The 55,572-nt window shown below is 69.6% G+C and carries 55 protein-coding genes, 3 tRNA genes and 1 pseudogene (1 of these 59 only partly in view); 34 read left to right on the plus strand and 25 right to left on the minus strand.

Annotated features, from left to right (window positions below; all coding sequences use genetic code 11):
• Positions 1-472: 472 nt before the first annotated feature.
• The gene (locus Apa02nite_RS12735; protein ID WP_444978706.1) at positions 473-1,807 is read left to right on the plus strand and encodes a tyrosine-type recombinase/integrase; all 1,335 of its coding nucleotides are present in this window, start codon (positions 473-475) and stop codon (positions 1,805-1,807) included.
• A gap of 102 nt (positions 1,808-1,909) precedes the next feature.
• Here the strand turns inward: Apa02nite_RS12735 and Apa02nite_RS12740 are convergent.
• Together Apa02nite_RS12740 and Apa02nite_RS12745 are read right to left on the minus strand one after the other, a co-directional pair.
• Positions 1,910-1,982, minus strand: a tRNA-Arg gene (locus Apa02nite_RS12740).
• A 39-nt stretch (positions 1,983-2,021) separates the two neighbouring features.
• Positions 2,022-2,112, minus strand: a tRNA-Ser gene (locus tag Apa02nite_RS12745).
• Between the two features lie 496 nt (positions 2,113-2,608).
• Here Apa02nite_RS12745 and Apa02nite_RS50990 point away from each other — a divergent pair.
• On the plus strand, positions 2,609-3,490 hold the full coding sequence (locus Apa02nite_RS50990; RefSeq protein WP_239164282.1) for a hypothetical protein: 882 nt from the start codon (positions 2,609-2,611) through the stop codon (positions 3,488-3,490).
• On the opposite strand, the gene Apa02nite_RS12760 is transcribed toward Apa02nite_RS50990, so the two are convergent.
• Positions 3,439-4,227 carry a CPBP family intramembrane glutamic endopeptidase gene (locus Apa02nite_RS12760; protein ID WP_067690493.1) on the minus strand — a complete coding sequence of 263 codons (789 nt, stop codon included), beginning with the start codon at positions 4,225-4,227 and terminating at the stop codon, positions 3,439-3,441. The two genes, Apa02nite_RS50990 and Apa02nite_RS12760, sit on opposite strands and share 52 nt — an antisense overlap.
• Positions 4,228-4,336: 109 nt before the next feature.
• Here Apa02nite_RS12760 and Apa02nite_RS12765 point away from each other — a divergent pair, with 109 nt between their 5' ends.
• Entirely contained in the window at positions 4,337-5,446 is a 1,110-nt protein-coding gene (locus Apa02nite_RS12765; protein WP_203825226.1) for a globin domain-containing protein, read from the plus strand.
• Here Apa02nite_RS12765 and Apa02nite_RS12770 read toward each other — a convergent pair.
• Positions 5,443-6,981 carry a peptide deformylase gene (locus Apa02nite_RS12770; RefSeq protein ID WP_203825227.1) on the minus strand — a complete coding sequence of 513 codons (1,539 nt, stop codon included), beginning with the start codon at positions 6,979-6,981 and terminating at the stop codon, positions 5,443-5,445. The two genes, Apa02nite_RS12765 and Apa02nite_RS12770, sit on opposite strands and share 4 nt — an antisense overlap.
• Before the next feature lie 317 nt (positions 6,982-7,298).
• Between Apa02nite_RS12770 and Apa02nite_RS12775 the strand changes: the two genes are divergently transcribed.
• Positions 7,299-8,015 carry a hypothetical protein gene (locus Apa02nite_RS12775; RefSeq protein ID WP_203825269.1) on the plus strand — a complete coding sequence of 239 codons (717 nt, stop codon included), beginning with the start codon at positions 7,299-7,301 and terminating at the stop codon, positions 8,013-8,015.
• Between the two features lie 930 nt (positions 8,016-8,945).
• Here the strand turns inward: Apa02nite_RS12775 and Apa02nite_RS12780 are convergent.
• Positions 8,946-10,817 carry a DUF6311 domain-containing protein gene (locus tag Apa02nite_RS12780; RefSeq protein WP_083971313.1) on the minus strand — a complete coding sequence of 624 codons (1,872 nt, stop codon included), beginning with the start codon at positions 10,815-10,817 and terminating at the stop codon, positions 8,946-8,948.
• Between the two features lie 395 nt (positions 10,818-11,212).
• On the opposite strand from Apa02nite_RS12780, the gene Apa02nite_RS12785 reads away from it, so the two are divergent.
• Positions 11,213-11,926 (plus strand): class I SAM-dependent methyltransferase, encoded by a 714-nt coding sequence (locus Apa02nite_RS12785; protein WP_067690486.1) that lies wholly within the window; start codon positions 11,213-11,215, stop codon positions 11,924-11,926.
• A 134-nt stretch (positions 11,927-12,060) separates the two neighbouring features.
• Here Apa02nite_RS12785 and Apa02nite_RS12790 read toward each other — a convergent pair whose 3' ends face one another.
• The 4 genes from Apa02nite_RS12790 to Apa02nite_RS12805 form a co-directional block, all read right to left on the minus strand.
• Entirely contained in the window at positions 12,061-12,591 is a 531-nt protein-coding gene (locus Apa02nite_RS12790; RefSeq protein WP_067690483.1) for a YbhB/YbcL family Raf kinase inhibitor-like protein, read from the minus strand.
• Positions 12,592-12,889: 298 nt separating this feature from the next.
• Positions 12,890-13,333, minus strand: a complete 444-nt coding sequence (locus Apa02nite_RS12795; protein WP_239164283.1) for a C40 family peptidase — start codon at positions 13,331-13,333, stop codon at positions 12,890-12,892.
• A gap of 771 nt (positions 13,334-14,104) precedes the next feature.
• Positions 14,105-14,719, minus strand: coding sequence for a DUF4352 domain-containing protein (locus tag Apa02nite_RS12800; RefSeq protein WP_239164284.1), 615 nt, complete (start codon positions 14,717-14,719; stop codon positions 14,105-14,107).
• Between the two features lie 153 nt (positions 14,720-14,872).
• On the minus strand, positions 14,873-15,835 hold the full coding sequence (locus Apa02nite_RS12805; protein ID WP_203825229.1) for an NAD(P)H-quinone oxidoreductase: 963 nt from the start codon (positions 15,833-15,835) through the stop codon (positions 14,873-14,875).
• A gap of 78 nt (positions 15,836-15,913) precedes the next feature.
• Between Apa02nite_RS12805 and Apa02nite_RS12810 the strand changes: the two genes are divergently transcribed.
• Positions 15,914-15,998 (plus strand) — tRNA-Ser (locus tag Apa02nite_RS12810).
• Positions 15,999-16,161: 163 nt separating this feature from the next.
• On the opposite strand, the gene Apa02nite_RS12815 is transcribed toward Apa02nite_RS12810, so the two are convergent.
• The 7 genes from Apa02nite_RS12815 to soxR all read right to left on the minus strand — a co-directional run bounded on the left by Apa02nite_RS12815 (position 16,162) and on the right by soxR (position 20,650).
• Positions 16,162-16,500 carry a hypothetical protein gene (locus tag Apa02nite_RS12815; RefSeq protein WP_203825230.1) on the minus strand — a complete coding sequence of 113 codons (339 nt, stop codon included), beginning with the start codon at positions 16,498-16,500 and terminating at the stop codon, positions 16,162-16,164.
• 1 nt (position 16,501) lies between these two features.
• Entirely contained in the window at positions 16,502-17,230 is a 729-nt protein-coding gene (locus Apa02nite_RS12820) for a WXG100 family type VII secretion target (RefSeq protein WP_203825231.1), read from the minus strand.
• Between the two features lies 1 nt (position 17,231).
• Positions 17,232-17,567 carry a hypothetical protein gene (locus Apa02nite_RS12825; protein ID WP_203825232.1) on the minus strand — a complete coding sequence of 112 codons (336 nt, stop codon included), beginning with the start codon at positions 17,565-17,567 and terminating at the stop codon, positions 17,232-17,234.
• On the minus strand, positions 17,564-17,890 hold the full coding sequence (locus tag Apa02nite_RS12830; protein WP_203825233.1) for a hypothetical protein: 327 nt from the start codon (positions 17,888-17,890) through the stop codon (positions 17,564-17,566). Before Apa02nite_RS12830 ends, Apa02nite_RS12825 begins: the two co-directional genes overlap by 4 nt.
• Positions 17,891-18,049: 159 nt before the next feature.
• Positions 18,050-19,051, minus strand: a complete 1,002-nt coding sequence (locus tag Apa02nite_RS12835; RefSeq protein WP_203825234.1) for a hypothetical protein — start codon at positions 19,049-19,051, stop codon at positions 18,050-18,052.
• 107 nt (positions 19,052-19,158) lie between these two features.
• A complete protein-coding gene (locus Apa02nite_RS12840) occupies positions 19,159-20,163 on the minus strand; it encodes a PKD domain-containing protein (protein WP_203825235.1) in 1,005 nt (334 codons plus the stop codon).
• Between the two features lie 43 nt (positions 20,164-20,206).
• Positions 20,207-20,650, minus strand: a complete 444-nt coding sequence (soxR, locus tag Apa02nite_RS12845; RefSeq protein ID WP_067690473.1) for a redox-sensitive transcriptional activator SoxR — start codon at positions 20,648-20,650, stop codon at positions 20,207-20,209.
• A 47-nt stretch (positions 20,651-20,697) separates the two neighbouring features.
• Between soxR and Apa02nite_RS12850 the strand changes: the two genes are divergently transcribed.
• On the plus strand, positions 20,698-21,348 hold the full coding sequence (locus Apa02nite_RS12850) for a thiamine pyrophosphate-binding protein (RefSeq protein WP_203825236.1): 651 nt from the start codon (positions 20,698-20,700) through the stop codon (positions 21,346-21,348).
• A gap of 6 nt (positions 21,349-21,354) precedes the next feature.
• Positions 21,355-22,233, plus strand: coding sequence for a transketolase family protein (locus Apa02nite_RS12855; RefSeq protein ID WP_067690468.1), 879 nt, complete (start codon positions 21,355-21,357; stop codon positions 22,231-22,233).
• Here Apa02nite_RS12855 and Apa02nite_RS12860 read toward each other — a convergent pair.
• Positions 22,216-22,638 carry a hypothetical protein gene (locus Apa02nite_RS12860; protein WP_067690465.1) on the minus strand — a complete coding sequence of 141 codons (423 nt, stop codon included), beginning with the start codon at positions 22,636-22,638 and terminating at the stop codon, positions 22,216-22,218. The genes Apa02nite_RS12855 and Apa02nite_RS12860 overlap by 18 nt on opposite strands.
• Positions 22,639-22,725: 87 nt before the next feature.
• Here Apa02nite_RS12860 and Apa02nite_RS12865 point away from each other — a divergent pair, with 87 nt between their 5' ends.
• Positions 22,726-23,127, plus strand: a complete 402-nt coding sequence (locus tag Apa02nite_RS12865; protein ID WP_203825237.1) for a PH domain-containing protein — start codon at positions 22,726-22,728, stop codon at positions 23,125-23,127.
• A gap of 310 nt (positions 23,128-23,437) precedes the next feature.
• On the opposite strand, the gene Apa02nite_RS12870 is transcribed toward Apa02nite_RS12865, so the two are convergent.
• The gene (locus Apa02nite_RS12870; RefSeq protein ID WP_067690460.1) at positions 23,438-24,349 is read right to left on the minus strand and encodes a rhomboid family intramembrane serine protease; all 912 of its coding nucleotides are present in this window, start codon (positions 24,347-24,349) and stop codon (positions 23,438-23,440) included.
• A gap of 22 nt (positions 24,350-24,371) precedes the next feature.
• Positions 24,372-24,911, minus strand: a complete 540-nt coding sequence (locus Apa02nite_RS12875) for a peptidylprolyl isomerase (protein WP_067690458.1) — start codon at positions 24,909-24,911, stop codon at positions 24,372-24,374.
• Positions 24,912-25,043: 132 nt separating this feature from the next.
• Here Apa02nite_RS12875 and Apa02nite_RS12880 point away from each other — a divergent pair, with 132 nt between their 5' ends.
• The gene (locus tag Apa02nite_RS12880) at positions 25,044-25,646 is read left to right on the plus strand and encodes a hypothetical protein (RefSeq protein WP_239164285.1); all 603 of its coding nucleotides are present in this window, start codon (positions 25,044-25,046) and stop codon (positions 25,644-25,646) included.
• An 18-nt stretch (positions 25,647-25,664) separates the two neighbouring features.
• Here the strand turns inward: Apa02nite_RS12880 and Apa02nite_RS12885 are convergent, their stop codons facing one another.
• From Apa02nite_RS12885 to Apa02nite_RS12895, 3 genes are all read right to left on the minus strand, one after another.
• The gene (locus tag Apa02nite_RS12885; protein ID WP_203825238.1) at positions 25,665-26,648 is read right to left on the minus strand and encodes a type VII secretion protein EccB; all 984 of its coding nucleotides are present in this window, start codon (positions 26,646-26,648) and stop codon (positions 25,665-25,667) included.
• A gap of 61 nt (positions 26,649-26,709) precedes the next feature.
• Positions 26,710-27,837 (minus strand): magnesium and cobalt transport protein CorA, encoded by a 1,128-nt coding sequence (locus Apa02nite_RS12890; protein WP_203825239.1) that lies wholly within the window; start codon positions 27,835-27,837, stop codon positions 26,710-26,712.
• A 203-nt stretch (positions 27,838-28,040) separates the two neighbouring features.
• Entirely contained in the window at positions 28,041-29,135 is a 1,095-nt protein-coding gene (locus Apa02nite_RS12895; RefSeq protein WP_067690449.1) for an aminotransferase-like domain-containing protein, read from the minus strand.
• 148 nt (positions 29,136-29,283) lie between these two features.
• Here Apa02nite_RS12895 and Apa02nite_RS12900 point away from each other — a divergent pair, with 148 nt between their 5' ends.
• The 3 genes from Apa02nite_RS12900 to Apa02nite_RS12910 are packed head-to-tail and all read left to right on the plus strand — an operon-like array spanning position 29,284 to position 31,770.
• Positions 29,284-30,015 carry a phosphocholine cytidylyltransferase family protein gene (locus Apa02nite_RS12900; RefSeq protein ID WP_203825240.1) on the plus strand — a complete coding sequence of 244 codons (732 nt, stop codon included), beginning with the start codon at positions 29,284-29,286 and terminating at the stop codon, positions 30,013-30,015.
• Positions 30,003-31,064 carry an iron-containing alcohol dehydrogenase family protein gene (locus tag Apa02nite_RS12905; protein ID WP_067690443.1) on the plus strand — a complete coding sequence of 354 codons (1,062 nt, stop codon included), beginning with the start codon at positions 30,003-30,005 and terminating at the stop codon, positions 31,062-31,064. The genes Apa02nite_RS12900 and Apa02nite_RS12905 overlap by 13 nt, the downstream gene beginning before the upstream one ends.
• Positions 31,039-31,770, plus strand: coding sequence for a CDP-alcohol phosphatidyltransferase family protein (locus tag Apa02nite_RS12910; protein WP_203825241.1), 732 nt, complete (start codon positions 31,039-31,041; stop codon positions 31,768-31,770). The genes Apa02nite_RS12905 and Apa02nite_RS12910 overlap by 26 nt, the downstream gene beginning before the upstream one ends.
• A gap of 190 nt (positions 31,771-31,960) precedes the next feature.
• On the opposite strand, the gene Apa02nite_RS12915 is transcribed toward Apa02nite_RS12910, so the two are convergent.
• Positions 31,961-33,133, minus strand: coding sequence for a glycosyltransferase family 4 protein (locus tag Apa02nite_RS12915; protein WP_203825242.1), 1,173 nt, complete (start codon positions 33,131-33,133; stop codon positions 31,961-31,963).
• A 24-nt stretch (positions 33,134-33,157) separates the two neighbouring features.
• Between Apa02nite_RS12915 and Apa02nite_RS12920 the strand changes: the two genes are divergently transcribed.
• The 15 genes from Apa02nite_RS12920 to Apa02nite_RS12990 all read left to right on the plus strand — a co-directional run bounded on the left by Apa02nite_RS12920 (position 33,158) and on the right by Apa02nite_RS12990 (position 50,081).
• Entirely contained in the window at positions 33,158-34,021 is an 864-nt protein-coding gene (locus tag Apa02nite_RS12920; RefSeq protein WP_067690430.1) for an Fpg/Nei family DNA glycosylase, read from the plus strand.
• A gap of 178 nt (positions 34,022-34,199) precedes the next feature.
• Positions 34,200-35,792 carry a sugar transferase gene (locus Apa02nite_RS12925; RefSeq protein ID WP_067690427.1) on the plus strand — a complete coding sequence of 531 codons (1,593 nt, stop codon included), beginning with the start codon at positions 34,200-34,202 and terminating at the stop codon, positions 35,790-35,792.
• Between the two features lie 133 nt (positions 35,793-35,925).
• Positions 35,926-37,002 carry a TolB family protein gene (locus tag Apa02nite_RS12930; RefSeq protein WP_203825243.1) on the plus strand — a complete coding sequence of 359 codons (1,077 nt, stop codon included), beginning with the start codon at positions 35,926-35,928 and terminating at the stop codon, positions 37,000-37,002.
• 116 nt (positions 37,003-37,118) lie between these two features.
• Positions 37,119-37,631, plus strand: coding sequence for a SigE family RNA polymerase sigma factor (locus tag Apa02nite_RS12935; RefSeq protein WP_203825244.1), 513 nt, complete (start codon positions 37,119-37,121; stop codon positions 37,629-37,631).
• Positions 37,628-38,809: a PD40 domain-containing protein gene (locus Apa02nite_RS12940; RefSeq protein WP_203825245.1), complete on the plus strand. Its 1,182-nt coding sequence runs from the start codon at positions 37,628-37,630 to the stop codon at positions 38,807-38,809. The genes Apa02nite_RS12935 and Apa02nite_RS12940 overlap by 4 nt, the downstream gene beginning before the upstream one ends.
• Before the next feature lie 44 nt (positions 38,810-38,853).
• Positions 38,854-40,047: a sensor histidine kinase gene (locus Apa02nite_RS12945; protein ID WP_203825246.1), complete on the plus strand. Its 1,194-nt coding sequence runs from the start codon at positions 38,854-38,856 to the stop codon at positions 40,045-40,047.
• The gene (locus Apa02nite_RS12950; protein WP_203825247.1) at positions 40,044-40,796 is read left to right on the plus strand and encodes a LytR/AlgR family response regulator transcription factor; all 753 of its coding nucleotides are present in this window, start codon (positions 40,044-40,046) and stop codon (positions 40,794-40,796) included. Before Apa02nite_RS12945 ends, Apa02nite_RS12950 begins: the two co-directional genes overlap by 4 nt.
• A 201-nt stretch (positions 40,797-40,997) precedes the next feature.
• Positions 40,998-41,693, plus strand: coding sequence for a response regulator transcription factor (locus tag Apa02nite_RS12955; protein ID WP_067690417.1), 696 nt, complete (start codon positions 40,998-41,000; stop codon positions 41,691-41,693).
• An 11-nt stretch (positions 41,694-41,704) separates the two neighbouring features.
• On the plus strand, positions 41,705-42,742 hold the full coding sequence (locus Apa02nite_RS12960; RefSeq protein ID WP_067690942.1) for a HAMP domain-containing sensor histidine kinase: 1,038 nt from the start codon (positions 41,705-41,707) through the stop codon (positions 42,740-42,742).
• A 16-nt stretch (positions 42,743-42,758) separates the two neighbouring features.
• Entirely contained in the window at positions 42,759-44,333 is a 1,575-nt protein-coding gene (locus Apa02nite_RS12965; protein WP_203825248.1) for a DUF4153 domain-containing protein, read from the plus strand.
• 31 nt (positions 44,334-44,364) lie between these two features.
• Complete coding sequence (locus Apa02nite_RS12970; RefSeq protein WP_067690411.1) at positions 44,365-44,748, plus strand: DUF485 domain-containing protein; 384 nt, start codon at positions 44,365-44,367, stop codon at positions 44,746-44,748.
• Complete coding sequence (locus tag Apa02nite_RS12975; protein WP_203825249.1) at positions 44,745-46,370, plus strand: sodium/solute symporter; 1,626 nt, start codon at positions 44,745-44,747, stop codon at positions 46,368-46,370. The genes Apa02nite_RS12970 and Apa02nite_RS12975 overlap by 4 nt, the downstream gene beginning before the upstream one ends.
• Positions 46,371-46,460: 90 nt before the next feature.
• The gene (locus tag Apa02nite_RS12980; protein ID WP_203825250.1) at positions 46,461-47,165 is read left to right on the plus strand and encodes an SCO2207 family protein; all 705 of its coding nucleotides are present in this window, start codon (positions 46,461-46,463) and stop codon (positions 47,163-47,165) included.
• A gap of 384 nt (positions 47,166-47,549) precedes the next feature.
• Positions 47,550-48,329 (plus strand): ABC transporter ATP-binding protein, encoded by a 780-nt coding sequence (locus Apa02nite_RS12985; RefSeq protein WP_067690407.1) that lies wholly within the window; start codon positions 47,550-47,552, stop codon positions 48,327-48,329.
• Between the two features lie 87 nt (positions 48,330-48,416).
• Positions 48,417-50,081: an ABC transporter permease gene (locus tag Apa02nite_RS12990; RefSeq protein WP_239164286.1), complete on the plus strand. Its 1,665-nt coding sequence runs from the start codon at positions 48,417-48,419 to the stop codon at positions 50,079-50,081.
• Between the two features lie 2 nt (positions 50,082-50,083).
• Here the strand turns inward: Apa02nite_RS12990 and Apa02nite_RS12995 are convergent, their stop codons facing one another.
• Both Apa02nite_RS12995 and Apa02nite_RS13000 read right to left on the minus strand, forming a co-directional pair.
• Positions 50,084-50,311, minus strand: a complete 228-nt coding sequence (locus Apa02nite_RS12995) for a hypothetical protein (protein ID WP_203825251.1) — start codon at positions 50,309-50,311, stop codon at positions 50,084-50,086.
• Positions 50,312-50,414: 103 nt separating this feature from the next.
• A complete protein-coding gene (locus Apa02nite_RS13000) occupies positions 50,415-50,696 on the minus strand; it encodes a hypothetical protein (protein ID WP_198170793.1) in 282 nt (93 codons plus the stop codon).
• A 100-nt stretch (positions 50,697-50,796) separates the two neighbouring features.
• Between Apa02nite_RS13000 and Apa02nite_RS13005 the strand changes: the two genes are divergently transcribed.
• From Apa02nite_RS13005 to Apa02nite_RS13030, 6 genes and pseudogenes are all read left to right on the plus strand, one after another.
• Positions 50,797-51,300 (plus strand): flavin reductase family protein, encoded by a 504-nt coding sequence (locus Apa02nite_RS13005; RefSeq protein WP_203825252.1) that lies wholly within the window; start codon positions 50,797-50,799, stop codon positions 51,298-51,300.
• Positions 51,301-51,419: 119 nt separating this feature from the next.
• Positions 51,420-51,710 (plus strand): annotated as a pseudogene (locus Apa02nite_RS13010) (DUF485 domain-containing protein); the annotation flags it as partial.
• Between the two features lie 116 nt (positions 51,711-51,826).
• A complete protein-coding gene (locus Apa02nite_RS13015) occupies positions 51,827-53,503 on the plus strand; it encodes a monocarboxylic acid transporter (RefSeq protein WP_067690390.1) in 1,677 nt (558 codons plus the stop codon).
• A gap of 207 nt (positions 53,504-53,710) precedes the next feature.
• Positions 53,711-54,886 carry an LCP family protein gene (locus Apa02nite_RS13020; RefSeq protein WP_067690387.1) on the plus strand — a complete coding sequence of 392 codons (1,176 nt, stop codon included), beginning with the start codon at positions 53,711-53,713 and terminating at the stop codon, positions 54,884-54,886.
• 43 nt (positions 54,887-54,929) lie between these two features.
• Positions 54,930-55,265, plus strand: a complete 336-nt coding sequence (locus tag Apa02nite_RS13025) for a rhodanese-like domain-containing protein (RefSeq protein WP_203825253.1) — start codon at positions 54,930-54,932, stop codon at positions 55,263-55,265.
• Positions 55,266-55,297: 32 nt separating this feature from the next.
• Positions 55,298-55,572: the beginning of a glycerophosphodiester phosphodiesterase gene (locus tag Apa02nite_RS13030; RefSeq protein WP_067690377.1), read on the plus strand. 523 nt of this gene lie beyond the right edge of the window; only the first 275 of its 798 coding nucleotides appear in the window; the start codon lies at positions 55,298-55,300; its stop codon lies off the right edge, out of view.

Consider the following 55,572-nt stretch of genomic DNA (forward strand, 5'->3'; position numbering starts at 1 on the left):
GCTGGCGCTTCTCGGCCTCATTTAGGACTTTGCCGGGGCCCTGGGCCCTGCGCTACGGCGTAACCCTCCCGCATCCTCATAGCGGTGAAACTCAATCCGGCCCGGCTTCCCCGTCTCCGGTCGGATCTCAATATGACCGGCATGTATGCGTGGAGTCCGCAACATCATTTACGGCATCCGCGAGAGTAACGGCATCCACATCGAGTTGATCAGCGAGTCACGCTGGTAGGCCCACCTACCAACCGATTCATCAGTAGTGCGCCCACCGCCATCGAGCCATGCTCCGCTTGGCCACACCGGCACGGCGACGATGTCCCTCCTCCGGGGGAACCCCACATCCGCATCGCAGCCATCACGATCGATACAACGAACTCACCGGCGGAGGACCGTGATGGCCAGCAGGAACAAAACCTTCAAACGATGCGGATGCCGCAACACCCACGGCAAACGGCTGGAGCAGAACTGTCCCCGGCTGGCCGACCGCGGCCACGGCTCCTGGTACTTCCAGTGCTTCGCACCGAACCTGTTCGGCCGCTCCGAACGGATCCGCCGAGGCGGATTCGTGTCACAAGGCGCTGCCCGGCAAGCGCGGGAGGACTGTCTGACCGACTGCACCGCCCGGCGTTGCGGTGACGGCTGGACCGTCGAACGGTGGCTGCGGCACTGGCTCGACACCCGCACCCGGATCCGGCCGACCACCCGGCTGGCCTACACCCGCGACGTCGAACTCGTGCTCATCCCCCGCCTCGGCCACTACCGGCTCTGCGACCTCGACGGGCCGCTGCTGCGCGCCGTCCTCGCCGAGATCGCCCAGACCACCAACGCCAAAGGCCGACCACAGTCGGCGTCAGCGCTCAACCACCTACGGACCACCCTGCGCGCCGCTTTGAACCTCGCCGTCCGCGAGGAACTCATCGAGTCGAACCCCGCCCGGCACATCGAGATCCACGGCTACCGGCGCCCGCACGCCCAGGTCTGGACCGAAGGCCGCGTCGAACACTGGGAACTCACCGGCGAACACCCGGCAGTCGCCGTCTGGACCGCCACACAACTCGCCGGCTTCCTTGACAGCGTCGCCGACGACTCGCTGTTCGCGTTCTGGTGGCTCGCCGCCCTACGCGGCCTGCGCCGCGGCGAACTCTGCGGCCTGCGGTGGGCCGCCGTCGACCTCGACCGCGGGCTGCTGTTCGTCGAACGTCAACGCACCACCGCCGGCTACCAAGTCGTGGAAGGCGAACCAAAGACCGCCGCCGGCCGACGCGCCGTCGCCCTCGACAAACACACCGTCGCCATCCTGCGCGCACACCGCAGCCGCCAACTCGCCCATCGCGACAAGCGGCACACCGCAGCAGCAGCCTGGATCGACTCCGGATACGTGTTCACCCGCAAAGACGGCGACCCGATCAACCCCAGCTACGCCACCACCCGATTCCGGATCCTCACCAACCGCGCCGGTCTACCACCCGTCCGGCTGCACGACCTGCGACACGGCGCCGCCTCCCTGGCCCACGAAGCCGGTGCGGACCTGAAGACGCTGCAGGACCTGCTCGGGCATTCCAGCATCGTGGTCACCGCCGACACCTACACCAGCGTCCTACCCGACGCCCAGCGCCGCTGCGCGGATACCACCGCCGCGTTGGTGCTGGCCGCATCGCGGCACACCCGCCAACGCATCAAGGAAAAAGCGGCCAAGAACCAGCCCGCCAACCGCGACGAAAAAGGAACACCTTCCGAGAAACGACCCGCCACCAAAAAGCGAAGCCGCAGGTCACGCGGCCGCCGCAACCCCCTACGCCACGGAAAGTAACGGCACCCATGCGTCACCCACACGCCACCCAACCTCCACAAAGGCCGGACAGCAAGAAGGGCCCGACCCGCGTTTCCGCAGTTCAGACCCATCTAAATCTTGTGCGCCCGAAGGGACTCGAACCCCTAACCTTCTGATCCGTAGTCAGATGCTCTATCCATTGAGCTACGGGCGCTCACTCAGTGCTCAACCAGCATACACACCGGCTTTCGCGCGGAGACTCCGGGATTCGAACCCGGGAGGGGCGGTAAAACCCCAACCGCATTAGCAGTGCGGCGCCATAGACCGGACTAGGCGAAGTCTCCCCGGTGGCTCGTACCGAACCACCAGACGATGACAATACCGGACCCGCTCAGCGTCGCACAAAGAGGTCGGCCCGAAACCTCCCGAAGATCTGCCACGAAGGCCGCCAACAGGTGAAACGTTGCGCTTGCGACTACGCTGCGCAGGATGGAGGAGAAGCAGACGCCGCGCGCCCGCAATCCCCGCGCGCCCTTCAGTGGGCCGCAGTCGGAGGAGCCGGCCGCCCCGCCACGGCGCGCGACGCCGCCGGCGGTCACTTTTCAACCCCCGCGGGTCGAGGAAGGTGCCGAAGGTCACCCTTCAACCCCCCTTTCCGGTACGACGGAGCGCCCGGCCCGCCGCCCCAGCACCAGGGCGCCGAAAGCCACCCGCCCCGCAACGCCCCGCCCGGCACCGCCCGCCGACAACGCGCCCGCCGAGCCTCCGCGCCACGAGCCGGCCGCCGAGCCAGCAGCACCTGAGGCCACCACGCCCGAGGCGGCAACTCCCGTAAGAGCAGTGAAAGCACCGAGGCCCGCCACCGCGAAGGCCACGCCGGCCGCCAAGAAGACCACCCCGGCCCGCCGTCCCCGCAAGGCCACCCCGGCAGCCGAGCCCGCCGCGACAACAGAACCGATCCCGGCAACCGAGCCGATCCCGGTTCCAGAGCCGATCACAGCCCCTGAGCCGATCCCGGCTCCAGAGCCGATCACAGCCCCTGAGCCGATCCCGGCCCCCGAGCCGATCACAGCCCCCGAGCCGATCACGGCGACACAGCCGGTCGCGGTGATCGAGCCGGCGCCCCCGGCCATTCCCGCCCAGCCCAACCGGGCCGCGGCCGTCCCGCTCCGCACCGCGGATCAGCTTGCCGTGGAGCTCTGGCCCCGCCTGCTGGCCGACCCGCGCAACGCTCCGAAGACTCTCGCCGACAGTGCCGTGCAGACCCTCGGCCCGCGTGCCGCCGCCTGGGCCGCGCAGACCAGGGCCGCCTACCCGGCCGCCACGCCGCGGGATCTGGCCCGGCTGGCCACCGCCCAGTTCACCCGCGCGGCTGAACGTCGGTCGCTGCTCAGTGCGCTGGCCGGCACGTACGCTCCGGTCGCTCTTGTCGCCACGGCCGCGCTGACGCACGCGGAGCTGGTGCTGCACCTCGCCGCGGCGTACGGTCTCGATCCCACCGACCCGGACCGGGCAGCGGAAATCGTGGTCCTGCTGCCGAATTACCGCAGTGGAGCGGCCTGGGCCGCGCTGCGCCTGGCCGACCGGGTCCTGCCGGGAGCGAGCCTGCTCGGCGCCGTCCTCGGCGGCCGCAACGCGGCGGAGACCGTGGCGACCCGGGCACAGCGCCGTTACGGGTGGTATTTCAGCCAGTCCAGCCAGGAGTCGGGCAGCAGTTCGTAACCGACGAACGCGGTGATGTCGAGCAGGCTGTGCGCCACGATCAGCGGCATCACCCGCTTCGTCCGCAGGTAGAACAGTGCGAACACGACCCCCATCACGACGTTGCCGACGAAACCGCCGAAGCCCTGGTAGAGGTGGTAGGACCCGCGCAGCACCGCGGAGCAGATGATGATCCGCGGCACCGACAGTTCCAGCTGCCGCAGCCGCGTCATCAGGTATCCGATGACCAAAACCTCTTCCAGTACGGCGTTCTGCACCGCCGACAGGATCAACACCGGAACAGCCCACCAGTACGGCTGCAGCGCGGACGGCACGATCTGCGCGCTCGCCCCGAGCTGAATCGCGGCGTACACCAGCAGCAGGCCGGGGATGCCGATGCCGGCGGCGAGGGCGGCGCCCCAGCCCGCGTCGTGGGCCGGCCGACGGAAGTCGATCCCGAGATCCCGGCCGGGCCGGATGTCGTCACGGCGCAGCAAATACCAGGCCAGCGCGACCGGCACCAGGTCGAAGAAGATGTTCAGCAGCTGGTATGTCAGGTCCAGATACGGCCGGGCGGACAGCGGCGCGTTGAGCGTCGCGGTGTGGCTGGCCAGCGGTTGCCCATCGGTGAGTTTCGCGGTCAGCGACACCACCGAGAAGATCGCGGACTGCCCGAGCGACAGCAGCAGGACGATGATGATCTCGGCGGTGTACGCCGATCGGGTGGACTGCTGTCGTTCGAGGGTCACGGCGACCACTGTACGAGAGGCACAAACTCGGTCATTTAGGCAAGCGACGCGCCCGGGGCGGTGATGAGTCGCACTTTTGGTGCGTCGTGTTCCTGACTGTGCTGACCACCCTGAATGCATGGGAGACCTCGCACGTTTGCTCAAGGAGAGCTGGAGCCTCGTCGAGGAACATCAGGACAAGGTGGCCGGCTATTTCTACGCCCGCCTGTTCCTGTCGCACCCGGACCTCCGCGACCTGTTCCCGGTGCACATGGACGTGCAGCGCACCCGGCTCCTGAACGCGATCGTGACCGCGGTGCAGACCCTGGAGGACCCCGAACAGTTCGACGACTACCTGCGCGCGCTCGGACGGGACCACCGCAAGTTCCACGTGATCCCGGAGCACTACGAGGTGGTGGGTGGGGCGTTGATCGAGTCCATGCGCGCGTTCGCGGGCGAGCAGTGGGGTGTCGAGTACGACCAGGCCTGGGCCGACGCGTACGCGGTGATCGCCGCGAAGATGCTGGCCGGCGCGGACGCTGATCAGAATCCGCCGTACTGGTACGGCGAGGTGGTCGCGCACGAGCGCCGCTCGCACGACATAGCGGTCTTCACCGTGCTGCCGCTGCAGCCGCTGGAGTACCGCGCCGGGCAGTACCTCAGCCTCGAGGCGACCAAGTACCAGCCTCGGCTGTGGCGCACCTACTCCCCGGCGAACGCTCCGCGCCGGGACAACACGCTGGAGTTCCACGTCCGGGCGCTCGGCGCCGGCTGGGTGTCCAGTGCCCTGGTCCGCCGGCTGCAGGTGGGCGACATGATCAAGCTGGCCGCCCCGATGGGCACCATGACCCTGGATCGAAGATCGACCCGGGACGCCGTGTTCGTGGCCGGGGGCACCGGCCTGGCTCCGGTGAAATCCCTGTTGGAGGAGCTCACCCGGTACAACCGGACCCGCTGGGTGCACGTCTTCTTCGGCGCGCGGACCCGCGAGGACCTGTACGACCTGGCCGACCTGAACCGGCTGGCCGCCCGCTACCCCTGGCTGTCCGTGGTCACCGCCTGCAGCGACGATCCCACGTTCCCCGGCGAGCAGGGCAACATCTCCGACGTGGTGGCCCGGTACGGACCGTGGAACGAGCACGACTTCTTCGTCTGCGGTTCCGGCGTGATGGTGAAGGCCAGCCTGACCAAGCTCGCCGAGCTGCAGGTCCCGTCGATCCGGATCAAGTACGACAGTTTCAGCGACTAGTTCTGGTAGTCCCAGGGACGGCCGTTCTGCTCGTACTGCGTGACCGGGACCAGTTTGGCGTCCGGCTTCATCCGATCCACGTACAACCTGCCCTCGAGGTGGTCGATCTCGTGGCTGATCAGCCGGGCCAGCGCCCGCTCGAAGACGGTCACCACCCGGGCGCCGTCGAACCTAGCGTGCTCCACCTCGATCCGCAGCGGCCGGGCCACCAGCCCGCGGTAGTCGAAGAAGGACAGGCAGCCCTCGTACTGCTCGTCCCACTCCGCCGACTCGCCGACCACCCGCGGGTTGAGCAGCACCACCGGCTCGACCTCCCGATCCGGCGGGCGGACCACGGCGGCCGCCACGGTCAGCCCGATCTGCGGCGCGGACAGGCCCACCCCCTTGGTGAACTCGTGCAGGTCCTCGAGCTGGGCGAGCGAGGTGAGCAGCCGGGTGACCGTCTCCCGGGCGGCCGGCCCCTCCCGGGGCAGCTGGAAGTGCCGGGACCGCTGCCGGAGCAGGTCGGAGCCGCGCTGCACGATGCCGATCCCGCGCATCCGGTGCGAGGCGCGGGGCAGGACCGGTGGTTCGGGTGGGCCGAGCTCGTCGTATTTCGGGGCGTCGGCGCCGCGGTACCGCCACTCGAGGCGGTACCGGGCGTTCAACAGGGGCTGATCGGTGGACCACTCGAAGATGGCACGACCTCCCTCGTTGCGGCGTTCCAGCGGGCTGCGCACCGGGACCTCGGCGGCCAGCGACACTTCGACCCCCCACACGGTGGGCTCGAAGATTTCCGGAAAATCCAGGCGTACGGTCAGCGAGCGGGTGGGCAGCCGGACTGCCCGCTGGAACCACTGGCCCCACTTCTCCTCGCCGACCGTGTACGCGTACTCGATCGTGGTGCGCTCGTTGGGGTAGAGCGGGAACTGGCCCTGCTCGTTCGCGAAGAGCAGCCAGAACTCCTTGGCCGCGTCCCGGTCGAGCTTGACCCGCCACTGCATCGGCTCGGCCGCGCCACCCTCGCCGGCCAGCGCGTGCACGTCCATCTCCTCGAACGTCAGCGGGTTCTCCCGGTGATGCCGGTTGGAGCCGGCCGGGTCGTTCGGGTATCGGTCGATGGCGATCTTCACGAGGTAGCGGGTGACCGGCTCGACACCGGCGTTGTAGAGCGACCGGATCACCCGGCAGCGATACGCCCCGCCGACGTAGGCCAGCTCGGCGATCTCGCGTTCCACCACCAGGCCCGTGCCCGGCGGCAGCCACTGGAGCGGCACCGGCGGGTCCCGGTGCAGCCCGGAGCCCCGCGCGTGGCGGAGTTCGTCGTACTCCTGGAAGCGCTGCCAGATCGCGCCGCCGGCACCCAGCACCGCCTCGGCCCGGCGGGCGAAGTCCTCGGTCGGTTTGTGGCGTCGCCCCTCGACGTGACTGACGTAGGAGGGATCGAAGCCCATGCGTGCGGCGAGCTGCTTTTTGGTCATCCCACGCTCGACGCGCCACTGCGCAAGCGCCGTCACGAACTGATCTGCGGCCCGGTCAACGGGCGAGGTGGTCATCACGGATGTCCCCTTCGCGACGGCACACTCAGTGTCGCCGGGACCCGGTGTCCGGATGGGGCTAGTAGCGCGTTGCCGACAGGTACCTTGACAAAACCGGCAGCCCCACCACGCTACGTTAGGTAATCATGGCAGAGGGTATTCGCCCGAAAGATCCCTAGCCGTAGTTGGTTAGGCTACCCTTAATCAGGTACGCTCGGTCGCCTGAGAGCACTGCCCGCACGCGGTGAGGTGGAGAAGCTGGTGAACGTGTGACCGTCACCCTGGAACTCGCCGGATTCCGTCCGCTGGCTCCCGTGAACGCGACGCTGCAGGCCATGTTCGGTGGCGTCTACGTGCCCGCCCTGGCGCCCGGCTTGATCGTCTCCGACCAGCCCGGATGGTCCACCACCGAGCTGCTCACCGGCCCCGCGCTGGACACTCTGCTGGCGTCGGCCGGCCGCCGCTGGAACGCGCAGCCGCACGCCGCCGCCGCGCTCGCCTGGAAGACGTATGCCTACTGGCTCGCCCTGCCGGCGGTCCTCGGATGGGTCTCGGCCCGCCGCGTCCCGCTGATCACAGCCGGTAACACCATGATGAGCTTCACCAACCCGGACGTGTTGATCACGATCGGTGTCCGCGCCGGCACCCCGATCGCCGTCCTGCCGACCGACGATCTGGCGCTGCGCGGCCACCCGGACGCCGTCGTCGTCCCGGACGAGGCCGCCCTGCTCGCCGAGTTCCGCCGCAGCCTGCTCGACGAGCACCTGGCCCCGCTGCTGGACGCCTTCCACAGCCGCGTCCGCCTCGGCAAGCGCCTGCTGCTCGGCTCCCTGGCCTCAGGCATCGCCTACGGCATCCTGCGCTCCGCCGACACCACCCCCGGCCCCTCCGCCACCTCGATCGACCTCCTGCTCTCCACCCTGGGCATCCGCGACCTGATCGACCTGGTCCCCACCACCCACGGCCAGCTGGACGTCCAGCGCAAAACCTGCTGCCTGGCCTTCACCCTCCCCCAGCCGAAGATCTGCCCCGGCTGCTGCATCAAACCCTGACCCCACCCACCACCGACAGGGCAACAAACGCACGCACCCAATGCCAGCGCGGCGATGAGCACCCGCACTCGGTGCCGCTGGGGCGGCAAAAGCACGCGCCCTATGCCGGCGGGGCGGTGAGTGCCCGCACTCGGTCAGCTCCAGGGGTCGCCACCAGCACGCGATCAAGGCTTGCGTGCGCCCACCGCCCCTATAGGGCCCACAGCAGCACGCAATCCCACAACGCGGACACCCACCGCCCCCACCGACCCCGAAGCATGCGCCGGGAAGCCGAAGCGGACGGCACGGCACGGCACGGTGGAGAGTCCGCGACCACATCGGCGGCCCCAGCGCGTCAGCATTGCCGAAAACCACCCGAATTGCGTTTTACCGAATTACGGCCGCAGCGATCCGTAATCGATCATTCCCCCGGCACCCCGGATTTTTCGACGATCCGAGACCCTCCGCCCCCTCCCGGACCCCGCCAGAGAAGAACCGGGGAGGACCGGACCGAACCACGGACCGACCCCCCGGGACCGAAACGGACGACCCGCCAGCAACCCCCGGACCCGGCTCCGGACGTACCAAAAAATAAAAAAGCCGACCCAAAGGTCGGCAACCCACCGCAAGCCCAGCCCACGCCCCGATAGTCAAAATCAGAACTAACTCCACCACGTGACCCGCAAGCCACCCACCAACCACCGAGACGAGCCCAAAAACCTCAAGCCCCAAAAATCAGCAACCCTCAAAAAGCCCGAGGAGAACCCGCACACAGAACCCCCGGCCAACCAGGAAAATCCGAAACGCGCGGCCGAAAACCCCAGCCAGGAAAGGTTTTGGGCGGCATGGCCCACGCAGGGATCAAGCCTGACCGCCCGGAGTGGGCCATCCCGCCAAAAACCGCCCACCTCGCGCAAACAACCCACCCAACCGCGAGCCAGCAAAAACCGCTCAACCGCGATCAGAAGCCACGATCACCGCATCCGGATCGTCGACCAGCGACCGAACATCCCACACCCACACCCCACCGTTCCAGACCGGCCGGAACCCCACGAGGTCGGACATGGTCCGGAGCATCTCGATGTCCCGAGTCTGCGGGGTCAACACCACCACGCCCGCTCTCCAGTACCGCAGATCCGCCAGAGTCATCTCCCGGCGTGCGTCGGTCACCTCGGGAGTCGGGTTCCCCTGCCGGATCGACGCCATCAGCCCGCTGGTCGGCCGCCACGGCGGAGCAAAAGCCGCCGTGTGATCCCCGGGATCCTGCGGGTTCTGGTTCGGCAGCAGCGCATAAGCACCGGCGATCCGCATGTCCTGCCCGGTGTACGCGCTCCACCGCAGCGGGTCCGGGTAGTTGCTGTCCGGCAGCGGCAGCGTGACGACGGTGTGCTCGTCGTCGACGAACTGCTTCCACGCGCCGGACGTGACGAACGCCGGCACCGGCTCCATCGGCACGCTGGCCAGCTGGATCGGGACGAGCGGCACCAGCGCCATCGCCACCGCGGTGACCATCGCGACCCGGACCGGCCCGCGGGTGTGCGGCTGGGTCTCGATCAGGTCGGCGGCCCGCTGGCAGCCGAGCGCCAGCACGATCCCGACGACCGGCGCGATGGCCATCGCCCACCGGGTCGGTACGGCCGAGTTCAGCACCGGCAGGTGATGCAGGAACGCCCAGATGCCCGGGATGCCGGTGTCCACGCCGTTCAGCACGATGTGCGGCCCAAGTGACATCGCCGCGAACAGCACGGCCAGGAAGCCCAGGGTCAGCACCGCGGCGCTGCGCCGGAGCCAGAGGATCAGCCCGAAGAAGAGGACGACAAGGCCCCAGCCGAAGAACGCGTTCTGCTCGGACGGGTTCTGCGCCAGCACCAGCGGCACGCTCGAGTTCCCGGCGACCGAGTGCGTCGAGTACGCGGTGAAGGAGCCCAGATCGGCGCCGAAGCTCCGAACGTATTCGGACAAGCCGGCGTACGACTGCGGGCCGAAGAACTGCACGCTGAGCGGGTAGGCCAGGGCCGCGAGGGCACTGGCGGCGGCCACACCGAGCCCGCGCAGGAACGCGAACACCTCACCCCGGTGCCCCTTGCGGCGGACCACTGCCATCACCGCGCAGAAAACGCCGAGTCCGACCGCGGTCATGAAAAGGATCTCGAGGTTGATGAACGCCTGCCAGATCAGCAGGCCGCCGAGAAGAAGGCCGTTGCGCATCGCCCGGCCGGGCACGCGCAATTCCAGCGTCCGCCAGATGATCAGCGGGATGAGGAACTGCGAGACGATGTTCGGGTGGCCGGCCGCGTGCGAGATCATGCTCGGCGCGAACGTGCAGAACAGGGCACCGACCCAGGCCGCGAGCCGCGAGGACACCAGGTATCGGGCGAGCACCAAATACCATGAAGAACCGGTTAATGCCAATGCGCCGGTCAAGAATACGTTGAACGCCACATGTGGGCCGAACAGAAGAGTGATGGGCGTCAGTGGCAGCGAAACGGCCAACGCTGACGTGTTGGCCATCATGTTCACCCCATCGGGGTAATTCATGCGATCCGAGAAGAACGGATATACGCCATCCGTGAGCACTCGGGCACCGTGCGCCAGCATCCACTCGAAGAAAGCCTGATCCTGTGGATCATCTCGCAACTCATGATCAAGATTGAGCCACAACGGCGCTGTGACGAAGAGCGCAACAGCAAGGAAACTTACTATTGCCAGAACGTCCCGCCAGGCTGGCACGCGCCACAGAGGACGACCGCGTGCAGGCGCCGTGGCCTGCTCTTCGGTCGTTTCCACGGCAGGCGCGACAGCGGCAGGCGCGGCCGCTGTCATGCCGTCCTCAAGTGCGCGCAGCTCGGCGTCCAGGTCCTCGGCTGCGGTCACTTGGCGAGGCGGCAGAACGTTCTCACCAGCGGTCTGGCCCGTCGAGTCAAAACCCGTAATCGTCATAGCATCGGCGAGCCTAACCGAGGTTGCGAAGAGTTCCGCAGTGAGCGCCCGCAGCGTGATAGAGACGATATGTACGCGTGTTTTCCGCGTGTCCATGGATCACTCTCTGTCCGGCCCGTCGGAGCCGGGTAACCCATCGAAGTGCCGTCCGGGCTATGTCTCAATCAGGCCAAAAAATCTGCGTGACCCGGTGCTCAACTTTCGGATAGCGGCTCCAGATGGTTAACTTCACCGGTCCCGCTGTCAGCTCAGATCGGCAAGATGAGGGAACCTCACCTATGGCAGACATCACTGGAGACCAGCGGATCCAGTCCGAAGTGCTCGAAGGCCTCGCCACGGCCGTGAACCACCGTCGGTGGTTCGTCGAGCTCGCTCTCCCATACCTCGGGGACAACCCCATCGAGATCGGCAGCGGCCTCGGTGACTACGCCATCGAGTGGGCCGAGCACCTCCCGCGGTTCACCGCGACGGAGGCCGACCCCGATCGGCTGGTCCTGCTCAAGGAGCGGATGGCCGACCACCGGAACATCGAGGTGCGGCAGATGTTGCTGCCCGCGCAGGATGCCGCCGGGGAGTACAGCGCCGCCGTCTCATACAACGTGCTCGAGCACATCGAGGACCACGTGGGCGCGCTGCGGAGCATGTCGGAGCTGGTCCGCCCGGGTGGCCGCGTGATCATCATCGTGCCGGCCTTCATGTTCGCGATGAGCAACGTCGACATCGCGACCGGGCACATCCGCCGGTACACGAAGAAGACGCTCGGTGCGGCCTTCGCCGAGGCCGGCCTGGAGATGGAGAAGCTCCACTACGCGAACGCGCTGGGCCTGATCGGCTACTACGGCGCGACCAGCATCTTCAAGCTGGCGCCGAAGGAGGGCCCGATGGTCAAGGTGTATGACAGCCTGGTCCTGCCGGTCACCAAGGCAGCCGAGCGCGTGGTCAAGCCGCCGTTCGGCCAGTCGGTCTTCGCGGTGGCGCGCACGCCCCGCTGACCCGCACGAACACCTCGAGGCGACGGCCATCCGGCCGTCGCCTCGCTGTTTGCCAAGGTCTCGTCAGCCGAGCCTCTTCGGCCGGGGAACCGGCCGGGGAGACCCCGCCGGCAAGATCCGGCCAGGGCGAGCGGTCAGGCGCGGACCTGGAAGGTCGCTCGCAGGGTGGCCCGGGCCAGGGTGTGGAACGTCAGGTTGAAACCGACGACAGCCGGCGACGCGTCCGGCGTGACCTCGAGCGCGTCCACGTCGATCGCGTGCACCGCGAACACGTACCGGTGCACCCGGTCGCCGGGCGGCGGCGCGGCCCCGCCGTAGGCGCGGTCACCGTAGTCGTTGCGGACGCAGAACGCGCCCTCCGGCGACGGGTCGACACCCCGATCAAGAGCGGTCACCGAGACCGGCAGGTTGACCAGCACCCAGTGCCAGAAGCCACTGCCGGTGGGCGCGTCCGGGTCGAAGCAGGTGACCACGAACCCGCGGGTCTCCGGTGGGAACCCCGACCAGGACAACTGGGGCGAGAGGTTCTTCCCGCCGGTGCTGGTGTGTGCGTACAACTCGTCGAGCGGCTGCCCGTCCGTGACGTCCGCGCTGGTCACCGTGAAGGTGGGGACCTGCGGCAGGATGTCGTACGGATCGGGGGCCAGAGCTCGGTCAAGACTCATCGGGTCCTCCGGCGTGGTGTCTGAACTCGTCTGGCTTTCCCACGTTTAGCCGACGGTAACCGCCGGACGTGTCGCCCGCCTTTCACCCACGTTGCCGACGCCCGTCACTCGAAAAGGGTAAACGCACAGGTGGTGCGCACCCTCGGGGTGATCCTGGGCGATGCTTCTGTCAGACATCCGACCGGGTGCGTGTGGCAGAGATCCCCGCGCCTGGCCGTGATCGGCACGCGACAGCGGCCACAAGCAAGCCGGCACCCGTCCACACGGCGGGTGCCGGCTGCTGTCCGTGGCCGGCCGGTCAGGAACCCGGGATCCGGGCCACCCGCAGGCCGCGATAGACCTTCCGGTAGCTCACCCCGGTCCGCCGGTTCCCCGCGTCGATCATCATGCCGCGGCCCATGTAGATGCCCACGTGCCCCGGCCCGATCACCAGGTCACCCGGCCGGGCCTGCCCCCGCGGGACCCGCCGGGCCCGGGAGGCCTGCGCGCCGGACGAGTGCGGCAGCCGCATCCCGGCCCGGGCGTACGCCTGCCGGGTCAGGCCCGAGCAGTCGAACCCGCCCCTGCTGCCCTCGCCGCCGTGCACGTACCGCTTGCCGACCTGCGACCGGGCGTACGCGATCACCGCGTTCATCCCGCCCCGAGTGGCCCGCAGCGGCCGTTCCACGGTGCGTCGCACGGTCTTGCGCACCATGCCCCGGTGCGACACCGTGGTCCGCCGCTGGGCGACCACCCGACGCACGGCCCGCTCCGGCCGCTGCCGGGCCTCCCTGGCCGGCCGCTGGTGCGCCTCCCGAGTCGCTGGCCGCTGCCGCTCAGCGGACGGCCGCTGCCGCTCAACGGACGAACGTTGCCGCTCTGCGGACGGCCGTTGCCGCTCTGCGGACGGCCGTTGCCGCTCGGCGGACTGGCGCTGCTGCTCCGTCACCGGCCGCCGGAGCGGCTGTGCGGTGACCGGGCGCACCCGCAGCGGAGTCACCGGCACGGGCCGCACCGCTGTCGAACGACGGATCATCGCCCGGGTCGCCCGCTCGGAAGCGGTCTGACGCCGCTGGTACAAGCTCTCGTCGAAGCCGCCCGAAGAGTCGATTCCGCCCGGGAACCCGTGGACGGCGAGACCGTCCAGCTGGTGCCCGGCGGGCGGAACCAGGCGCGGGCCGAAGACCGCTGGTTCCGGGTGAGCCGGCAGGGCCTGCGGGGCTTGGAAGGCCTCCGCGGCGTGCTCGGCAGGGTCTACGGCCGGTGCGATGACGGCCAGCGCTAGAGCGCCGGCGGTCAGCACGCGGCGTGTGGACGTACCGTGCAGTGTTGCCTCCGAAATAGGCCCGGGGCACTCGCGCGAATCCCATCTCAGCGCGGCGGATGGTGCGGTGCCGCGCTATTACCCCGTCGAGACAGAGCAATGGGAACCCGGACAACTTTGGTATTCCGTGGACCATGCCAACACACCTGGAATTGCTATGTGGCTGGATTCAGATAATTAATCCCTCGATCTCGAAAAGATAAAGGGTCATCACTGTTCGGCTGCCGGCAGTGACATCCGGATGCCGGGCGTGGTCATCGAGCCGTGCAAAGAAACCTCGCTGAGCTGGGAATCCTTCGGAACATCGAAGGGCAGAACCCCGTTCACCGAGGTCCGCGGACGGATCTCGTCGAGCAGTGTCGGGCTGTCATCATTGAGAAAAACCGCAGCCTCGGCGGCAACCGCGTAGGCTGCTCCAGTGGTGTCGTAGACGCGTTGCGCCGAACTGTCGAACAGTTCCGGCTCGACGCCGTTGTTCGTGACGCGTACGTCCAGCAGACAGAACTGGCCGTCCGCGCGTTGTTCCCATCCGTCCGGGCCGACCGCGGAAACGCCGCACCGCACGCGTTTCACCCGGACCGCGAATCCGCCGGGCGCCGTGTCGGCGGCATCGGCAGCGGGCAGTCCGCGGACCACCACCGGGCCGCCGGCCGGACGGTCGGCGGTGGCCACCGCCCAGATGCCGAACGTGATCAGGGCCAGGGCGGCGACGATGCCACCGCCCACCCAGATCCGGGTCCGCCAGCGCAGCGCCCACTCGTCCACACCCTCGTCATCCGGGTCGATCACCCGGATGGTCGTGGCCCGGTGTGGTGTGTACGTCACGGTGTCCCCCAGCGAACAGATCCTTGGCGCACCCGAGAATCGGACGCGCTGTCCGTCCATGCTGGGTTGACCACGGCCGACCGCTGCCACGACTCGCCGCAAATGGGACTTTATCCGGCAAATCTCCCAGAGGATATTCCCTCGATCGGGTGATCAGCGGAGCAAAAGGATCTTCCCGAGGTGATCACTCGACGCCATAAGCTCCTGCGCGGCGGCCGCCTCGGCCAACGGGAACGTGGTGTGGATGACCGGTTTCACCACACCGGCGGCGACCAGTGGCCACACCTGATCACGGACCCCGGCGACGATCCGCGCCTTCTCCGGCACCGGGCGGGCGCGCAACGAGGTGGACGAGATGGTGCCGCGTTTCGCCATCAGCGCACCCAGATCCAGCTCGGCGCGAGTGCCGCCCTGGAAGCCGATCACCGAGATCCGGCCGCCCGGCGCGAGCGCCTCGATGTTGCGGGCGAGATACGTCGCGCCGATGATGTCGAGCACCACGTCGACACCCCGGCCACCGGTGGTTTCGTGCACTGATCGTACGAAATCGTGGGTTTGATAGTCGATGGTGAGATCGGCGCCGAGCGCGCGCAGCCTCTCGTGTTTCGCGGACCTCGCGGTGACCAGCACCGTCGCGCCCAGCGCCTTGCCCAGCTGCACCGCGAACGTGCCGATCCCGCTGCCGCCGCCGTGCACCAGCAACGTCTCACCGGCCCGCAGCCGATCGTGCGACACCGTGTTGGACCAGACCGTGCAGGCAACCTCGGGCAGCGCGGCCGCCTCGACCAGCGACAACCCGGTCGGCACCGGCAGCAGCTGACCGGACGGCACCACGACACGCTCCGCATAACCCCCGCCGGCCAGCAGCGCGCAGACCCGCTCACCCACGTGGTGACCGTCGACACCCGGGCCGACCGCGCTGACCACCCCGGAGCACTCCAGCCCCGGATAGACCGGCGCACCGGGCGGCGGAGGGTAATGCCCCTGGCGTTGCAGCAGGTCAGCCCGGTTCACCGCGGCGGCGGTGACGTCGACGACGACCTCGCCGTGGCCCGGCTCCGGATCCGGAACCTCGGTCCAGAGCAGCTGCTTGTCCTCGATCACGATGGCGCGCATGACTTCGACTGTGCCCTAGAGGTACGACACGAACACCACGACCGGAAGAGCGTCTGGCAGACTGAAGCGGGCACCACGGGAGGACTCGCCTAGTGGCCGATGGCGCCGGTCTTGAAAACCGGTATGGGGAAACTCATCGTGGGTTCGAATCCCACGTCCTCCGCTCGATCATGAGCAGCAAAAACCCCCGCTGACCTGCACGAACGCAGGACGGCGGGGGTTCTCTGTGTTAGATCTCGATCTCGCTCGTCGCGGCAAATCCGCGGCAAATCCGCGGCAACGACCGGGAGCGCAGGACCGCGACCCACGATGTGGATGCTGCCAGGTCACGGACGGTTGGTGTCGCGTAGGTCACTCGGGTTCGCACCGAACTTGTCCCGGACCTCGCTCGTGAGGGCCTCGCGCTGTTCCGGGGTCAACTCCGACTCCCACTGCTTGTACCTCTCGATGCCCTCCAGCATCGGTCCGGAGTACACCGACGTGGCGGCGAGGTCACGCAGGTGGATCCGACCCTCCAGCAGGTCGCTTGCCATCTCCGCCATCTCCGGGCCGGCCTCGCCGTTCTTCATCCGGGCCAGGGCCGCCTTGACCTCCCGGGCCATCGCCGCGCTGCCCGCCATCGCCTCAAGTTCGCGGTCGATGGGTTCTTCGTCGCGCTCGCTCACGTCAGGCTCCCGGAGGGGCGTACGCCGTGGCCGGCAGCGGGATGTCGTCGAGGCTTCCGCCCTGGTAGACGATGTCCATGCCGATGCCGAAGGAGCCCATGATCACCGTCAGGGCGGTGTTGATGATCAGGGACATCTTGTTCACCAGCACCACCATGTCGGCGATGACCAGGGTGAGAGCCACGTATCCGGGCCCGGCCGCCACGGCTCCGACTCCGGTCGACATCAGCGCGGTGCTCCCACCCGCGATAACGCCCGCAAGGATGGCGTTGTCCACCAGGCCCTGGAGCAGGTTGCCGAGCTGGTTCGCCAGGCCCCACGCCCCGTTCGCCGCTTTGTGGTACGACTCGCCTAGTTCGTTCAGCTTCGTACGCAGCAGGTTCACCGACGAGGACAACGACGTGAAGTAGTTGTACGCCGCGTCGCTCGCGTTGCCGTCCCAAGCGGAGTCGAGCGCCAGCATTCCTTGTTGGACATTGACGCCCACCCGGTCCACGCACTCGCCCATGCTGATCAGCGCGTCGCCGAACTGGTAGATGGGTCCCCAGTCGCCGCCGATCGATGCGGTGAGATACCCGATCACATCCTTGCCGGTCGTGCGCTCAATGGTCGCGTTGATCCAGTAGGTGGGCGACAGGTAGTTGAAGAGCGCCCCGGGATCGGGGAACCCGTCGGCCGCGGAGGCGTCGGGTTCCCCCGGAGCGACCAGGGCAGCGGTCGGATCAGCCATGTCAGCTTCCGGCCGACGTGATGGGCCGTTGCGCCGGCGGATAGCTCCCGTCGATCTCAGCCGCGGACTTGGCATCGGTGTTCTCGTACGTCTCAGCAACGCCGCGCATGTTCGTTGCCGACGTGTCCAGCACCGTTGCGAGCTTGGTCAGGGTGTCGGTGAGCTGCGCCATCAGGTCCCCGTGCTTGCCGTGCAGAAAGCCCAGCGCCCCTTGGTCGTGCGGGCCGAACGTCCCCCACTTGCTGGCGTAACCGCGGGTCTCCTCGGCGGCCTCGGACTGGTCGGTCAGCTCGGCCGCGTACAGCCGCAACGAGCTGGGCTCCACTCGGAACGTCATGAGTCGATCCCTCCCACGAGGAGAACGGCGAGCACCAGCAGGACGACGCCGCTCACGGTCAAGATCCCGCACCGTCTCCACAGCTTGCCGAGCCGGTCGGAGTCACTGAACCGGTGCAGGTTGATGCCATCGATCACGGCGAGGACGAACACCACGCCAGCGGGGATGAGCAGAAGCCATGTGGACAGGGGTACGTGGTCACCTTGCGCCAGCCTGACGACGCCGGCGAAGGCCAGCAGGAAGTAGATGACGGCGAAGAAGAAGGCGAACTTGCCCACAAGCCGCTTGAGCATCAGCTTGGCTTCATCAACTCCGCTGTTCATACCGCCCCCGTTACTCCCCGTACAAAGCCTGACTACCGTATCAACGCTCATCCATACTCGGGGGTTCAGTCAGAACGTGCCATCCATCAAACGTCGCCCGGCGAGTCCCTGAACAGCAGAAAGGCCCGGCTCTCGCCGGGCCTTTCGTCACGCTGAGGGTCAGCGGGTCAGCTTGACCTGCTTGCTCTTGCCGTACGACGCGTTGCCGACCTTGTCGACCGCGGCGTAACCGATGATCAGGTAGCCCTTCTTCGGGGTGGCGATCTTCACCGACCACTTACCGGCCTTGACCGTGGCGTACAGCAGCTTGGACTTGTTCACGCTGCCCTTGACCCACTTCTTGCCGTTGAAGTAGTACTGCGTGGTGCCGCGCACCTGGCCGACCACGATCGCCACCCGGTATGCCCCGGCGCCCTTGTCGGCGGCGGTGCCGCGGACGGTCTTCCAGGACGCGACCCGGTTCGCCTTCGCCGGGGTCGTGACCTTCACGGTCGGGTTCGTGTAGTCGAGCTTGACGTTCACCGAGCCGAGGGCCAGCGGCGACGAGTAACCGGCGCTGTTGAACAGCTCGGCGGTCACCTGGTGCGTGCCGCTGTACGCGAACCGGTGCGACACCGACTTGGTGCCCCGGGCGACCACGCTGTACTTGCCGTCGTCCCAGCCGATCCGGACCTTGGTGGCGCCGGCCGGCACCCCGGCGAGCGACACGCTGACCGGCAGCGTCCCGGACGGCCCGCTCCAGGTGGTGCGGGTGCTGAGCTTGTACGTGCCGGTCACCTTCGCCACGGAGACCTTGCTGACGCCGGCGAACGTGCCGACGGTGTCGCCGTCGAGGTCGTTCAGCGCGACCGAGACCTGGTAAGCCCCGGCCGACCGGTAGTTGTGCCCGGCGGTCAGCTCGTTCGCGGACAGGTAGCTGGTCGTCCCGTCGCCCCAGCTCACGATCTTGCTGAGCAGGCGGTCGTCCTCGTTGTCGGTCAGCGAGGTCTGCGTCACCGTCACGGACTGTCCGGTGTAGACGCTGGTGAAGTTCAGGCGGTACGAGCCCTGGGCGGGCGCGCCAGCGGCGTTCGCGGGCTGCGCGATCAGGCCGGCGGAGAGGGCGGCGCCGAGACCGGCAGCCAGCACAGTGGACAGCCGTCGAGGCTGAGTGAGACGCATGGATCCCCCGGGAGGCGGGCCGAGCGAGTGGTCAGCCCGGCGCGGAAATCGATCAAACCGAGGATCAACATACGCACCGGGCGCAAGCCCGCCTACCGGGTTTTCAGTCAGCTTTTGAGCGTCACCTTCTTGCCGTCCGGCAGATAGGTGTTGCCCACCTTGTCGCGGGCCCCGGTCCAGATGACCAGGGTGCCCTTCGTCGGGGCGGCGGCCGGCTTGAACGACCACGTGCCGCTGGAGCCGGCGCGGACCACGATCGGCTCGGCCTTCTGGACCGAGCCCTTCACCCACTTCTTGCCGTTGAAGTAGTACTGCGTCTTGCCGCGCACCTGACCCAGCCCGATCAGCGCGATGTCCAGGCCGGACGCCTTGTCACCGGCGGTGCCGTGGAGGGTCCGCCAGGACGACGCCTTCGAGGACTTGGCCGGCGTCGTGATCGTCACGAACGGGCGTACCGTGTCCGACTTCACCGCGATGGTGCCGACCGCCAGCGGTGACGAGTCGCCGTTCGTGTCGGCCAGCGTCACGGTCACGGTGCGGGTGCCGGACCCGGAGTAGGTGTGCACGGCCCGGAGGCCGGTCCGGGCGACCTCGCTGGTGCTGCCGTCGCCCCAGCCGATCTTCACGGTGGCCACCGTGGCCGGGACGCCGCTCAGCGTGAGGCCGCTGAGCTGCGTGCCGGCCGGCCCGCTCCAGACCGAGGGGGCCAGGATCTTGTACGTCCCGCCGACCTTCGCCACGGTCACCGTGTCCACGCCGGAGAACGTCCCGGTGCTGTCACCGTCCGTGTCCGTGATCGCGACCTGGACCCGATACGCGCCGGCGGCCGCGTACTGGTGCTTGAGGCTGGTGCCGTCGCCCATCGTGACGGACGTGCCGTCACCCCAGTCGACCTGCCGGTTCTGCACCGAGTCGTCCTCGTTGCCGGAGAGTGAGAGCTGGTTCAGGGTGACCGACTGCCCGGCGAACACGCTCGTGGCGCCGAGTTGGTAGACGCCCTGGGCCGCAGCTCCGGCGGCCTGCGCCGGGTGCACCGCCAGCCCTGCGGAGAGCAGCGCGCCCAGCCCGGAGGCGAACAGTGCGGAGTAGCGGCGAGGTCGGGTGGCGAGCATGGATCTCCCTGACGGGTGGTCGACGAAGTCACCCGAAGATCGGTCAGTCCTCCGGCGGGTTGAGGATCATCTGAGGACCGGTGCCGCGCGTCGCCAGCTGGTCCCGGGGGTTTATCAGGTTGCACCGCTGCAGTGACAGGCAGCCGCACCCGATGCAGCCGGTGAGCTGGTCCCGCAGCCGCTCCATCATCGCGATCCGCTCGTCCAGCCGGTGCCGCCAGCGGCTGGAGAGCCGGGACCAGTCGGCCTTGGTCGGCGTCCGGTTCTCCGGCAGCTCGGCGAGCGCCTCCCGGATCTCTTCGAGGGACACCCCGACCTGCTGGGCGATCTTGATGAACGCGATCCGGCGCAGATCGGCCCGCTCGTAACGCCGCTGATTGCCGCCGGTCCGGGCCGCGTGCAGCAGGCCCTCCCGCTCGTAGTAGCGCAACGCGGACGCCGCCACCCCGCTGCGAGCGGCCATGTCCCCGATGGTCAGGGTCTCCATCCGGTCCCCTTGAGTTGAAGTGCACTTCAAGTTGCAGCCTATCCAACATGACCGTCACGACACTGCGCCGTCTCACCGGCGACCAGAAGCACGCGCCGAGCGCCCACTCCACCCTGGACGTGATCCGGGTGCTCTACGAGCGGGTGCTCCGGATCACCCCGGAGACCGCCGACGATCCGGACCGGGACCGGTTCCTGCTCTCCAAGGGGCACGGGCCGGCCGCGTACTACGCGGTGCTCGCCGACCGCGGCTTCATCCCGGACGGCTGGCTGGACCGGATGGGCGAGTGGCACAGCCGGCTCGGCACCCACCCGGACCGGGTGCTGATCCCCGGCGTCGAGGCCGGCACCGGGTCGCTGGGGCACGGGCTGGGGCTCGCCGTCGGGGTGGCGCTCGGCCTGCGGGCACAGGGATACGCCCAGACGCGCACGTTCGTGCTGCTCGGCGACGCGGAGCTGGACGAGGGGTCGAACCACGAGGCGATCGCGTACGCCGCGGCGATCCAGCTGCCGCTGACCGCCATCGTGATCGACAACCAGTCCGCGACGCACGGGTGGCCCGGCGGGATCCCGGCGCGGTTCCCGGGCTGGTCGGTGTCGATGGTGGACGGGCACGACCACGACGAGATCGAGCACGGCCTGCAGGTCCGCTCCGGCCGGCCGCACCTGGTCGTCGCCGCGGTCGAGACGAAGGGCTGACCGGACATGCGTGAGACGTTCATCGCCACCACCACGGCGCTGCTCGACGAGGATCCGCGGACCGCGCTGGTGCTCGCCGACATCTCCGCCGACGCGTTCGGCCCGGCGCTGCGCCGGCACCCCGATCGGGCCCTCAACGTGGGCATCCGGGAGCAGCTGATGGTCGGCGTGGCCGGTGGGCTGGCGCTCACCGGGATGCGGCCCTACCTGCACTCGTACGCGCCGTTCCTGATCGACCGGGCGTACGAGCAGATCAAGCTGGATCTCGGGCACCAGGACACCGGCGCGGTGCTGGTCAGCATCGGCGGCTCGTACGACGCGGCCGGCGCGGGTTACACGCACCAGTCGCCGGGTGACGTCGCCCTGCTCGACACGCTGGACGGCTGGACCGTGCAGGTGCCCGGACATCGCGACGAGGTGCCGGCCATGCTGCGCGCGGCGGCCCGGCACGATGACCGGGTCTACCTGCGTCTGGTCGAGCAGGAGAACAGCCGGGCGTACCCCGACGCCGGGAAGCTGCGGGTGCTCAAGCGGGGCGGGCCGCTGGTGCTGGCGGTCGGGCCGATGCTCGACCCGGTGCTGGCCGCGACCCGGGACATGGACGTGACGGTGGCGTACACCAACACGCCGCGCCCGCTGGACACCGAAGGACTGCGGCTGCTCACCGAGGCGGAGGTCGTGGTGGTCGAGCCGTACCTGGCCGGCACGTCGGCGCGGCTGGTCAGCGAGGCGCTGAACGGGCTGCCACACCGGTCGCTGCACCTCGGCGTCGGACGGGCCGAGGTCCGCAACTACGGAACGTGGCGGGACCACGCCCGCGTGCACGGCCTCGACGAGGCCGGACTGCGCCGATCGCTGCAGGACTTCCTAGGCACTGGGGCGTAGGAACACGTCGCGCAGGACACCCTCGAAGCGCCACACCGCGGCGGTGTCCGGGAACTTCATCCGGAACCGTTCGCGGACGCCGTCCACCGCGGTGGCGGCGAACTCCAGCGCCGGGCGGCTCAGATCGGGGCGCCAGGTGACGTTGCTGAGGTGGCGCAGGTTCGCGTTCAGGTGCAGCCGGAGCCGGTGCAGCACCGGGGTCTGCTGGATCACCACGAGGCGGCGACGGGTGAGCAGCAACAGGTGGTCGCCGGCGAGGGGCGCCTCCGGCCGCTGACAGTGGGTCACCAGAACGGCGTCGTCGTCGGCATCGACGCAACGCTCCACGATCGGTTGGTGGCGGCTGGGGATGGCGACGCCGGCATCGGTGGCGGCGAGGTGGAACGTACGCGAGATCACGTCCATGACCTCTTAACGGGAGATGAACAGCGCAGGCAGCGGCCTGAGCTGCTGAATAAGGAATTACATCGGCAGGGCTGCCATAGTGTCCCCATGCAGTGGCGAGTCAAGCCGGTCCTGCCGGTCACCAAGCTGATGGGCGCGGTCGCCGTGGTGGTGCTGGCCGTCGCGTTCGCCCCCGGTGACCCGATCCGCTGGGCACTCGCCGCGCTGATCAGTTCCGGACTGGCCCTCTGGGCGCTGCGCGACGTCCTGGTCCCGGTCCGCCTCGCCGCCGACCCCGACGGGATCACCGTGGTCACCGGATTCGCCCGCCGCCGGCGCCTGCCCTGGTCGGCCGTGGAGCGCGTCCGGGTCGATCGCACGGTCCGCCGCGGCCTGCGCAGCGAGCTGCTGGAGATCGACGCCGGCGACGCGATCTACCTGTTCGGCGCCCACGAGCTCGGCGCCCTCCCCGACGACGTCGCCACGGAGCTGTCCGCACTTCAGACATAAAACCCTATTTGGTACGAATAGGGAGCGCTCGTCCGCAGGCTACAAGCCACGTCCCGCCCGTGAGGCCGGCGCGAGGTCGTGGCTACTCCCGACCGTGGCGCGGCTCGGAGTCCCGGCTGGGCCTCAGGGGTGTCTCCGCGCTGCGGAGACACCCCTGAGAGCCAGCCAAAGTCGGGAGGCGCGCCACGGCCGGGAGTGGAAGCGGTCTCGCGCGGGACCATCACGGGACGCGGCTCGTAGCCTGCGGACTGGGAGTCATAGTTCGTACCGGAAAAGGGGCCTGAAGCCACAGCGATCTTGCGGCGGACCGCTACGTCAGGATCTGGTGGGTGCGGAGGATTGCCGTGGCCAGGAGGATGGCGAGGATCAGGGCGCAGCCGATGACCTGCTTGGCGGTGCGGTTCGGGAGTTTCGCGTAGGCCAGGACGAACGCCGCGGCCGCGCCGCCCGCGAGGCCGCCCAGGTGACCCTCGATCGAGATGCCGGGGACGCCGAACGTGAAGAGCAGGTTCGTCACCAGCAGCGGCACCAGCGAGCTGGTGTCCAGCATCAGCCGCCGGTTCACGATGATGATCGCGATGACCAGGCCGAACGTGGCGGTCGAGGCGCCCGCGGCGGCCTGCGCGGCGGGCTGGAAGGTGTAGGCCGCGACGTTGCCGGCGAGGCCGCCGAGCAGGTAGAGCGCGGCGAAGCGGGCCGGGCCGAAGCGCAACTCCAGGTACGACCCGATCTGGTGCAGCAGCGACATGTTCAGCGCCAGGTGCACCACGCCGTAGTGCAGGAACATCGCGGTGACCAGGCGGTACCACTGGCCCTCGGCGATGCCGGCGACGCTGCCGTCGGTGTAGAACGCCCGGCCGATCACCTCGCCGGCGTTGGTGAGCGGAGTGGGCGCGCCCATCAGGTTGAAGAATCCGCCGGCGCCGGCGATCGCACGCGGCCCGCCCACGATCACCGAGGCGATCATGACGAGGACGTTGATCCCGATGATGGTCTTCACGGCGTACCCGGCGCGGCCAGCGGCAAGGCTCCCGCCGAAGGCGTTGAGCGCTCGCCGCTGGTTACGCCGTCCCTCTTTGACGCAGTCCGGGCAGTGGAAGCCGATCGGAGCGTCGTTCATGCAGTTGGTACAGATCGGCTTCTCGCACCGGCTGCAGCGCAGCAGGGTCTCCTGGTTCGGATGCCGATAACACACCGTCGCCGTGGAGGGAGCCTCACTCATGGCACAAAGGTACCGTGAGCGCTCAGGCGCCCTTGGCGCCCGCCCGCTCGATCTCTACCCGCTCGATCACAACGTCCTCGCGCGGCTTGTCGCCGGGACCGGTCGAGGTGGTCGCGATCGAGTCCACGACCTTCGCCGACTGCTCGTCCGCGACCTGGCCGAAGATGGTGTGCCGACGGTTCAGGTGCGGGGTCGCGCCGACCGTGATGAAGAACTGCGAGCCGTTGGTGCCGGGGCCCGCGTTCGCCATCGCCAGCAGGTACGGCCGGTCGAAGGAGAGCTCCGGGTGGAACTCGTCACCGAACTGGAAGCCCGGGCCGCCCCGGCCGGTGCCGGTCGGGTCGCCCATCTGGACCATGAAGCCGCTGATCACGCGGTGCGAGATGGTGCCGTCGTAGTACGGTCCGCTGCCCGGCTGACCGGTGCGCGGGTCCGTGTAAGCCTTCGTGCCCTCGGCGAGTTCGACGAAGTTGCGGACGGTCTGCGGGGCGTGGTCCGGGAACAGCTGGAGCCGGATCGGACCATGGTTGGTGTGCAGGGTGGCGTAAATCGTCTCGGCCACGGGTACTCCCGTCTGCGAAGTTCGGAAAATGTTCTCGTCAGGTCGGATCCTCCCCCATGTGTCTGATCCGGCCGCGCGGGGGTACCCGAGAAGGCAACATGAGCTGGGAACAGACCACAGGAGGTGGCACTGATGTTCGCAACGATGCGCCGTAAGCGCCGGAGTGCGCAGATGCGTGACGAGCTCGGTCAGAGCGTGGATCACTTCAAGCGCGCCGCTTCGCTTGCCGCTCTGGAGACCAGCGCGACCGTCGGCCCCAGGTTCAACGCCGCGGTCGAGCGGGTCCAGCCGGTGGCCGGTAAGGCGAAGGACACGGCGTCGCAGAGCTGGGACAGTGCCCTCGCGGCGCTGACCCCGCTGGTCACGGCCGCGACCGACAACGTCCGGCAGGCCGGCAAGACAACCAAGAAGATCTCCAAAAAGGAGATCAAGGCACAGCGCAAGCGGGCCGAGAAGCTGCAGGCCCGCGCCGAGAGGGCGCTCGGCCGCAAGAAGAGCAACCGCGGCGGCAAGCTCGCCGGGTACGCCCTGCTCGGCACGGCTGTCGGTGTCGGCGCCGCCTGGTACGTCAAGCGTCGCAACCAGGCGCAGTGGGAGGAGTACGACGCGGCGCCCAGCCCGACCACGGTCACCGGCGCGGACGACGCGGCGTTCGAGCCCCTTGAGCCGACCGTCTACACGTCGGCCAACGGCACCTCGGCCGACCCGATCGGCAAGACCGACCCGCTGAAGTAATCCGTCAGTGGTGTCTGCTCAGTGCCGGCGGGCCCGTTCCGGATCCAGGAGCGGGCCGGCCGGCAGCAGCGTCACCAGTTCGGCAGGCACCGGCACCGGGCGTACGTCCGGGTAGCCGAGTGTGACCAGCAACTCCCGGCTCGCCAGTGGATAGGCGCGCCCCTCGTCGGTGACCACCTGGACCGCACCGGTCGGTGACGTCACCACGGCACCGTGGCCGCGGGGCACGTACACCGGGGTACCCGACGGCACCGCCGGGTTCAGCCGCACGCTCGCCGGCCCGTCCGCCGGGCGGGTGACACACGCCCGTACCGGAGGATCCGCGATCGCGGGCACCGGCGGGCTGATCAGATCCGGTCCGGCCGGCACCGCGTCGATCCACGCCGCCGCGACCGGCCAGGCAGTCCCGCGCATCGTGCTGTCCACCCGGAACCGTCGGCCGTCGTGCACCAGGAACGTCCGACCGGCCGGGTCCCGCACCAGCAGCGCCCGGTCGGTGACCGGCGGCCCGTCCGGGGTGAACCCGACCAGCAGCGTGCTCGCGCCGTTCTCGGTGCAGACCGTCCAGGCGCCGCCGAGCAGGTTCCCCGCCGTCGGCAGCGCGTCCGGCGCGTCCGGAATGCCCAGCGTCGCACCCAGTGGAACCTCGGCCAGCCGCGCCGCCGTGACAGTTTTCACACCCGGTCTCGGGCCGGCCGCCAGCAGCAGACCGGACGTGTAGTTGAGCACCGGGTGCAGGCGGCGGTCGGACTCCAGGTAGACGTACCGCGCGCCGGTGCGCCGGTCCAGCAGCACCGCGGACGGGTCGGTGGGCTCGGCGAGTCCTGCGCCGGCTCCGCTGAGCATCCCGTATCCGGCCAGAACGCCGGCGGTGAGCGCGGCGAGCAGCACCCCGGTCAGCGCCACCGCACCGGCACGCCGCAGCGGCGGCCGGCTCGGGTCCGCGTCGTGCGCGATGAGCGCCCCGGTCAGCCGTTCGAGCGCGAACCGCTCCGACGACATCCGGTCATTTTATCGGCTCCGGTCGACCTTTTAGCGCGCCGGACGGCGGGCGGAGGGGCGCTCAGAGCCAGCCGTTGCGCCGGAAAGCGCGGTAGAGCACCACTGTGATCAGCGAGAGGATCGCGACCAGCCCCGGATAGCCGAACCGCCAGGTGGTCTCCGGCATGTAGTCGAAGTTCATCCCGTAGACCCCGGCCGCGGCGGTCCACACGGTGGCGATACCGGCCCAGGCGGCGATCTTGCGCATGTCGTTGTTCTGGTCCACCGTCACCTGGGCCAGGCGCGCCTGCAGGATCGAGTTGAGCAGGTCGTCGTACGACGCGACCTGCTCGACCGTACGGGTCAGGTGGTCCTGCACGTCCCGGAAGTACCGGCGGATCTCCTTGGGCACCACACCCTGGCTCGCGATGATCCCGGAGAGCGGGCGCTGCAGCGGCACCACCGCGCGGCGGAACTCCACGAGCTCCCGCTTGAGCTGGTAGACCTGCTGGATCGGCGCGCTGCGATCGCGGGAGAAGACACCCTCCTCGATCAGGTCCAGGTCCGCCTCGACCTGCTCGGCGACCACGAGGTAGTGGTCGACCACCCGGTCGGTCACCGCGTAGGCCACCGCCCACGGGCCCTGCTGCAGCAACGCCGCGCGCTGCTTCTCCAGGTCGGCGCGCACCGGGGACATCTCCGAGGCGTCACCGTGCCGGACAGTGATCACGAACTTGTCGGCAATGAAGATCATCATCTGGCCGGTCTCGACCACCTGGGAGCTCTCGGTCAGCTCCTGGTGCGGCACGTACCGCGCGGTCCGCAGGACCAGGAAGTGCACCTCGCCGAACTGTTCCAGCTTCGGCCGCTGCTCGGCCTTGACCGCGTCCTCCACGGCCAGCTCGTGCAGCCCGTAGGTGTGCGCGATGTCGGCCATCTCCAGCTCGGACGGCTCGTGCAGGCCGAGCCAGACGAACGCGTCGTCGCGCCGGCGCACCTCGTCGAAGGCCTGGTCCGGGGAGAAGTCACCGGCGATCCGCTCGCCACCGACGTACACCGCGCAGTCGACCACCGAGGTGCCGGGCGTACCCGGTTCGCCGGAGTCCTCAGGTGTCTCGGCGGAGCCGAGGAAGCGGTTCATCGCCCGGGCCGCCCACGCCTTGGACAACGGCCGGCCTCGGCTCCACGCGCCGTTCTCACGGTCGCTCATGCCAACCTCCCCCGGGTGACCCGACAAACCAACCGAGGCTACTTCCTCGGTGCCCGGTCGCGCCGGGAGGGAGTACCGGAGAGCGTGCCGGAAGAGTTACGACCGGGCGGGCCGCCGCTTGTCGGCGGGGGGTCTGACGCGCGGGGCCCACCCGGGCATGCCGTATCAGTTACCCGACCGGCCCGGGTGGAAACCAGCGACTTTCAGCCGCGTACTTCGTCGATGGCCTCGGCGAGCCGCCGGACACCCTCGTCGATCTGCTCGACGGTGACCGCCGAATACGCCAGACGCACCGAGTTGTGGCCGCCCTCGAGCAGGAAGTCGCTGCCCTTGACGATCGCGACGCCCTTCTTCATGGCCGCCGGGAACAGCTTGTCCACGTTGACGTCGGCCGGCAGGTCGACCCAGAGGAAATACCCGCCGTCCGGCTCGGTGAAGGTGGCGCCGGGGATGTGCTTGCGGATCGACTCGGCGAGGCGGGTGGCCCGCTCGCCCAGCGCCGCGCTGACCGTCCGGACCGACTTCTCGATGTCACCGGAGACGCAGAACTGGTGCACGATCGCCTCGGACACCATGCCCGGGGAGATGTAGAGGTTGGTGGCCTTCTTGGCGATCGCGTCGATCAGCGCGGCCGGGCCGACCAGGTAACCGACCCGGACACCGGGGCAGACCGTCTTGGTGAAGCTGGAGGCGTGCACCACCAGGTTGTTCGAGTCCAGCGAGAGCATCGACGGCAGCGGCTCACCGCGGAACCGGATGTCCACGTACGGGTCGTCCTCGAAGATGAGGAACTCGTACTGCTCGGCGAGGGCCAGCAGCGCGTGCCGCTTCTCCTCGGAGAGCGTGAGGCCGGCCGGGTTCTGGTAGTTCGGGATGATGTGCGCCAGCTTCGGGCGGATCCCGGACTCCAGCAGGGCGCGCAGCTCGTCGACGTCGATGCCGTCCGGCCGCAGCGTCACCTGGTGCACGGTGGCGCCGAGGTTCTGCAGGTTGAGCAGGGTGCGGTCGTAGGTGGGCTTCTCCACGATCACGTCGTCGCCGGGCTGCACCAGGTGGCCGAAGAGGAACGCGTCGGCCTGCAGTGAGCCGTTGGTCACGATGACCTGGTCCGGCGACACGCCGTGCTTGTCCGCGATCCACTTGCGCAGCGGGAGATAACCGACGGACGTGCCGTAAGCGGTCACGCCGGCCGGATCGGCGTCGAAGGCGCGGATGGCGGCGGCCTTCAGGCCCTCAACGTCGACGATGTCCAGCGACGGAGCACCACGGGCGAACGAGATGAGCTGCTCAGCGGTCATGGTGCCAGCTTAGAAGCAGCCTCTACCCGTTTTTCCCGGTGGCCCGTCAGTGTCCACCTCTCGGTCGCCCTGCGCGAAGTCCGGGGAAAGGTGAACGGTAGGTATCCTTCCGGGGCACACCTCTCTCTTCGTTGGAAGGATCCACCCCATGATCGGTCTGGTGCTTGCCGCCGGCGCCGGGCGCAGGTTGCGCCCGTACACGGACACGCTGCCGAAGGCGCTCGTCCCGGTGGACGGGGAGACCACGATCATGGATATCTCCCTGCGCAACCTCGCCGCAGCCGGCCTGACCGACGTGACCATCGTCGTCGGGTACTGCGCGAGCGCGGTGGAGGAGCGGGTCGACGCCTTCCAGAAGAAGTACGGCGTGAAGATCTCCCTGGTGCACAACGACAAGGCCGAGGAGTGGAACAACGCCTACTCGCTCTGGCTGGCCCGGGACCACTTCGCCAAGGGCGCGCTGATGGTCAACGGCGACACCGTGCACCCGGTCGCCGTCGAGGAGATCCTGCTCGCCAAGCGCGGGCCGAGCATCCTGCTCGCCATCGACAACGTGAAGAAGCTGGCCGACGAGGAGATGAAGACCGTCTTCAACGCCGACGGCCAGCTCACCAAGATCACGAAGCTGATGGAGCCCGCCGAGGCCTTCGGCGAGTACATCGGCGCCAACATCATCGAGGCGACCGCCGCGGCCGCGCTGGCCGACGCGCTGAAGACGACCTGGGAGCGCAACCCCGACCTGTACTACGAGGACGGCTTCCAGGAGTTCGCGAACCGCGGCGGCGAGGTCCGCGCGGCGACCATCGGCGAGCTGCCCTGGGTCGAGGTCGACAACCACGAGGACCTGGCGAAGGCCCGGGACATCGCATGCCGCTACTAGCTCGTAGCGTCCAGACCCCGCTGCACATCGACGTGCGGCGGGGCGCGGTCGCGGACCTCGGCCGGATCCTCGCGGACGGCCGCATCTCGGCCGGCGGGGACGTGGCCGTGGTGGTCGGTCCCGGGATCGGCGAGCAGATCGTCGACTTGCTGCGCCCGTCACTGCAGTCGGCGAGCGTCTACGTCACCACCGGTGGCACCCTGGACGCCGCCCTGGAGCTGGCCGACAAGCTGCGCTCCGGGCACTTCGACGCGGTGGTCGGCATCGGCGGCGGCAAGACGGTGGACACCGCGAAGTACGCCGCCAGCCGCTGGGGCCTGCCGATGGTCTCGGTCGCCACCAGCCTGGCCAACGACGGCATCGCCTCACCGGTGGCCAGCCTGATCAACGACGGGATCAAGGGCTCGTACGGGGTGCACATCCCGTTCGGCGTCATCGTCGACCTGGACTTCGTGGAGAACGGGCCGGAGCGGGTCAACCGGGCCGGCATCGGCGACGTGATCAGCAACATCAGCGCGCTGGCCGACTGGGAGCTGGGCCGTCAGGTCCGCGGCGAGCCGGTCGACGGGCTGGCCGCCTCGCTGTCCCGGATGGGCGCCGAGGCCGTGCTGAGCATGCCCGGCGACATGTCCGACGACGCGTTCGTCACCGTGCTGGCCGAGGCGCTGATCTCCAGTGGCCTGGCGATGGCGGTCTGCGGCAGCAGCCGGCCGTCCAGCGGTGGTTGTCACGAGATCATGCACGCCATCGACTCGCTCTACCCGGACACCGCCTCGCACGGCGAGCTGGCCGGCCTGGGCGCGCTGTTCTGCACGTTCCTGCGCGGCGACCAGCGCCGGTTCGAGCAGATGGCCGACTGCCTGGCCCGGCACCAGCTGCCGCGTACGCCGGGTGACGTCGGCCTGACCGCCGAGCAGTTCGTGCGGGCCGTCGAGTTCGCCCCCCGGACCCGCCCGGACCGCTACACGATCCTCGAACATCTGGCGATGTCGCCGGACGAGACCCAGCAGAGACTGGACGCGTATGAGCTCGCCGTCGCGGCCCGCTGAGCCCGGGCGGGTGCCCACCGCCGCCGACTACTACGCGGTCAACCGGGGTGGTGGCCTGTTCAGCGAGGCGATCAGCCAGCGGATCGGCTCCCGGCTCTCGGTCTTCGCGTTCAAGAACAAGCTCAGCCCGACCGTGATGACCGTCGGCAACCTGGGCATCGGCTGCCTCACCTCGTTCGTGGTGATCGCGGCGGCCGGCCCGGTCGCCGACGGCAGCGGGTTCGGCTGGCTGGTCGGCCTGATCGCGCTGGTCGGCTGGCAGCTGGCGTACGCGTTCGACTGCTCCGACGGCCAGCTGGCCCGGGTGACCGGCCAGACCAGCGCGGCCGGCGGGCGGCTCGACGTGCTCTGCGACGTGGCCGTGCAGTCCGCCCTGGTCGCCGCGCTGGCCTCGGTCGCCAAGGCGCAGGAGCCGGACACCCCGGCGTGGCTGCTCGCCGCGTTCGCGGCCACCTGGATGGTCAACCTGGTCACCTCGGTGATGCAGCACGGCGATCAGGCGTCCAGCATGCTGAGCAGCACGTCGTTGCCGGTCCGGGCGGTCAAGCTGGTCCGGGACTACGGCGCGGTGATCGCGCTGGCCGGGGTGCTGCTGACCGTGGCGCCGCAGTGGACCGTGTGGTTCGTCGCGCTGTTCACCCTGATCAACGCGGGCTTCCTGGCCGCGAGCATCGCCTTCACCGGCCGCACCGCCCTGCGAGGCTAAAACCCCCGAGCGTGTGAAGTTTCGGTGCGTTCCGCACCGAAACTTCACACACAACCCCGCTGCCCGCCGAGCGTGGGGAGTTTGGGCGCGGAGCGCACCAAAAGTTCACACGCAACCGCGCTGTCCGCCGAGCGTGGGGAGTTTGGGCGCGGAGCGCACCGAAAGTTCACACACAACCCCGCTGCCCGCTTCACGTGCGAGCTGCGGCCATCCCGGCGTAGATGTCGATCAGGCGCTTGGTCAGCACGTCCGGGTGGAAGTGCCGCAGATACCGCTCCCGCGCGCCCACCGCCATCGCCATCGCACCGGCCCGCGCCACCGGCAGCGCCGCGGCGAGCGCGGAGACCTCCGGCGCCGCCAGCCACCCGGCCGCCTCCGGACCGTCCCCGATCAGGTACGGCACCCCGCCCACGGCGGTGCCGAGCACCGGCCGCCCGGACGCCATCGCCTCGAGGATCACCGTCGGCAGCACGTCCTCCCAGGTCGGCACGGCCACCACTACGGCCGCCGCCTGCCGGGCCGCGGTCATCCCGGCCCGGTCCAGCGGACCGAGATAGGTCACGTCGCTCCGGTCCGCGGCGGCCTGCTCGGCCAGATGCCGCAACTCACCGTCGCCGGCGATCCGCAGCGGGCCGAGCGACCCGTCCGGGTGCTGCCGCCAGGCCTCCAGCAGCAGGCCGAGGCCCTTCTCCGCGGAGAGCCGGGCGCCGTAGAGGAAACCGTCGCCGAGCGGGTCCGGCTGTCCCGGGTCGGGCAGGCCGTTCGGCTTGATCACGATGCGCTCGGCCGGGATGCCGTAGCTGATCAGGTGCGCGGCGATCTTGTCGGTGAGCGCGATGTAGCGGTCCACCGAGCGCCAGGTCGGCCGGTGCACGGCCAGCGTGGTCGCCATGATCGCGCTCTGTGCCGCCGAGCCGCGGTAGCACTTGTTCGTGATCGCCGGCCAGCCGAGCACCTTGCCGCGGCAGTCGTGGCAGTTGTGCCCGTCCCGGAAGTACAGCCCGGACGAGCAGACCTGCCGGTAGTTGTGCACGGTCTGCACCACCGGGACCTGGTACCGGTGGGCGGTCCGGATCACTCGGGGCGACAGGAGCGGGTACGGGTTGTGCAGGTGCAGGACATCCGGTCGCTCGGTCTCGATCAGCGCGGCGAGATCGCGCTGCGCGGTGACCCCGAGCATCGGCGAGACCGGCAGCAGCGCCTTCTGCGCCACCGACATCCCCTCGATCGAGTCGGAGCTCCGCTGGAAAGGGACGACTGACAAGCCCGCTGCACGCAGCTGCTCGATCTCAGTGTCGACGATGACGTTCTCCCCGGAGGGAATCGCCTCGCGATACCGGTTGTGTGCTACCACCACCTTCACGCTCGCAAACGCTACCGTGAGGGTGTGCCCGAACTCCCCGAGGTCGAGGCGCTCGCTGCCTACCTGCGTGAGCGTGCGGTCGGCCACACCGTGCAGCGCTTCGAGGTCTCCTCGTTCAGCGCGTTGAAGACGTATGAGCCGGCGCCCTCGGCGCTGGCCGGTCTGCCGATCGTTTCCGCCGGTCGGCACGGCAAGTTCCTGGACATCGGCATCGGGCCCGAGGTGCACCTGGTGGTGCACCTGGCCCGGGCCGGCTGGCTGCACTACCGCGACGCGTTCAAGTCGCCGGCCCCGCTCAAGCCGGGCAGCGGACCGATCGCGATCCGGCTGCGGCTCGACGACGGGTCCGGTTTCGACCTGACCGAGGCCGGGACGCAGAAGTCGCTGGCGGCGTACCTGGTCCGCGACCCGGCGACCGAGGTGCCCGGCGTGGCCCGGCTCGGTCCGGACGCCCTGGCGGTCAGCCGCGACGAGTTCGCCGCCCGGCTGAAACTGCGCAACGGCCAGGTCAAGGGGGTGCTCGTCGACCAGGAGGTGCTGGCCGGGATCGGCAACGCGTATTCCGACGAGATCCTGCACGTGGCGAAGATGTCGCCCTTCGCACTCACCCAGAAGCTCACCGACGAGCAGATCACCACGTTGTACGAAGCGATGCGCGAAGTGGAGACCGACGCCGTGCAACGCTCCGTCGGCCAGCGTGCCGCCGAGCTCAAGGGCGAGAAACGGGCCGGTATGCGGGTGCACGCCCGCACCGGTCTACCGTGTCCGGTTTGCGGGGACACCGTGCGCGAGGTCTCGTTCGCCGACAAGAGCCTGCAATATTGCGCTACCTGTCAGACCGGCGGAAAACCGCTCGCGGATCGTCGCCTGTCCAAGTTGGTGCGGTGAAGACCGCGACCGTTCGATTACGCACCGCGACGGTAAGGATTGCTATCACAACGTCACCTTCTCTCCGGCCGATCCATCGGTATAGTGGCCCGGTCCCTGGGAACCGTTGGTACGCGAACGGGTATCCGCGGACCTGCCGACCGTCCCGAGGTCGTGGCGGTGCGTAATCTTTTTCCGGATGCGGGAGGACGTAGGCGAAGTGACGACTAGCCTGCACCGCCCAACGACCGACAGCAGCCGGAGTAAACCCGTGGGGTACGACAGCTTCGAGTGGCCGGCACAACAGCAGCCACCGAGCAACGGGGTCCCGCGTTCCGCGTGGACCCGCCAGCACCGCCGGATCTCCCGGTGGCATCGGCCGTACACCGCGGTCCTGATCGTCCTGGACCTGCTCTCCACCCTCGCGGCCAGCATGATCGCCGACGCCTTCATCGAGAAGTCGAAGAGCGGCTTCCTCGACAAGAGCTGGTGGTTCCTGCAGGGAACGGACCTGTTCGGCTTCTTCGCCTACCTCGTCCTGCCGCTCGGCTGGGTCTTCCTGCTCTGGACCAGCGGCAGCTACGACCGCCGCTACCTGGGTCTGGGCAGCGAGGAGTTCAAGCGGGTGGTGCGCACCTCGGTCACCGTGGTCGCCGCCGTCTCGCTGCTCTCGTTCGCCACCAAGACCGACCTGTCCCGCGCCACGGTCGGCCTGGTGTCGCTGAGCTCGCTGCTGCTGATCCTGTTCGGCCGGGTCTTCGCCCGGCAGGTGCTGCACATCTCCCGGCGGCGCACCGGCCACGGCGCGCACCGGATGATCCTGGTCGGCACGCTGCCCGAGGCGCTCGAGGTCTACACCGCGGTCACCCGTAGCCCGGCCGCCGGCCTGATCCCGGTCGCCATCCACATCACCGACGGCTACGCGGCGGCCCGCGGCATCGAGACCCCGGTCCCGGTCTTCGCCGGCCGTGACGTGCTCGCCCTGGTCCGTGAGTTCAGCGCGGACACCCTCGCGGTCTGCGGTTCGGCCAGCGCCGAACCCGGCGAGCTGCGCCGGCTGGCCTGGCAGCTCGAGGGCACCGGCGTCGACCTGGTGGTCGCCCCGCAGCTCACCGACATCGCCGGCCCGCGCGTGCACATCCGCCCGATCGAGGGCCTGCCGCTGCTGCACGTCGAGGAGCCCACCCTCTCCGGCCCCGGCTGGCTGATCAAAAACCTGCTCGACCGGGTGGTGGCCGGCCTCGGCCTGCTGCTGATCAGCCCGATCCTGGGGCTGATCGCGCTCGGCATCCGGCTCTCCGACCCGGGCCCGGTCTTCTTCCGGCAGACCCGCGTCGGGCACGACGGCCGCACGTTCAAGGTCTGGAAGTTCCGGACCATGTACATCGACGCCGAGGAACGCAAGGCCACGCTCGAGGAACTCAACGAGTCCGACGGCATGATGTTCAAGATGAAGGAAGACCCCCGGATCTTCCCGTTCGGCAGCAAGCTGCGCGCGACCTCGCTGGACGAGCTGCCCCAGCTGGTCAACGTCCTCAAGGGCGAGATGTCGCTGGTCGGCCCGCGCCCGCTGCCCGCCGACGACGGCGACTACCTGGGCGACGTCCGCCGCCGTCTGCTGGTCCGCCCGGGCATCACCGGCCTGTGGCAGGTGTCCGGCCGCTCGGACCTGTCCTGGGACGAGGCGGTCCGCCTGGACCTGTACTACGTCGACAACTGGTCGCTGACCTACGACCTGAGCATCCTGTGGCGCACGATCTGGGTGGTCCTCCGCCGCAAGGGCGCCTACTAAAACCCAGGTTGAGCTGCACCAACGTGGTTCCCGGAAATAGTTGAAAAAAGTTCGGCCCAGGTGTCACCCGGCGTCGCACGGATCCGCGTCTATCCGTGCGTCAGTCCACTGGGAACGAACGGGGAACACCGAAATGCGCATCACCACGCCTCGCCTCATGATCGCCACCGCCGCTCTCGGCGCGCTGCTGCTGACCGGTTGCAGCAAGGGCGGCCAGACCGACGCCGCGGCGACCACGCCGGCCTCGACCGCCCCGATCGCGACGGCGTCGGCCGCGGCCCCGGCGGCCTCCGCCGCGGTCACCGCTTCGGCCTCGGCGGCTGCGCCGGCCACCGACGCGGAAGCGCCGACCACCCCCGTGGTGAACAGCACGATCGGTGGCACGTTCTTCTACTACGACACTGACAACAACCGGTACGTCGCGGTCCGCGACGGCAAGTCGACCACCATCCTGCGTGGCGCGGACGTCTACTACATCCACCCCAGCATCTCCCCGGACGGCAGCAAGATCGCCTGGGTCGCGGCTAAGGACCGGCGGGTGTGGGTGGCCGGCACCGACGGCACCGGCGCCCGCAACCTGGGCTTCCCCGTCAACGAGATGGCGATGAGCCTCACCTGGACCGCGGACAGCAAGAGCGTGATCACCGCGGAGGCCTGGAAGGCGAGTGCGCCGCTCTACTTCAGCACGATCCGGGTCTCCGACGGCAAGGCCACCCAGCTGCCGAGCGCGCTCCAGTCGGGCCTGCACTACCGGATGACCCCGGACGGCAAGCGCTACTTCTTCCTCGCGGACAAGGGTGTCATCTACTCCGCCAAGGTCGACGGCACCGGCAAGGTCAAGACCCCGGTGGTCGGCGACCCGAACTCGGCCGCCAACCCGCAGCAGCTGCAGGGCATCGACATCATCAGCAGCGACCGGACCGGCAGCCGGATCACCGCGAACGTCCTCACCACGTTCGAGCGGGAGAACCCGAAGGGCAGCCCGAACGCCAACATGCTGATCGACACGGCGACCGGCAAGGTCATCCCGGTGCCGGTCAAGGGCGCGATCCGGCAGCTGCTGCTGAAGGCCGACGGCACCCTTCTGGTCCGCAGCGGCTCCGCCACCAGCAGCACGCTGACCCTGTTCGACGCGGGCCTCAAGGTGCTCTCCACCAAGAAGGAGGCGGCTGCCACCACCGGGCTGATCCTGATCGACTACCGTCGCTGACCCCGCTGCCGGGGCAGAGCCGTCACTCAATATGATCTCCGCGGTGGCCTGAACGGAAAGCGACGTTCAGACCACCGCAGAGCGACGGAATCCTGAACCAGCGATCGGACAACTCGATGGCCCGCCCCGACGACAGCTTCTCGGAATTCGTCCGGGCCAGAACCCACTCGCTGCTCCGTTCGGCCTTTCTCCTCACCGGCGACCAGCACCTCGCCGAAGATCTGGTCCAGGAGGCCCTGGCCCGCACACATCGGGCGTGGGGCCGGTTGGAACGGGAGGGCAATGCCGAGGCGTACGCCCGCAAGGTCATGTACCACGCGCAGGTGTCCTTCTGGCGACGCCCTAAGGTGGCCGAAGTCTTTCCCGGCGACCTTCCCGATCGTTCCGGTAGCACCGGTGACCAGGCCGAAGTCACGGCACAGCGGCTCGTGCTCCGGCGCGCGCTGCTCACCCTGAGCCCGAAACAGCGAGCAGTGATCATCTTGCGGTACTTCGAGGACCACACCGAGGTCGAGGCGGCCGACCTGATGGGCGTCTCGGTGAACACCGTCAAGACCCAGTGCGCGCGCGGGCTGGCCAAGCTTCGTACCCTGGTCGCTGATCTGCGGATCCTGGAGCCGCAACGATGACTGACCCGATGAAGAGCAACGACCTGAAGGACGGCCTCGGCGAGCTCGCCGAGGCGGTCCACGACGTCGACATGTACAACCGGGCGCTGAACCGGTCCCGGCGGATCGGCCGCAACCAGACCCTCGTCCGGGGCGGGTCGATGCTGGCCGTGGCCGGTCTGGCCGGCGCCGTCCTCTGGCAGTTCCCGCGCACGCCGGACACCGGCCCGCCGCCGACGGTCGCGGCGTCCACGACCGTGTCGCCCTCCGTGGCGCCGAGTGTCGCGCTGAGCCAGTCCGCGCCGGCGCCGCACTCGTCGGCGGCGTCGCCGGCGAGCCACCAGCCGAGTGCGAGCACCACCACCCAGAACACACCGACCGTGGCCGTGCCGCAGTCCCGGAAGCTGGCCGACCTGCCCGGCAAGGTCTTCTACCGCTCCTACGACGGCACGGTGGTCCGGCTCGACGGCGGGAAACAGCAGAGCTGGCCGACCGCGGACGACGCGTCGGTCGCGATCTCCCCGGACGGCTCCCGGATCGCCTACGTCGCCGACGGCCAGGTGCACGTGGTCGGCGAGCCGGCCCCGGTCTACGACGGCACGGTGACCACCTCGGCGCAGACGCCGGCCTGGTCGCCGGACGGGACGAAACTGCTGGTGGCAGCGCCTCGGCCGGGTGTGCTGACGGTCGCCGACGGTACGTTCAGCGCGCTGCCGAAGAGCCTGACCGGCCAGCATTTCCGGTGGTCCGGGAACGGCGCGAAACTGGTCTACGGCAGCACGTCGTCGTGCCGGCTGAAAACCGTTGCCGACGGCGGCGCCACCGGGACGACCGTGCCGGTGCTGGGTGATCCGAGCAACGGCACGAACCCCACCCAGATCGGCGCCTGCTGGGTCTACAGCGTCGACCGGACCGGTTCCCGGGCGGCCGTGGCGATCCAGAGCCTCACCGGGAGCGACGGCACGCCGGACGGGGCCGACGCCGTGGTGGACACCGCCACCGGTGAGGTGGTCGCCATCCCGGTGACCGGCTCGGTGAGCGGCGTGTTCTTCGATGTGGACGGTGCCATGCTGGTCCGCACCGATCAGGGGTCCGGCAAGAGGGTGCTCTCGGTCTTCGCCCCGGACGGCGCCCTCCTGGTGCAGGCCACCGAGCCCGCGAAACTCGGCTCGTCGACCCTGGTGGGCTACACCGGCTGACCGCAGGCATGGCGCATGCGGGCCGGAACCGTCAGGATCGTGCCGTGGCCGGACAGATCGGTAGTGTGCTGGCGGTTCTCGCCGTGCTGGCGGCGCTGGCCGCCGCCGTCGTGGCCGTGCTGCGGCTGCGGGCCCGGCGCGGGATCGCCACCACCATGCAGCGCGCCACCTACGACGTGCTGCACACCGCGTCGCTGGCCGCCGAGCCGCTGCGGGCCGGGCTGACCCCGGCCACCGCGGCCAAGGCCGTCCGGCATCTGCGCACCCTGGTGGGCGCGGTCGGCCTCAGCCTGGACGACGGCGAGAAATGCCTGGCGTACGACGGTCGCGGCGGCCACCACTCGGAGCAGCTGACCGCCGCCGCGCAGCGGGCCCTGACCGGCCGGCGTTCGATCGTGCTGACCGCTTCCGATCTGCCCTGCGACCGGGTCGACTGCGTGGTCCGCGGCGCGGTGGTGGCCCCGCTGTCCGGACCGGACGGCGCGGCGGTGGGCGCCCTGGTCGCGGTCGCCGACGACCATCCGGCACCGGGCCTGGTGCAGGCCACCCTGGAGGCGGCTCGCTGGGCCGGCTCCCAGGTCGCACTCGCCGAGCTGGAGTCGTCCCGCGAGCGGCTGGCCCGGGCCGAGGTGCGTGCGCTGCGCGCGCAAATCAGCCCGCACTTCATCTACAACGCGCTGACCGCGATCGCCTCGTTCATCCGCACCGACCCGGAGCGCGCCCGCGAGCTGATCCTGGAGTTCGCCGAGTTCACCAGGTACTCGTTCCGCACCCACGGCGAGTTCACCACGCTCGCCGAGGAGCTGCGCTCGATCGACCGCTACCTGACCATCGAGCGGGCCCGGTTCGGCGACCGCCTGCAGGTCCGGTTGCTGATCGCGCCGGAGGTGCTGCCGGTCGGCCTGCCGTTCCTCTGCCTGCAGCCGCTGGTGGAGAACGCGGTCCGGCACGGGCTGTCCCGCAAACCCGGCGTCGGTATGGTGAGCATCGAAGCTCGTGATGCCGGCGCCGAATGCCACATCACGGTCGAGGACGACGGTGTCGGCATGGATCCGTCGGTCTTCGGCCTGGAAAGTTCCGACAACGACGACGGCCAGCACGTCGGCCTGGTCAATGTGGACGAACGCCTCCGGTCGGTCTTCGGCGACCATCACGGGCTGGTCGTCGAGACCGCCCCCGGCGCGGGGACGAAGGTGAGCATGCGAGTGCCGAAGTTCCATCCCCAGGTGCGGGCATGACCCTCGTCGTGCTCGCCGTCGACGACGAGCCACCGGCCCTGGACGAGCTGGCCTACCTGCTGAACGCGGACGGCCGGGTGGCGTACGTGCACCGGGCCGGCGACGCCACCGAGGCGTTGCGGGTGCTCCGGGACACCGAGGTGGACGCGGTCTTCCTGGACATCCGGATGCCCGGCCTGGACGGCATGGAACTGGCCCGGATCCTGCGCCGCTTCGCGCATCCCCCGGCGATCGTCTTCGTCACCGCGTACGACGACGGCGCGGTGGACGCCTTCGACCTGGGTGTCACCGACTACGTCCGCAAGCCGGTCCGGGCCGAACGCCTGGGCGAGTCGCTGCGCCGGGTAGCCGGGCTGCGCTCCACCCCGATGCCGGCGGCCGGCTCTGCCGGTGCCGGCGTCGACGAGCAGGCCATCCCGGTCGAGCTGGCCGGCACCACCCGGATGCTGCCGCGGTCCTTGGTCCGCTGGGTGGAGGCGCAGGGCGACTACGCCCGGCTGCACACCGCGGACGCCTCCCACCTGGTCCGGGTCTCACTCGCCACGCTCGCCGAGAGCTGGGCGAACGCCGGTTTCGCCCGGATCCACCGCTCCTACCTGGTGCAGTTGCGCCTGGTCACCGAGCTGCGGCTGACCGGTTCCGGCTATGTGGTGGCGGTCGACGGGGTGGAGCTGCCGGTCAGCCGACGGCACACCCGGGAGCTGAAGGACCGCCTGATCCGGGCCGCCAAGCACGACTGGACCCGCTAATCCACACGCTTATCCACAACCCCACCGAGTTCTCCACAGAGTTATCCACAGGCAGCCGGGGATAACTCATCTCCACAGTTCGTTCACAACTCCACCTCCAGCCCTCCTTCAGCGGTTTATAAGCTGCTGACCACGCGGGCGGCCGGTGAGTCACGGGGGCGCACCGGCCGCGGCCGCGGCGATCGGTGAGGGAGTGCAGGCGTGGAGACGACGACCGAGCGGCGAGTTCTCGTCGTCGAGGACGAGCGGGCCATCGCCGACGCGGTGGCGGCCCGGCTGCGCGCCGAGGGCTTCCTGGTGCAGGTCGTCGGGGACGGGCCGAGCGCGGTCGAGGCCGCCCGGCACACCCCGCCGGACGTGATCGTCCTCGACATCATGCTGCCCGGCTTCGACGGTCTCGAGGTCTGCCGCCGGATCCAGGCCGAACGTCCGGTCCCGGTGCTGATGCTGACCGCCCGTGGCGACGAGACCGACCTGCTGGTCGGCCTCGCGGTCGGCGCCGACGACTACATGGCCAAGCCGTTCTCGATGCGCGAGCTGGCCGCCCGGGTGCACGCCCTGCTGCGCCGGGTCAACAAGACCGCGGCGATCCCGAAGCCCGGCCCGCCCACGCTGCGGTTCGGCGACCTGGAGATCAATCAGGCGGAGCGCCGGGTGCTCCGGGGCGGTGCCGAGAAGCACCTCACCCCGACCGAGTTCGACCTGCTCGTGCACCTGGCCCGGACGCCGCGCACGGTGCTGCCCCGGGAACGGCTGATGGCCGAGGTGTGGGGCTGGGCGGACGCCTCCGGCACCCGTACCGTCGACAGCCACATCAAGGGCCTGCGCCGCAAGCTGGGCGCGGACCTGATCCGCACGGTGCACGGCGTCGGGTACGCGTTGGAAGTCGACCGATGATCGGCCGGGTGATGCAGGTCGTGCACGACGTGGCGGCCCACCTGTTCCGCTGGCTGCCCCGCCCGCTCGACCCGGTCCGTTCGATCAAGGCGAAGCTCTCGCTGGCGCTGGGCTTCGCCGGCGGCATCGGCCTGCTGGTCTTCCTGTGGAGCATCGACTTCTACCGGGTCGACGTGCTCTGGATCGGCATCGCGGCCGCTCTCGGGCTGGCCACGCTGCAGGTGATGGCGCACGGTGCGACGATTCCGCTGCGCGAGATGACGGTCGCGGCCGGCGCCATGGCCCGCGGCGACTACACCCGCCGGATCCGGACCCGGTCACAGGACGAGGTCGGCGAGCTGGCCCAGGCCTTCAACCAGATGGCCGCCGACCTGGAGGCCGCCGACCGGCAGCGCCGCGAGCTGATCGCGAACGTCTCGCACGAGCTGCGTACGCCGATCACCGCCCTCCGCGGCCTGCTGGAGAACATCGTCGACGGGGTGGCCGACACCGACCCGCAGACCATGCACACCGCGCTGAGCCAGACCGAACGGCTCAGCCGCCTGGTCGCCGACCTGCTCGACCTGTCCCGTTTGGACGCCGGTGTGGTGCCGATGCGCCGTGAACTGATCAACGTGCCGGAGTTCCTGGACGAGGTGGTCCGGGAGGCGAAGGTCAACGCCGACGGCATCGGGCAGGACGTCCGGTTCGAGGTGTCCGCGCCGGCGCTGGTGCTGCCCGCCGACCGCGAGCGACTGCACCAGGTGTTCGCGAACCTGCTGGACAACGCGACCCGGCACAGCCCGCCCGGCGGCCTGGTCACGCTGCGCGCCGAGCGCCGCGACGAGCAGGTGCTGTTCGCGGTCGCCGACCAAGGTGCCGGCATCCCGGCGGCAGATCGGGAACGGGTCTTCGAACGCTTCACCCGGGGCGAGCGGCCGACCGGCGGCGGCACCGGGTTGGGCCTGGCCATCGCCCGCTGGGTGGTGCAGCTCCACAACGGAACGATCGCCGTGGTCGAGCCGACCGAGCGCCGCGGCTGCCACATCCACGTACGTCTCCCCCTCTAAAAGACGAGGTTTCGCCATGTCCACGGCACCGCCTGCTCAAAATACGGAACAATTCTTCGCAAAAGGCCAGTTGCACGGCCCGTGGCCGGACGTTTCCACCTGGGGCCGGATGATGCCCGGACCGGGCGCACCGGCCTCGGCGAGCACGATCGTCGCGGTGCTCGCCGCCACCGTGGTCGCCGCGGTGTCCCTGCCGCTGGACCAGCCCGGCCTCGGCTGGCTGATCACCGCGCTGGCCGGTGGGATCGCGCTGCTGGTGGCCCGGCCGGCGACCAGCGCGGTGCCGCCACTGGTGATCCGCCCGGCCCGGCGCCGGCGCGGGGACCAGCTGTTCTGGGGTGTCGCCACCATCGCGCTGCTCGGGGTCGGCACGTTCCGGGCGGCCGGCTGGCTGTTCGCGCTCTGCCTGCTCACCGCGACGCTGACGTTCGCGCTGGCGATCGGTGCGGGACGGTCGATCAGGGCGATGCTCACCACGTACCTGATGGCTCCCCGCGCGATCCTGCGGTCCTTGCCCTGGCTGGTGCGCGGCCTGGCGCGGATGCGCCGGACCGGCAACGGCCCGGCGCCGATCCGGATCATCGCCACCCTGGCCGTCTCGGTGGTCCTGCTGACCGTTTTCGGTCTGCTCTTCGCCTCGGCCGACCCGACGTTCGCCCGGCTCTTCGACACGATCCTGCCGGACCTGCGGGTGGACGGCATGTTCCGCTGGATCTTCATCTGCTGCCTGGCCGCCCCGGTGTTCGGCGGCGCCGCCTTCCTGCTCGCCGCCCCGCCCGACCTGACCGAGCTCGACCACACCGAGGGCCGCAAAGTGAGCCGCCTGGAGTGGGCCGTGCCGCTGAGCCTGCTGACCCTGCTCTTCGCGGCGTTCGTCGTGGTCCAGCTGGTGCCGCTGTTCGGCGGGGACCGGCACGTGCGGACCACTGCCGGTCTCACCTACGCCGAGTACGCCCGCGGCGGCTTCTGGCAGCTCTGCTTCGTCACCGGGCTGACCCTGCTGGTGCTGGCCGGCGCGGCCCGCTGGGCGCCCCGGGAGGCACCCGCCGACCGGACCGTGTTCCGCGCCGTGCTGGGCCCGCTGACCGGGCTCACCCTGCTCATCGTGGCCTCGGCGCTGATCCGGATGCAGGCCTACATCGACATCTACGGCCTGACCCGGCTGCGCCTGCTGGTCGCCTGCTGCGAGGTGTGGTTCGGGGTGGTCCTGATCCTGGTGCTGCTGGCCGGGATCCGGATCCGCGCGCCGTGGCTGCCCCGGGTGGCGATCGCGACCGGCGTGCTGGCCCTGCTCGGCCTCGCGGTGGCGAACCCGGACCTGATGATCGCCCGTAACCAGGTGGACGCGCCGGTCGGACGGATCGACGTGGCCTACCTGTCCGACCTGTCCCCGGACGCGGTCCCGGCGGTGATCGAGTTGTCCGACGCCCGGGACCGCAGTTGCGTGCTCTACCACCTCGGCCTGACCATCGCCGACAGCGACTGGCAGGCCTGGAACCTCGGCCGGTCGACGGCCATGGACCTGATCGGCAACGGCGCCTACCCGATGGACCCGGATGGATGCGCGGCGCTGACGCGGTCCGGGGCTTGACATTCCGCGCGGGGCGGCGAGACTCCCGGACATGGCCGACGAACCGCCGCTGCCACGGACCCGGGTGGTGCTGGGCGAAGCCGCCGCCCGCCGCGGCCCCGCCGACCCGGCCCGCACCGACCTCACCGAGGGCACCCCGATCGGCGACGCCCTGGTCAAAGGGCTGATCCGGGCCCAGCTGGCGCTCGCGCTGCGGCTGTCGCTGGTGGTGGCGGCCGGGCTCGGCGCGCTGCCGCTGCTGTTCGCCGCGGCGCCGGCGGTGGGCGGGCTCAAGGTGTTCGGGATGAACCTGCCGTGGCTACTGCTCGGTGTGCTCGCCTTCCCGTTCCTGGTCCTGGTCGGTGCGGCCTACGTGCACTGGGCCGAACGCAACGAGCAGGACTTCACCGCGGTCATCCGGCGGCCCGAGAGGTGAACCCGTACCTGGTCCCCGGCCTGGTCCTGGTCGTGCTGATCACCGTGGCGATCGGCGCGTACGGCCTCCGTTTCGCCCGCACCACCTCGGACTTCCTGGTCGCCTCGCGCAGTGTCAGCCCGGCCTGGAACGCCGCCGCGATCAGCGGTGAGTACCTCTCCGCCGCGTCGTTCCTGGGCGTGGCCGGGCTGGTCCTGCGGTACGGCGTCGAGGTGCTCTGGTACCCGGTCGGTTTCGCCGCCGGATACCTGGCGCTGCTGCTCTTCGTGGCCGCGCCGCTGCGCCGCTCCGGCGCGTTCACCCTGCCCGACTTCTGCGAGGTACGGCTGCGCTCCACCCGGTTGCGCCGGCTGGCCACCGCTTTCGTGCTGTTCATCGGCTGTCTCTACCTGCTGCCTCAGTTGCAGGGCGCGGGCCTGACGTTCGCCACCGTGACCGGCGGGTCGTACGTCTGGGGCGCCCTGCTGATCGGCATCGTGGTGACCGGCAACGTGGCGTTCGGCGGGATGCGCGCGATCACCTTCGTGCAGGCGTTCCAGTACTGGCTGAAGCTGACCGCGCTGGCCGTGCCGATCGTGTTCCTGATCATGCAGTGGCAGTCCGACGGCCGTCCGCCGGTGACACCGCCGGCCGGTGCGGTCTTCCCGGCCGCGACCAGCGTGGTGATCGAGCGGGACGCCGAGCTGGCCGGGATCGGTCCGGTGAGCGCGGGCGAGACGCTGCACTTCGCGGCCGGTGACCCGGTGCCCCGGGTGAGCACCGTCGACGCCAAGTTCGGCGCGGACTGGCTGCAGCCGGGCGGCGACTCCGGGCTGTTCGGGACGTACTCGCTGATCCTGGCGACGTTCCTGGGCACGATGGGGCTGCCGCACGTGCTGGTGCGGTTCTATACGAATCCGGACGGCGCGTCGGCCCGGCGCACCACGCTCGTGGTGCTGGCCATGGTCGGGCTGTTCTACCTGCTGCCGACGCTCTACGGGGTGCTCGGCCGGATCTACACGCCGCAACTGCTGATGACCGGGCGTACCGATGCCGTGGTGCTGCTGCTGCCCGAGGCTGCCCTGGGCGGCGGGCACCTGGGCCGGCTGCTCGGCGCGCTGGTCACCGCGGGGGCGCTGGCCGCCTTCCTGTCCACCTCGTCGGGGCTGCTGACCAGCGTCGCCGGGGTGATCTTCACGGACGTGCTGCGGCCCGGCCGGTCCGGTTCGGTGCGCGAATTCCGGCTGGCCACGCTGCTGGCCGCGGTCGTACCGATCACCATGTCGATGTTCGTGTCCGACATGGACGTCTCCCGGGTGGTCGGGCTGGCGTTCGCGGTCGCCGCGTCGAGCTTCTGCCCGCTGCTGGTGCTGGGCATCTGGTGGCGCGGGCTGACCGACGCCGGCGCGACCGCCGGAATACTGGTCGGTGGTGGTGCGGCAGTGCTTGCGGTGCTGGTCACGGTGCTCGGGGCGGACCTGCCGAGCGGGCTCGCCGAGTTCGTCGGCCAGCCGGCCGCCTGGACCGTGCCGCTGGCGTTCCTGGTGATGGTGGCGGTCTCCCTGCTGACCAGCCGCCGCGTCCCCGCCGACGTGAGCGCCACCATGCTGCGCCTGCACGCCCCGGAGTCCCTGCGCTCCTGAAGCACCGGCGGTTGCGGCCGCGGGCCGCATTTAAGGATCTTTAAGGTACGACCCACGTCCGCGGCCGAACTGCCCTGCGTAATGACGGTCATGAGGAGCTCACGTGCATACAAGCGGCCGGGTAGCGGACTGTTCGGGCGCAACCGCAAGGTCGTGATCGGACTGGTTGTCGCAGGCCTGGCCGGCGGTGCGCTGGCCGTCGGCACCGGGATGAGCAACGCCGCCACCAACTGCGGCGGCCTGGACCAGTCGTTGCGCGACACCCTCACCTTCATGGCCGATCAGCGGGCGCACCCCAACGCGCAGACCGACGCGATCCTGGCGAACCGGCAGGCCGTGGTCGACCTGATCAACCTGCAGCGCCGTGAGGCCGGCTGCACCACGAACATCGCCGCGCCCGCCGCGCCGACGAAGGCTCCGACCAAGGCGCCCACAAAGGCCCCCACGAAGGCGCCGACTCAGGCGCCGACCAAGGCCCCCGCGACGACCGCGCCCGCGCAGCAGGCGACGAGTGCGCCGGCCGGGGCCGCGAACGGCACCGGCGCCGGCGAGGTGGTCTGCAAGGGCTCGACCGTGACGCTGTCCGGCGAGGCCGGCGCGCCGTTCGCGTCCAGCGGGACGTTCCCGATCGGCACTCGTCTCAAGGTCACGAACCTGGACAACAACAAGAGCATCACGGTGACCGTGCAGACCACGTCGGGTAGCTGCGTTCTGCTGAACAACGCCGCATTCGAGCAGGTTCGCGAGGCGGGCAAATTCCTGATCCGCCGCGCGGTGATCGAGCGCGTGGGCTGATCGGGTCCGGGTGTTCCGCGTTCCCCCCGTTTAGCCGCGGAACACCCGTCCCTTTCGGAAACCGGAATGCACCCGGTATTTCCGTGACGCAGCAATGATCTAGCGGTGCAACCCCCGTTCCGCATCGCAAGATCATGCGTTATCGCGGGCAGATCTTGCGCCGCGCTGGGTCGGCGGAGCAAGCCGAACCGGACGCCTGTGACAAGCGCGACAACGGGCCCAGAATGTCAATTAACTGAACTAATTGTGCCGTCCGTTCTCCATTGTGGAATGGTGACGGTGTCGGCCGAACCGGCAGCCCGTTCTGCCCGGACCGTCGTATCCACCCGCCGGGCCGGTGAACAGGCTGGTCGGAGCCCGGATGCCCGGCTAGGTTGCTAAGACATGACGCTGCCGGAACAACGCACCGGCCAGATGGCCCCGGCGATGTCGGTGCGCGGGCTGGTCAAACACTTCGACACCAAGCTCGCGGTCTCCGGCGTCGACCTGGACGTCCCGGCCGGGTCCTTCTATGGCCTGCTCGGCCCGAACGGCGCCGGCAAGACCACCACCCTCTCGATGGCCGTCGGCCTGTTGCGGCCCGACGCGGGTCAGGCTTTCCTTCTCGGGTACGACGTCTGGCAGGCCCCGGTCCAGGCGAAATCCCTGGTCGGAGTGCTCCCCGAGGGCAGCCGGATGTTCGACCGGCTCAGCGGCCCGGAGCTGCTGGCCTACCAGGGCCTGTTGCGCGGGATGCCGGCCGCGACCGTCGATCAGCGCTCCCGTGACCTGCTCGACGTGCTCGAGCTCGGTGTCGACAACCGCACCCTGGTGGTCGACTACTCGGCCGGGATGAAGAAGAAGATCGGCCTGGCCTGCGCCCTGCTGCACGCGCCGCGACTGCTGGTGCTCGACGAGCCGTTCGAGGCGGTCGACCCGGTCTCGGCCGCCCTGATCCGGGACATCCTGCAGCGGTACGTCGCCGGCGGCGGCACCGTGGTCTTCTCCAGCCACGTGCTGGAGGTGGTCGAGCGGCTCTGCTCGCACGTCGCGATCATGTCGGACGGCGTACTCCGGATGCACGGCGCGCTCGACGACGTCCGCGCCGGCCGCCCGCTGCAGGACGTCTTCGTGCAGGTGGTCGGCGGCCGGGTGGCCACCGGCTCGGAGCTCGCGTGGCTATGAGGCCCTGTCTCGTGGACCCCGAGGGGCTGCGGCGTGGTCCAGCCGGCGCCTGACGGCGGCCGCGGCGAGGCCACATACAACCCCGGTATGCGACCTCGCCGCGGCCGACGTCAGCCACCACCTGGACCTCGCCTCGCTCCCGCGCGGTCCACGAGACAGGGCCTCGGCGTCTGGCCGTTCGTCAAGCTCAAGCTCCGGATCACCGCGAACGGCCTGCGCGGCCGACCGGCCCGGGTCACCCTCTTCGTGGTCGGCGCGTTCGCGGCCACCGTGCTGGCCGTGCTCGGCTACGCCGGGTTCGCCCTGCCCGGGCTGCTCGGCGACGAGCGAGCGGCCGGCATGCTGCTGCCGTTCGGCGGTGCGCTGCTGGTGCTCGGCTGGCTCTTCCTGCCGCTGCTGTTCTTCGGCGTCGACGAGTCGCTGGACCCGGCACGGTTCGCGCTGCTGCCGCTGCGCCGGCGCACCCTGATCGCCGGGCTCGGCGTCGCCGCCCTGGCCGGGTTGCCGGCCCTGGCCACCCTGACCGCCACCGCCGGGATGGTGGACACCGCGGCCCGGCTCGGCGGACCCCTGGCCGGGCTCGCCGAGGCGCTCGGGGTGACCGCCGGGCTGCTCCTGTGCGTGACCCTGAGCCGCGCGGTGACCAGCGCTTTCGCCACCGCGCTGCGGTCCCGGCGGGCACGTGACCTGGCCACCATCATGCTGGCCGTGGTGGCCGCCTCGGTCGGGCCGCTGCAGTTGCTGCTGCTCGGGCTGCTGAACCGGGCCGACTGGGACAACGTCGCGGCGATCGCGACGGTGGCCGGGTGGACACCGCTCGGCGCTCCGTACTCCATGGGTCTGGATGTGGTGGCCGGGCGGGCCTGGGCCGTACCGATCAAGCTGGTGATCGTGCTCGCCGCCGTCGGCGGCCTGGTCTGGTGGTGGAGCCGGACCCTGGAGCAGGCGATGGCCGGCACCGCGACGTCCGGCGGACGCGGACCCGCGGCCCGGGCCGACGGTCGCGGACCGGTTGATCAACTGATGTTCCGCTGGTGGCCGCGGACCCGGTTCGGCGCGCTGGTGGCCCGCGAGACGCGGTACTGGTGGCGGGAGAACCGGCGGCGGGCCGGGCTGGTCGCGCTGACCATGGCCGGGCTGTTCCTGCCGCTGACCTCGGCGCTCGGGCCGGTCACCGGGATGGCCGGCGGCATGGCGTTCCTGGTCGGCGCGATCGCGCCGGTGGCACTGTCCAACCAGTTCGGGTACGACGGCAGCGCCTACGCCACCAACCTGTCGATCGGGATACCCGGCCGCCTGGAGATCCACTCCCGGGCGGCGGCACACGCCCTGTTCACGGTCCCGCTGCTGGTGCTGGTGGCGGTGCTGGCCGGCGCCATCTCCGGGCAACCGGCCCGGATCCCGGCCCACCTGGGCACGCTGTTCGCGGTCTACGGCACCGGGCTGGCCCTGATGCTGCCGATCTCGGTACGGGCCGCCTACGCCCTGCCGGAGTCCACCGGCCCGTTCGCCGTCACGTCCGGCGGCGGCCTGGCGAAGGGCCTGCCCAGCCTGGCCGGCATGATCGGCGGTCTGCTCGGGGCGCTACCCGTCGTGCTGGCGGGCTACCTGCTCGGCACGGCGTGGACCTGGGCCGGGCTCCCGATCGGCCTGGGTTACGGAGCGGCCGCCTATCTGGTCGGCTCCGGAATAGCCGGTGATCTGCTGGATCGCCGGATGCCGGAAGTGCTCGCCGCGGTCACTCCGCGATAGCGTCAGCGCATTTTCCGCAGCCCGTCGTGGCGGACGAAAATGACCCGCCGATCGACCGCTTCACCGGACGGCCCCAGCACATATCCGTCGATCCACAGCCAGCCGTCATAGGTCCGTCGGGGATCCACCCGGATCACCCGGAACGTCAACGCCCGCTCCCCGGCGAACTGCACACTGGCCGCACCGCCGACGTGCAGCACGTCGCCCGCGCGCGGCAAATCGTCGGTCATGATGGCACCCCCGGACGAGATTACACAGAATGGGTAATCCCACGAAACCCGGAGATCGTCCACTTTCGAGGGTTAAATGGCGGCCACCATTACCGGCCGTTCCTCAGGGGCGGCCGACATTTCGAGATCCATTACGCGGGGCCGGCACCCGGTTGGCCCGGATCGTCCGCAGACCCTCCTGCCGGACGAAGATCCGCCGACGCTGCAACGCGTTGCCGGCCGGGCCGAGGACGTACCCGTCCAGCCAGATCCAGCCGTCATAGGTGACCCGGGGATCAACCCGGATGATCCGGAAGGTCAGGGCCCGGTCGCCGGAGAACTGCACACTCGCGTCGGCCCCGACGTGAACGACGTCGCCTGGCCGTAGAACCACCTGTTGAGGCATGCGCCGTCTCCCTCCCGCCAGAAGCCCCCAGAGGAAAATAGCCGCTGATCAATTAAATTCGGAAGCGACGTGCGCGATCTGTAATCGGGAGAATGATCGAATGACGATCCACTCCACCGACCCGTTCGCCGTGCCCGACAAGGACAAGTCCCCGGTACGCCGGTTCCGGGGCCGGCTGGCCGCACCGGTCACGCTCTGGACAACACCCGGACCGGCCGGGCTGACTGTCTCCTCGATCCTGGTCGCCGACGGTGATCCGGGCCGGGTGCTCGGCCTGATCGACGAGGAGAGCGACTTCTGGGACGCCGTCGCCGAGTCCCGGCGGTTCGCGGTCACCCCGCTCACCCCGGCCGACCGGCAGCTCGCCGACCGGTTCGCCGGGCTGATGCCGGCGCCGGGCGGGCTGTTCGCCACCGGTGAGTGGCAGCAGACCGCGTACGGCCCGATCCCGGCACACGCCGGCACCTGGCTGGGCTGCCGGCTGGACTCCGACCGGCCCTGCGGCTGGGCCCTGCTGACCGAGTCGATCATTGAATCGGTCCAGGTGGGCGGGGCCGCCGCACCGCTGGCGCACTTCCGGGGGAGGTACGCCGAACTGCACTGACAACCGCTCAGCGCAGTCAGACCACCACTCAGCGCAGGCACTGACCGGGGCTCCGGGCGGTACGGCTTTCCTTCGTACGGTGCCGGAAAGTCCACCCGCCGATCAAAGGTGGTGATCCCGTGCCGGCTACGCCCGAGAGATATCTCGAGGTGCAGAACTCCGAGGAATTCGGTCGACTGCGCCAAACCCTTCGCAAGTTCATCTTCCCGACGACGATCGCGTTCATCCTCTGGTACGCCCTGTACGTCCTGCTCTCCGCGTACGCGCGGGACTTCATGGCGATCAAGCTGGTCGGCAACATCAACGTCGCCCTGCTCCTCGGCCTGCTGCAGTTCGTGACGACGTTCGTGATCGCCTGGTACTACGCGCGGTTCGCCGCCCGGGAGGTCGACCCGCTCGCCGACGACATCTACAACACGATCGAGGACGGCCAGCCGACCGCCGCGGCGGATCGGGCCGCCAAGACCGACAAGACCTCCGCCAAGGCTGCTGCCGAGGCTGACAAGCCCGTCGAAGGGAGTGCGCTGTGACGCCGACCCTGCTCGCGGCCGAGTCCTCGTCCAGCACCTCACGGACGCTGACCATCACGCTCTTCCTGGTCTTCGTGGCGATCACCCTGGGCATCACGATCTGGGCGAGCCGGCAGACCAAGACGGCCACCGACTTCTACGCCGGTGGCCGCCAGTTCTCCGGGTTCCAGAACGGCATGGCGATCGGTGGCGACTACATGTCGGCCGCCTCGTTCCTCGGCATCGCCGGCCTGATCGCGCTCTACGGCTACGACGGCTTCCTCTACTCCATCGGCTTCCTGGTCGCCTGGCTGGTGGCGCTGCTGCTGGTCGCCGAGTTCCTGCGCAACTCCGGCCGGTACACGATGGCCGACGTGCTGGCGTTCCGGATGCGTCAGCGCCCGGTGCGCACCGCCGCCTCGGTCTCCACCGTCGTGGTCTCGATCTTCTACCTGATCGCCCAGATGGTCGGCGCCGGCGCGCTCGTCTCGCTGCTGCTCGGCATCACCGCGGACGAGAAGTTCCTGGGCATGGACGCGGCCACCGCCAAGGTCTTCACGATCATCCTGGTCGGCGCGCTGATGATCGTCTACGTGGTGGTCGGCGGTATGAAGGGCACCACCTACGTCCAGATCGTCAAGGCGTTCATGCTGATGACCGGCGCCCTGGTGATGACGATCCTGGTGCTCGCGCACTACAAGTTCAACCTGTCGACGCTGCTCGGTGACGCCGCCGCGCAGTCCGGCAAGGGCGCGGCCTTCCTCGAACCCGGCCTGCGGTACGGGGTCGAGACGGCCGGCGACGCCACGAAGACCTTCTACAGCAAGATGGACCTGCTGTCGCTGGGTCTCGCGCTGGTGCTCGGCACGGCCGGCCTGCCGCACATCCTGACCCGGTTCTACACCGTGCCGACCGCGCGGATCGCCCGCAAGAGCGTGCTCTGGGCGATCGGCATCATCGGCGTCTTCTACCTGTTCACCCTGGCCCTGGGCTTCGGCGCGGCGGCTCTGGTGGGCGGCAAGGCGATCACCGCGCAGGACAAGGCGGGCAACACCGCGGCGCCGCAGCTGGCACAGAAGCTCGGCATCGACTACCTGGGCGGGGACACCGGCGGCGCGGTGCTGCTGGCGATCATCGCGGCGGTCGCGTTCGCGACGATCCTGGCCGTGGTGGCCGGGCTGACCCTGGCGTCGTCGTCGAGCGCCTCGCACGACTTCTACGCCAACGTGATCAAGCGGGGCAACGCGTCCGAGCGGGACGAGGTCCGGGTCGCCCGGTTCTCCGCCCTCGGCATCGGCGCGGTCGCGATCGCTCTGTCGATCTTCGCGCAGAGCCTGAACGTGGCGTTCCTGGTGGCACTGGCGTTCGCGGTGGCGGCGTCGGCGAACCTGCCGGCGATCCTCTACAGCCTGTTCTGGCGCCGGTTCAACACCTCGGGCGCGATCTGGTCGATCTACGGCGGCCTGCTCACCGCGGTTCTGCTGGTGTTCTTCTCGCCGGTGGTGTCCGGCTCGCCCACCGCGATGTTCCCGGACCACGACTGGCACTGGTTCCCGCTGTCCAACCCGGGCCTGATCTCGATCCCGCTGGGCTTCTTCTTCGGCTGGCTGGGCACCGTGATCAGCAAGGAGACGGACGCGGAGAAGTACGCCGAGCTCGAGGTCCGGTCGCTGACCGGGCACGGGGCGCACTGAGCCATCCCGCACGCCCGGGCCGGCGTAGTCGCCACGCCGGCCCGGGCACCGGCTCATCCGGCGTCCGTTCGATGCACCGGGACCGGATCGTCGGTCCGGGAGCGGATCATCGTTGCAGGTCACCGGCGTTCCGGAAGAACTCCCACCTTCGTGCCGAACCCCCGTCCGATGTCCGGATCATTCGCGTTCCCGACCTAATCTGGTCTCATGTCTGCGACCACCTCTCCCAGCGGGAACTCCTCCGGACGGGCCACCGTCCCGCCGTCCGGGCCGGCTTCCGCCCGCCCCACCGGACGCTCCGTGCCGGCCGCCGGGCCGGCCGGGCCGGGTGGACCGAGCGGCCCTGGCGGCCCCGGTGACCGCGGACGCTCCTACAAGGGCGGCAAGGCTCGCCCGCGCTGGGGCCGGATCGCCCTGGTCGCCGGCGGCGTGGCGCTGATCCTGGCCCTGGTCGGCGGCATCTACGCGGTCAACTACGTGAACGGGATCGACAACGACCTCAAGCGCACCGACGCGTTCTCCGAGATCACCACGGACCGGCCGGCCAAGACGGTCGACGGGGCGTTCAACATCCTGCTGGTCGGCAGCGACTCGCGGGACCCGGACGCCAAGGAGGACCAGGCCAACGCGTGGCGCGCGGACTCGCTGATGATCATGCACGTGCCGGCCGACCACAAGAACGCGCAGCTCGTCTCGATCCCCCGCGACCTGTGGGTGGTCGTCCCGAGCGGCAACAACGCGCCGTGCAGCTCCGGCTCCCGCGCCAAGATCAACGCCTCGTTCGCGTTCGGCGGCCTGCCCCGCGCGGTCCGTACCGTCGAGTGCCTGACCGGTGTGCGGCTGGACCACGTCGTGGCGATCGACTTCGGCGGGTTCAAGGAGGTCACCAACGCGCTCGGCGGGGTCGACCTCAAGGTGGACCAGACCATCACGTCGATCCACAAGCCGTTCCGGGTGTTCAAGAAGGGCATGATGCACATGAACGGCGCCCAGGCGCTGGACTGGGTGCGTCAGCGCAAGCAGTTCGCCCGCGGCGACTTCGCCCGCATGCAGCACCAGCAGGAGTTCCTCAAGGCGCTGATGGACAAGGCGGCCAGCAGCGGCACCCTGACCAGCCCGGGCAAGCTCGACGACTTCCTCACCGCGGTGGCCGCGGCGGTCACCGTCGACAACGACTTCTCGCTCAAGGACATGGTGCTGCAGTTCCGCAATCTGCGCGGCGACAACCTGACGTTCCTGACCAGCCCGAACAAGGGCAGCGAGACGATCAACGGGCAGTCCGTGGTGGTCTCCGACAAGGAGAAGGCGCTGGCGCTCTTCGAGGCGATGAAGGCCGACAAGATGACCGACTGGATGGCCGCCAACCCGTCGAAAAAGTCCTGACCTCCCGGCAGGCGAGAGTTGATCTCGCCGTACCCTGAGAGCCGTGTTCGGACCTCAGGTACCCACCGTGACCCCGGAGCAGGTAGGCACCGATGCCTACCTGCTCGACGTTCGTGAGCCGGACGAGTGGACCGGGGGCCACGCCCCCGGCGCCCACCACCTGCCGATGATGGAGGTGCCGGCCCGGATGGCCGAGGTGCCGTCGGACGGCGAGGTCGTGGTGATCTGCCGGGCCGGTGGGCGCTCCGGCCAGGTGGTGGCCTATCTGATGAACCAGGGTTGGGACAACGTTCGCAACCTGGACGGCGGAATGCAGTCCTGGGCGGCCCGCGGCCGTGACATGGTCAGCGAGGACGGACAGCCGGCCCGGGTGTTGTAGCAGCTAGGCCAGAACTTTCGCGGCGGTAGAACATGAACATCAGCGATGACCATCGCCCCCTCGTCTTCGCCCACCGCGGCGGTGCGGCCGAGTTGCCCGAGCACACGCTCGGGGCGTACATGCGCGCACTCGAAGCCGGCGTCGACGGTCTCGAGTGCGACGTGCGGCTGACCAGAGACGGTCATCTGGTCTGCGTGCACGATCGGCGCCTGAACCGCACCAGCAACGGAAAGGGCTTGGTCAGCCGGCGCACCCTGGCCGAGCTCGACCAGCTCGACTACGGCTCCTGGCACCCCGGCTATCCCGC

The organism is Actinoplanes palleronii, assembly GCF_016862315.1.
Classification (GTDB): domain Bacteria; phylum Actinomycetota; class Actinomycetes; order Mycobacteriales; family Micromonosporaceae; genus Actinoplanes; species Actinoplanes palleronii.

Excerpts from the sequence above, each read along its gene's own strand:
- Apa02nite_RS12765 (WP_203825226.1), top strand. The coding sequence starts at position 4,337 with ATGGGAGACCTCGCACGTTTGCTCAAGGAGAGCTGGAGCCTCGTCGAG.
- Apa02nite_RS12770 (WP_203825227.1), bottom strand. The coding sequence starts at position 6,981 with ATGACCACCTCGCCCGTTGACCGGGCCGCAGATCAGTTCGTGACGGCG.
- Apa02nite_RS12775 (WP_203825269.1), top strand. The coding sequence starts at position 7,299 with ATGTTCGGTGGCGTCTACGTGCCCGCCCTGGCGCCCGGCTTGATCGTC.
- Apa02nite_RS12780 (WP_083971313.1), bottom strand. The coding sequence starts at position 10,817 with ATGACAGCGGCCGCGCCTGCCGCTGTCGCGCCTGCCGTGGAAACGACC.
- Apa02nite_RS12785 (WP_067690486.1), top strand. The coding sequence starts at position 11,213 with ATGGCAGACATCACTGGAGACCAGCGGATCCAGTCCGAAGTGCTCGAA.
- Apa02nite_RS12790 (WP_067690483.1), bottom strand. The coding sequence starts at position 12,591 with ATGAGTCTTGACCGAGCTCTGGCCCCCGATCCGTACGACATCCTGCCG.
- Apa02nite_RS12805 (WP_203825229.1), bottom strand. The coding sequence starts at position 15,835 with ATGCGCGCCATCGTGATCGAGGACAAGCAGCTGCTCTGGACCGAGGTT.
- Apa02nite_RS12820 (WP_203825231.1), bottom strand. The coding sequence starts at position 17,230 with ATGGCTGATCCGACCGCTGCCCTGGTCGCTCCGGGGGAACCCGACGCC.
- Apa02nite_RS12825 (WP_203825232.1), bottom strand. The coding sequence starts at position 17,567 with ATGACGTTCCGAGTGGAGCCCAGCTCGTTGCGGCTGTACGCGGCCGAG.
- Apa02nite_RS12830 (WP_203825233.1), bottom strand. The coding sequence starts at position 17,890 with ATGAACAGCGGAGTTGATGAAGCCAAGCTGATGCTCAAGCGGCTTGTG.
- Apa02nite_RS12835 (WP_203825234.1), bottom strand. The coding sequence starts at position 19,051 with ATGCGTCTCACTCAGCCTCGACGGCTGTCCACTGTGCTGGCTGCCGGT.
- Apa02nite_RS12840 (WP_203825235.1), bottom strand. The coding sequence starts at position 20,163 with ATGCTCGCCACCCGACCTCGCCGCTACTCCGCACTGTTCGCCTCCGGG.
- soxR (WP_067690473.1), bottom strand. The coding sequence starts at position 20,650 with ATGGAGACCCTGACCATCGGGGACATGGCCGCTCGCAGCGGGGTGGCG.
- Apa02nite_RS12850 (WP_203825236.1), top strand. The coding sequence starts at position 20,698 with ATGACCGTCACGACACTGCGCCGTCTCACCGGCGACCAGAAGCACGCG.
- Apa02nite_RS12855 (WP_067690468.1), top strand. The coding sequence starts at position 21,355 with ATGCGTGAGACGTTCATCGCCACCACCACGGCGCTGCTCGACGAGGAT.
- Apa02nite_RS12860 (WP_067690465.1), bottom strand. The coding sequence starts at position 22,638 with ATGGACGTGATCTCGCGTACGTTCCACCTCGCCGCCACCGATGCCGGC.
- Apa02nite_RS12865 (WP_203825237.1), top strand. The coding sequence starts at position 22,726 with ATGCAGTGGCGAGTCAAGCCGGTCCTGCCGGTCACCAAGCTGATGGGC.
- Apa02nite_RS12870 (WP_067690460.1), bottom strand. The coding sequence starts at position 24,349 with ATGAGTGAGGCTCCCTCCACGGCGACGGTGTGTTATCGGCATCCGAAC.
- Apa02nite_RS12880 (WP_239164285.1), top strand. The coding sequence starts at position 25,044 with ATGTTCGCAACGATGCGCCGTAAGCGCCGGAGTGCGCAGATGCGTGAC.
- Apa02nite_RS12885 (WP_203825238.1), bottom strand. The coding sequence starts at position 26,648 with ATGTCGTCGGAGCGGTTCGCGCTCGAACGGCTGACCGGGGCGCTCATC.
- Apa02nite_RS12890 (WP_203825239.1), bottom strand. The coding sequence starts at position 27,837 with ATGAGCGACCGTGAGAACGGCGCGTGGAGCCGAGGCCGGCCGTTGTCC.
- Apa02nite_RS12895 (WP_067690449.1), bottom strand. The coding sequence starts at position 29,135 with ATGACCGCTGAGCAGCTCATCTCGTTCGCCCGTGGTGCTCCGTCGCTG.
- Apa02nite_RS12900 (WP_203825240.1), top strand. The coding sequence starts at position 29,284 with ATGATCGGTCTGGTGCTTGCCGCCGGCGCCGGGCGCAGGTTGCGCCCG.
- Apa02nite_RS12905 (WP_067690443.1), top strand. The coding sequence starts at position 30,003 with ATGCCGCTACTAGCTCGTAGCGTCCAGACCCCGCTGCACATCGACGTG.
- Apa02nite_RS12910 (WP_203825241.1), top strand. The coding sequence starts at position 31,039 with ATGAGCTCGCCGTCGCGGCCCGCTGAGCCCGGGCGGGTGCCCACCGCC.
- Apa02nite_RS12925 (WP_067690427.1), top strand. The coding sequence starts at position 34,200 with ATGCGGGAGGACGTAGGCGAAGTGACGACTAGCCTGCACCGCCCAACG.
- Apa02nite_RS12930 (WP_203825243.1), top strand. The coding sequence starts at position 35,926 with ATGCGCATCACCACGCCTCGCCTCATGATCGCCACCGCCGCTCTCGGC.
- Apa02nite_RS12935 (WP_203825244.1), top strand. The coding sequence starts at position 37,119 with ATGGCCCGCCCCGACGACAGCTTCTCGGAATTCGTCCGGGCCAGAACC.
- Apa02nite_RS12940 (WP_203825245.1), top strand. The coding sequence starts at position 37,628 with ATGACTGACCCGATGAAGAGCAACGACCTGAAGGACGGCCTCGGCGAG.
- Apa02nite_RS12950 (WP_203825247.1), top strand. The coding sequence starts at position 40,044 with ATGACCCTCGTCGTGCTCGCCGTCGACGACGAGCCACCGGCCCTGGAC.
- Apa02nite_RS12960 (WP_067690942.1), top strand. The coding sequence starts at position 41,705 with ATGCAGGTCGTGCACGACGTGGCGGCCCACCTGTTCCGCTGGCTGCCC.
- Apa02nite_RS12965 (WP_203825248.1), top strand. The coding sequence starts at position 42,759 with ATGTCCACGGCACCGCCTGCTCAAAATACGGAACAATTCTTCGCAAAA.
- Apa02nite_RS12970 (WP_067690411.1), top strand. The coding sequence starts at position 44,365 with ATGGCCGACGAACCGCCGCTGCCACGGACCCGGGTGGTGCTGGGCGAA.
- Apa02nite_RS12980 (WP_203825250.1), top strand. The coding sequence starts at position 46,461 with ATGAGGAGCTCACGTGCATACAAGCGGCCGGGTAGCGGACTGTTCGGG.
- Apa02nite_RS12985 (WP_067690407.1), top strand. The coding sequence starts at position 47,550 with ATGACGCTGCCGGAACAACGCACCGGCCAGATGGCCCCGGCGATGTCG.
- Apa02nite_RS12990 (WP_239164286.1), top strand. The coding sequence starts at position 48,417 with ATGCGACCTCGCCGCGGCCGACGTCAGCCACCACCTGGACCTCGCCTC.
- Apa02nite_RS12995 (WP_203825251.1), bottom strand. The coding sequence starts at position 50,311 with ATGACCGACGATTTGCCGCGCGCGGGCGACGTGCTGCACGTCGGCGGT.
- Apa02nite_RS13000 (WP_198170793.1), bottom strand. The coding sequence starts at position 50,696 with ATGCCTCAACAGGTGGTTCTACGGCCAGGCGACGTCGTTCACGTCGGG.
- Apa02nite_RS13005 (WP_203825252.1), top strand. The coding sequence starts at position 50,797 with ATGACGATCCACTCCACCGACCCGTTCGCCGTGCCCGACAAGGACAAG.
- Apa02nite_RS13020 (WP_067690387.1), top strand. The coding sequence starts at position 53,711 with ATGTCTGCGACCACCTCTCCCAGCGGGAACTCCTCCGGACGGGCCACC.